Source organism: Methylobacillus draconifructus (assembly GCF_045984355.1).
Classification (GTDB): Bacteria; Pseudomonadota; Gammaproteobacteria; order Burkholderiales; family Methylophilaceae; genus Methylobacillus; species Methylobacillus flagellatus_A.
This window is the reverse complement of sequence record NZ_JBJQII010000003.1, coordinates 228,009-281,938: the sequence shown is the minus strand read 5'-3', so window position 1 is coordinate 281,938 and position 53,930 is coordinate 228,009. Positions and strand designations below refer to the sequence as shown.

At 59.0% G+C, this 53,930-nt stretch carries 62 protein-coding genes (2 of these 62 cut by a window edge); 24 read left to right on the top strand and 38 right to left on the bottom strand.

Going from position 1 to position 53,930, the window contains the following annotated elements:
• Positions 1-505, top strand: the 3' portion of a protein-coding gene (metG, locus tag ACJSDX_RS07835) for a methionine--tRNA ligase (protein ID WP_407994229.1). 1,559 nt of this gene lie to the left of the window's left edge; only the last 505 of its 2,064 coding nucleotides appear in the window; the start codon falls outside the window, past its left edge; it ends in the stop codon at positions 503-505.
• A gap of 63 nt (positions 506-568) precedes the next feature.
• Here metG and ACJSDX_RS07830 read toward each other — a convergent pair whose 3' ends face one another.
• The 11 genes from ACJSDX_RS07830 to aat all read right to left on the bottom strand — a co-directional run bounded on the left by ACJSDX_RS07830 (position 569) and on the right by aat (position 9,914).
• Positions 569-868: a ComEA family DNA-binding protein gene (locus ACJSDX_RS07830; RefSeq protein ID WP_407994228.1), complete on the bottom strand. Its 300-nt coding sequence runs from the start codon at positions 866-868 to the stop codon at positions 569-571.
• A 117-nt stretch (positions 869-985) separates the two neighbouring features.
• Positions 986-1,684, bottom strand: a complete 699-nt coding sequence (pyrF, locus tag ACJSDX_RS07825) for an orotidine-5'-phosphate decarboxylase (RefSeq protein WP_407994227.1) — start codon at positions 1,682-1,684, stop codon at positions 986-988.
• Positions 1,681-2,844 carry a lipopolysaccharide assembly protein LapB gene (gene lapB, locus ACJSDX_RS07820; protein ID WP_309564863.1) on the bottom strand — a complete coding sequence of 388 codons (1,164 nt, stop codon included), beginning with the start codon at positions 2,842-2,844 and terminating at the stop codon, positions 1,681-1,683. The genes pyrF and lapB overlap by 4 nt, the downstream gene beginning before the upstream one ends.
• A 71-nt stretch (positions 2,845-2,915) precedes the next feature.
• Positions 2,916-3,188, bottom strand: coding sequence for a LapA family protein (locus ACJSDX_RS07815; protein WP_407994226.1), 273 nt, complete (start codon positions 3,186-3,188; stop codon positions 2,916-2,918).
• 111 nt (positions 3,189-3,299) lie between these two features.
• Positions 3,300-3,587, bottom strand: coding sequence for an integration host factor subunit beta (locus tag ACJSDX_RS07810; protein ID WP_407994225.1), 288 nt, complete (start codon positions 3,585-3,587; stop codon positions 3,300-3,302).
• A gap of 12 nt (positions 3,588-3,599) precedes the next feature.
• Positions 3,600-5,309 (bottom strand): 30S ribosomal protein S1, encoded by a 1,710-nt coding sequence (gene rpsA, locus ACJSDX_RS07805; protein WP_407994224.1) that lies wholly within the window; start codon positions 5,307-5,309, stop codon positions 3,600-3,602.
• Positions 5,310-5,393: 84 nt separating this feature from the next.
• Entirely contained in the window at positions 5,394-6,083 is a 690-nt protein-coding gene (gene cmk, locus ACJSDX_RS07800; protein ID WP_407994223.1) for a (d)CMP kinase, read from the bottom strand.
• 24 nt (positions 6,084-6,107) lie between these two features.
• Complete coding sequence (aroA, locus tag ACJSDX_RS07795) at positions 6,108-7,397, bottom strand: 3-phosphoshikimate 1-carboxyvinyltransferase (protein ID WP_407994222.1); 1,290 nt, start codon at positions 7,395-7,397, stop codon at positions 6,108-6,110.
• Positions 7,398-7,399: 2 nt separating this feature from the next.
• On the bottom strand, positions 7,400-8,281 hold the full coding sequence (locus ACJSDX_RS07790) for a prephenate dehydrogenase (protein WP_407994221.1): 882 nt from the start codon (positions 8,279-8,281) through the stop codon (positions 7,400-7,402).
• 182 nt (positions 8,282-8,463) lie between these two features.
• Complete coding sequence (locus ACJSDX_RS07785; protein ID WP_407994220.1) at positions 8,464-9,222, bottom strand: arginyltransferase; 759 nt, start codon at positions 9,220-9,222, stop codon at positions 8,464-8,466.
• The gene (gene aat, locus ACJSDX_RS07780; RefSeq protein ID WP_407994219.1) at positions 9,219-9,914 is read right to left on the bottom strand and encodes a leucyl/phenylalanyl-tRNA--protein transferase; all 696 of its coding nucleotides are present in this window, start codon (positions 9,912-9,914) and stop codon (positions 9,219-9,221) included. The genes ACJSDX_RS07785 and aat overlap by 4 nt, the downstream gene beginning before the upstream one ends.
• Before the next feature lie 102 nt (positions 9,915-10,016).
• Between aat and ACJSDX_RS07775 the strand changes: the two genes are divergently transcribed.
• A complete protein-coding gene (locus ACJSDX_RS07775; protein ID WP_407994218.1) occupies positions 10,017-10,382 on the top strand; it encodes a hypothetical protein in 366 nt (121 codons plus the stop codon).
• A 113-nt stretch (positions 10,383-10,495) separates the two neighbouring features.
• On the opposite strand, the gene ACJSDX_RS07770 is transcribed toward ACJSDX_RS07775, so the two are convergent.
• A complete protein-coding gene (locus ACJSDX_RS07770) occupies positions 10,496-10,750 on the bottom strand; it encodes a hypothetical protein (RefSeq protein ID WP_407994217.1) in 255 nt (84 codons plus the stop codon).
• A gap of 11 nt (positions 10,751-10,761) precedes the next feature.
• On the opposite strand from ACJSDX_RS07770, the gene ACJSDX_RS07765 reads away from it, so the two are divergent.
• Together ACJSDX_RS07765 and ACJSDX_RS07760 are read left to right on the top strand one after the other, a co-directional pair.
• Complete coding sequence (locus ACJSDX_RS07765) at positions 10,762-12,159, top strand: TolC family protein (protein ID WP_407994216.1); 1,398 nt, start codon at positions 10,762-10,764, stop codon at positions 12,157-12,159.
• Positions 12,159-13,526 carry a multicopper oxidase family protein gene (locus ACJSDX_RS07760; RefSeq protein WP_407994215.1) on the top strand — a complete coding sequence of 456 codons (1,368 nt, stop codon included), beginning with the start codon at positions 12,159-12,161 and terminating at the stop codon, positions 13,524-13,526. The genes ACJSDX_RS07765 and ACJSDX_RS07760 overlap by 1 nt, the downstream gene beginning before the upstream one ends.
• Positions 13,527-13,554: 28 nt before the next feature.
• Here the strand turns inward: ACJSDX_RS07760 and ACJSDX_RS07755 are convergent, their stop codons facing one another.
• Entirely contained in the window at positions 13,555-13,746 is a 192-nt protein-coding gene (locus tag ACJSDX_RS07755) for a heavy-metal-associated domain-containing protein (protein WP_309564873.1), read from the bottom strand.
• Between the two features lie 134 nt (positions 13,747-13,880).
• Here ACJSDX_RS07755 and ACJSDX_RS07750 point away from each other — a divergent pair, with 134 nt between their 5' ends.
• From ACJSDX_RS07750 to ACJSDX_RS07735, 4 genes are all read left to right on the top strand, one after another.
• Positions 13,881-16,088 (top strand): heavy metal translocating P-type ATPase, encoded by a 2,208-nt coding sequence (locus tag ACJSDX_RS07750; protein ID WP_407994214.1) that lies wholly within the window; start codon positions 13,881-13,883, stop codon positions 16,086-16,088.
• A gap of 307 nt (positions 16,089-16,395) precedes the next feature.
• On the top strand, positions 16,396-18,063 hold the full coding sequence (locus ACJSDX_RS07745) for a GGDEF domain-containing protein (RefSeq protein ID WP_407994213.1): 1,668 nt from the start codon (positions 16,396-16,398) through the stop codon (positions 18,061-18,063).
• Positions 18,064-18,081: 18 nt separating this feature from the next.
• A complete protein-coding gene (locus ACJSDX_RS07740) occupies positions 18,082-18,600 on the top strand; it encodes a hypothetical protein (RefSeq protein ID WP_407994212.1) in 519 nt (172 codons plus the stop codon).
• 3 nt (positions 18,601-18,603) lie between these two features.
• Positions 18,604-19,227: a hypothetical protein gene (locus ACJSDX_RS07735; RefSeq protein WP_407994211.1), complete on the top strand. Its 624-nt coding sequence runs from the start codon at positions 18,604-18,606 to the stop codon at positions 19,225-19,227.
• 36 nt (positions 19,228-19,263) lie between these two features.
• Here the strand turns inward: ACJSDX_RS07735 and ACJSDX_RS07730 are convergent, their stop codons facing one another.
• Entirely contained in the window at positions 19,264-20,535 is a 1,272-nt protein-coding gene (locus ACJSDX_RS07730; RefSeq protein ID WP_407994210.1) for an OmpP1/FadL family transporter, read from the bottom strand.
• A gap of 91 nt (positions 20,536-20,626) precedes the next feature.
• On the opposite strand from ACJSDX_RS07730, the gene ACJSDX_RS07725 reads away from it, so the two are divergent.
• The 3 genes from ACJSDX_RS07725 (at position 20,627) to speG (ending at position 24,419) form a co-directional block, all read left to right on the top strand.
• Entirely contained in the window at positions 20,627-22,858 is a 2,232-nt protein-coding gene (locus ACJSDX_RS07725) for a YgiQ family radical SAM protein (protein ID WP_407994209.1), read from the top strand.
• A 15-nt stretch (positions 22,859-22,873) separates the two neighbouring features.
• Positions 22,874-23,740: a TraB/GumN family protein gene (locus ACJSDX_RS07720; protein WP_407994208.1), complete on the top strand. Its 867-nt coding sequence runs from the start codon at positions 22,874-22,876 to the stop codon at positions 23,738-23,740.
• 106 nt (positions 23,741-23,846) lie between these two features.
• Positions 23,847-24,419, top strand: coding sequence for a spermidine N1-acetyltransferase (speG, locus tag ACJSDX_RS07715; RefSeq protein ID WP_407994207.1), 573 nt, complete (start codon positions 23,847-23,849; stop codon positions 24,417-24,419).
• Between the two features lie 28 nt (positions 24,420-24,447).
• Here the strand turns inward: speG and ACJSDX_RS07710 are convergent, their stop codons facing one another.
• The 8 genes from ACJSDX_RS07710 to ACJSDX_RS07675 all read right to left on the bottom strand — a co-directional run bounded on the left by ACJSDX_RS07710 (position 24,448) and on the right by ACJSDX_RS07675 (position 29,581).
• Positions 24,448-24,762, bottom strand: coding sequence for a DMT family transporter (locus tag ACJSDX_RS07710; protein ID WP_407994206.1), 315 nt, complete (start codon positions 24,760-24,762; stop codon positions 24,448-24,450).
• Between the two features lie 162 nt (positions 24,763-24,924).
• Complete coding sequence (locus tag ACJSDX_RS07705; RefSeq protein ID WP_309564882.1) at positions 24,925-25,074, bottom strand: DUF2474 domain-containing protein; 150 nt, start codon at positions 25,072-25,074, stop codon at positions 24,925-24,927.
• Positions 25,061-26,068 carry a cytochrome d ubiquinol oxidase subunit II gene (gene cydB / locus ACJSDX_RS07700; protein ID WP_407994205.1) on the bottom strand — a complete coding sequence of 336 codons (1,008 nt, stop codon included), beginning with the start codon at positions 26,066-26,068 and terminating at the stop codon, positions 25,061-25,063. The genes ACJSDX_RS07705 and cydB overlap by 14 nt, the downstream gene beginning before the upstream one ends.
• Before the next feature lie 3 nt (positions 26,069-26,071).
• On the bottom strand, positions 26,072-27,502 hold the full coding sequence (locus tag ACJSDX_RS07695; RefSeq protein ID WP_407994204.1) for a cytochrome ubiquinol oxidase subunit I: 1,431 nt from the start codon (positions 27,500-27,502) through the stop codon (positions 26,072-26,074).
• Positions 27,503-27,649: 147 nt separating this feature from the next.
• Positions 27,650-28,072, bottom strand: a complete 423-nt coding sequence (locus tag ACJSDX_RS07690; RefSeq protein ID WP_407994203.1) for a response regulator — start codon at positions 28,070-28,072, stop codon at positions 27,650-27,652.
• Positions 28,073-28,180: 108 nt separating this feature from the next.
• Complete coding sequence (locus ACJSDX_RS07685; RefSeq protein ID WP_309564886.1) at positions 28,181-28,813, bottom strand: response regulator; 633 nt, start codon at positions 28,811-28,813, stop codon at positions 28,181-28,183.
• A 114-nt stretch (positions 28,814-28,927) separates the two neighbouring features.
• A complete protein-coding gene (locus ACJSDX_RS07680) occupies positions 28,928-29,341 on the bottom strand; it encodes a hypothetical protein (protein WP_407994202.1) in 414 nt (137 codons plus the stop codon).
• 75 nt (positions 29,342-29,416) lie between these two features.
• The gene (locus tag ACJSDX_RS07675) at positions 29,417-29,581 is read right to left on the bottom strand and encodes a DUF1328 domain-containing protein (protein ID WP_048811867.1); all 165 of its coding nucleotides are present in this window, start codon (positions 29,579-29,581) and stop codon (positions 29,417-29,419) included.
• A gap of 119 nt (positions 29,582-29,700) precedes the next feature.
• Between ACJSDX_RS07675 and ACJSDX_RS07670 the strand changes: the two genes are divergently transcribed.
• Entirely contained in the window at positions 29,701-31,113 is a 1,413-nt protein-coding gene (locus ACJSDX_RS07670; RefSeq protein ID WP_407994201.1) for a sensor histidine kinase, read from the top strand.
• A gap of 23 nt (positions 31,114-31,136) precedes the next feature.
• On the opposite strand, the gene ACJSDX_RS07665 is transcribed toward ACJSDX_RS07670, so the two are convergent.
• On the bottom strand, positions 31,137-31,835 hold the full coding sequence (locus tag ACJSDX_RS07665) for a DUF2490 domain-containing protein (RefSeq protein WP_407994200.1): 699 nt from the start codon (positions 31,833-31,835) through the stop codon (positions 31,137-31,139).
• Positions 31,836-32,072: 237 nt separating this feature from the next.
• Between ACJSDX_RS07665 and ACJSDX_RS07660 the strand changes: the two genes are divergently transcribed.
• Positions 32,073-32,588 (top strand): BON domain-containing protein, encoded by a 516-nt coding sequence (locus ACJSDX_RS07660; protein WP_407994199.1) that lies wholly within the window; start codon positions 32,073-32,075, stop codon positions 32,586-32,588.
• Positions 32,589-32,652: 64 nt separating this feature from the next.
• Here the strand turns inward: ACJSDX_RS07660 and ACJSDX_RS07655 are convergent, their stop codons facing one another.
• The 6 genes from ACJSDX_RS07655 to ACJSDX_RS07630 form a co-directional block, all read right to left on the bottom strand.
• The gene (locus ACJSDX_RS07655; RefSeq protein ID WP_510355934.1) at positions 32,653-33,219 is read right to left on the bottom strand and encodes a lipocalin family protein; all 567 of its coding nucleotides are present in this window, start codon (positions 33,217-33,219) and stop codon (positions 32,653-32,655) included.
• A gap of 29 nt (positions 33,220-33,248) precedes the next feature.
• Positions 33,249-33,704 (bottom strand): YaiI/YqxD family protein, encoded by a 456-nt coding sequence (locus ACJSDX_RS07650; protein ID WP_407994197.1) that lies wholly within the window; start codon positions 33,702-33,704, stop codon positions 33,249-33,251.
• Positions 33,705-33,721: 17 nt separating this feature from the next.
• A complete protein-coding gene (gene recQ, locus ACJSDX_RS07645; protein ID WP_407994196.1) occupies positions 33,722-35,554 on the bottom strand; it encodes a DNA helicase RecQ in 1,833 nt (610 codons plus the stop codon).
• Positions 35,555-35,566: 12 nt separating this feature from the next.
• Entirely contained in the window at positions 35,567-37,147 is a 1,581-nt protein-coding gene (locus ACJSDX_RS07640) for a DEAD/DEAH box helicase (RefSeq protein ID WP_407994195.1), read from the bottom strand.
• A gap of 231 nt (positions 37,148-37,378) precedes the next feature.
• A complete protein-coding gene (locus tag ACJSDX_RS07635; protein WP_407994194.1) occupies positions 37,379-38,092 on the bottom strand; it encodes a pseudouridine synthase in 714 nt (237 codons plus the stop codon).
• 15 nt (positions 38,093-38,107) lie between these two features.
• Positions 38,108-38,644 carry a DUF3617 domain-containing protein gene (locus ACJSDX_RS07630; protein ID WP_407994193.1) on the bottom strand — a complete coding sequence of 179 codons (537 nt, stop codon included), beginning with the start codon at positions 38,642-38,644 and terminating at the stop codon, positions 38,108-38,110.
• A 160-nt stretch (positions 38,645-38,804) separates the two neighbouring features.
• Between ACJSDX_RS07630 and ACJSDX_RS07625 the strand changes: the two genes are divergently transcribed.
• The 5 genes from ACJSDX_RS07625 to ACJSDX_RS07605 all read left to right on the top strand — a co-directional run bounded on the left by ACJSDX_RS07625 (position 38,805) and on the right by ACJSDX_RS07605 (position 40,910).
• Entirely contained in the window at positions 38,805-39,083 is a 279-nt protein-coding gene (locus ACJSDX_RS07625) for a hypothetical protein (RefSeq protein WP_407994192.1), read from the top strand.
• Positions 39,084-39,266: 183 nt separating this feature from the next.
• Entirely contained in the window at positions 39,267-39,605 is a 339-nt protein-coding gene (locus ACJSDX_RS07620) for a zinc ribbon domain-containing protein YjdM (protein ID WP_407994191.1), read from the top strand.
• A gap of 3 nt (positions 39,606-39,608) precedes the next feature.
• Positions 39,609-39,947, top strand: coding sequence for a tRNA-binding protein (locus ACJSDX_RS07615; protein WP_407994190.1), 339 nt, complete (start codon positions 39,609-39,611; stop codon positions 39,945-39,947).
• A 183-nt stretch (positions 39,948-40,130) separates the two neighbouring features.
• Complete coding sequence (locus ACJSDX_RS07610) at positions 40,131-40,379, top strand: hypothetical protein (RefSeq protein WP_407994189.1); 249 nt, start codon at positions 40,131-40,133, stop codon at positions 40,377-40,379.
• A gap of 102 nt (positions 40,380-40,481) precedes the next feature.
• On the top strand, positions 40,482-40,910 hold the full coding sequence (locus tag ACJSDX_RS07605; RefSeq protein ID WP_407994188.1) for a VOC family protein: 429 nt from the start codon (positions 40,482-40,484) through the stop codon (positions 40,908-40,910).
• Between the two features lie 85 nt (positions 40,911-40,995).
• Here ACJSDX_RS07605 and dhaK read toward each other — a convergent pair whose 3' ends face one another.
• Genes dhaK through rpiA form a run of 3 tightly spaced genes read right to left on the bottom strand, consistent with a single transcriptional unit; the run spans position 40,996 to position 43,343 of the window.
• On the bottom strand, positions 40,996-41,985 hold the full coding sequence (gene dhaK / locus ACJSDX_RS07600) for a dihydroxyacetone kinase subunit DhaK (RefSeq protein ID WP_407994187.1): 990 nt from the start codon (positions 41,983-41,985) through the stop codon (positions 40,996-40,998).
• Positions 41,986-42,012: 27 nt separating this feature from the next.
• Positions 42,013-42,651 (bottom strand): dihydroxyacetone kinase subunit DhaL, encoded by a 639-nt coding sequence (gene dhaL / locus ACJSDX_RS07595; RefSeq protein ID WP_407994186.1) that lies wholly within the window; start codon positions 42,649-42,651, stop codon positions 42,013-42,015.
• A complete protein-coding gene (gene rpiA, locus ACJSDX_RS07590; RefSeq protein WP_407994185.1) occupies positions 42,651-43,343 on the bottom strand; it encodes a ribose-5-phosphate isomerase RpiA in 693 nt (230 codons plus the stop codon). The genes dhaL and rpiA overlap by 1 nt, the downstream gene beginning before the upstream one ends.
• Positions 43,344-43,427: 84 nt before the next feature.
• On the opposite strand from rpiA, the gene ACJSDX_RS07585 reads away from it, so the two are divergent.
• Positions 43,428-44,210 carry a TrmH family RNA methyltransferase gene (locus tag ACJSDX_RS07585; protein WP_407994184.1) on the top strand — a complete coding sequence of 261 codons (783 nt, stop codon included), beginning with the start codon at positions 43,428-43,430 and terminating at the stop codon, positions 44,208-44,210.
• Positions 44,211-44,220: 10 nt separating this feature from the next.
• On the opposite strand, the gene hslO is transcribed toward ACJSDX_RS07585, so the two are convergent.
• The 4 genes from hslO to ACJSDX_RS07565 all read right to left on the bottom strand — a co-directional run bounded on the left by hslO (position 44,221) and on the right by ACJSDX_RS07565 (position 47,606).
• Positions 44,221-45,102 (bottom strand): Hsp33 family molecular chaperone HslO, encoded by an 882-nt coding sequence (gene hslO / locus ACJSDX_RS07580; protein WP_407994183.1) that lies wholly within the window; start codon positions 45,100-45,102, stop codon positions 44,221-44,223.
• A 73-nt stretch (positions 45,103-45,175) separates the two neighbouring features.
• Entirely contained in the window at positions 45,176-46,096 is a 921-nt protein-coding gene (gluQRS, locus tag ACJSDX_RS07575; RefSeq protein ID WP_407994182.1) for a tRNA glutamyl-Q(34) synthetase GluQRS, read from the bottom strand.
• A gap of 11 nt (positions 46,097-46,107) precedes the next feature.
• Entirely contained in the window at positions 46,108-46,434 is a 327-nt protein-coding gene (locus ACJSDX_RS07570) for a DUF3301 domain-containing protein (RefSeq protein WP_407994181.1), read from the bottom strand.
• Positions 46,434-47,606, bottom strand: a complete 1,173-nt coding sequence (locus ACJSDX_RS07565; RefSeq protein WP_407994180.1) for a PilT/PilU family type 4a pilus ATPase — start codon at positions 47,604-47,606, stop codon at positions 46,434-46,436. The genes ACJSDX_RS07570 and ACJSDX_RS07565 overlap by 1 nt, the downstream gene beginning before the upstream one ends.
• Before the next feature lie 302 nt (positions 47,607-47,908).
• Between ACJSDX_RS07565 and ACJSDX_RS07560 the strand changes: the two genes are divergently transcribed.
• Complete coding sequence (locus ACJSDX_RS07560) at positions 47,909-48,580, top strand: hypothetical protein (protein ID WP_407994179.1); 672 nt, start codon at positions 47,909-47,911, stop codon at positions 48,578-48,580.
• 71 nt (positions 48,581-48,651) lie between these two features.
• On the opposite strand, the gene pap is transcribed toward ACJSDX_RS07560, so the two are convergent.
• Positions 48,652-50,145 (bottom strand): polyphosphate:AMP phosphotransferase, encoded by a 1,494-nt coding sequence (gene pap, locus ACJSDX_RS07555; protein WP_407994178.1) that lies wholly within the window; start codon positions 50,143-50,145, stop codon positions 48,652-48,654.
• A gap of 234 nt (positions 50,146-50,379) precedes the next feature.
• On the opposite strand from pap, the gene ACJSDX_RS07550 reads away from it, so the two are divergent.
• The 4 genes from ACJSDX_RS07550 (at position 50,380) to ispF (ending at position 53,406) form a co-directional block, all read left to right on the top strand.
• Positions 50,380-51,588 (top strand): ammonium transporter, encoded by a 1,209-nt coding sequence (locus ACJSDX_RS07550; protein WP_407994177.1) that lies wholly within the window; start codon positions 50,380-50,382, stop codon positions 51,586-51,588.
• 111 nt (positions 51,589-51,699) lie between these two features.
• The gene (locus ACJSDX_RS07545) at positions 51,700-52,086 is read left to right on the top strand and encodes a YbaN family protein (RefSeq protein ID WP_407994176.1); all 387 of its coding nucleotides are present in this window, start codon (positions 51,700-51,702) and stop codon (positions 52,084-52,086) included.
• A 133-nt stretch (positions 52,087-52,219) separates the two neighbouring features.
• A complete protein-coding gene (ispD, locus tag ACJSDX_RS07540) occupies positions 52,220-52,927 on the top strand; it encodes a 2-C-methyl-D-erythritol 4-phosphate cytidylyltransferase (protein WP_407994175.1) in 708 nt (235 codons plus the stop codon).
• Positions 52,924-53,406 (top strand): 2-C-methyl-D-erythritol 2,4-cyclodiphosphate synthase, encoded by a 483-nt coding sequence (gene ispF, locus ACJSDX_RS07535; RefSeq protein WP_407994174.1) that lies wholly within the window; start codon positions 52,924-52,926, stop codon positions 53,404-53,406. The genes ispD and ispF overlap by 4 nt, the downstream gene beginning before the upstream one ends.
• Positions 53,407-53,564: 158 nt before the next feature.
• On the opposite strand, the gene ACJSDX_RS07530 is transcribed toward ispF, so the two are convergent.
• Positions 53,565-53,930, bottom strand: the 3' portion of a protein-coding gene (locus ACJSDX_RS07530) for a Smr/MutS family protein (protein ID WP_309564915.1). Its footprint extends 174 nt past the window's final position; 366 of the gene's 540 nt are visible here — the last part of the coding sequence; its start codon lies off the right edge, out of view; it ends in the stop codon at positions 53,565-53,567.

The window sequence follows — 53,930 nt, the reverse complement described above, 5'->3', positions numbered from 1 at the left end:
TATTGATCGCCCATTGCCGGCCGGCCACCAGATACAGGCCTATCAACACCTGATAACCCGTATTGACCCCAAGCATGTGGAAGCCATGGTCGAAGCGAATAAGGAATCGCTGCAAACCCAGGCCGCTGCCGTGCCAGCGCAGAAACAGGCAGCGCCGGAGGCGGCATCGGAAGGCGCTTATATTTCCATCGATGACTTCACAAAGGTGGATTTGCGTATTGCACGCATCGTCAATGCCGAGCATGTGGAAGGCGCTGAAAAGCTGCTCAAGCTGAGCCTGGACATTGGCGAGGAAAAGCCGCGCCAAGTCTTTGCAGGTATCAAGTCCGCCTATGATCCTGAAAGCCTGAAGGGGCGCTTGACCGTGATGGTGGCAAACCTTGCCCCGCGCAAGATGAAGTTCGGCCTGTCGGAAGGCATGGTGCTTGCTGCGAGCGACGAGCGAGGCGGGCCATTTATCCTCTCGCCGGATAGCGGCGCCCAACCAGGCATGCGCGTTAAATAAATAGATTGCCAGGTAAAACAAAAGCCCCTATGAAGAAGGGGCTTTTGCTTTTTAATGCGGCGCTTATTTCTTGTCGTTTTTCGCCGTTGTCGCTTTTTCCGCCTTGGGCGTTTTACCGACGGAAAGCTCACCGCGCAGGTTGTCTACGCTCTTCTTGCCAAACCCTTTCACGTTGCCCAAGTCGTCAACCGACTTGAAATTGCCGTTAGCCTTGCGGTAATCGATAATCGCCTGGGCTTTTGCCGGGCCGATGCCTTTTACCGATTCCAGTTCCACCGCAGAGGCGGTGTTGAGGTCAACCGCAGCCATGGCATTGAACGTCAACCCAAACAAGATCAGGACTGCAAACAACAAAGATTTCATGATGCTCTCCTCTAAAATGTTGGTAAGACCCTGTTGTTCCAGGGAAAAGCCATCATATGCCACATGTTGAGCATAAGCTATTGGAGGAAAGTATAGTTTTTTTGTAAGCGATTTTCCTTATTTTTCCAGGATTGATTCCCGGATATGGTGCAGGACGGCCAACGGGTCGACAGCCTTGGTGATGGGACGGCCTATCACCAGATAATTGGAGCCCAGTGCCAGCGCATCGGCAGGAGTGACTACGCGGGACTGGTCGTCGATGGCGGCATCGGCAGGGCGGATGCCGGGCGTCACCAGGCGGAAGTCATTGCCCAGTGTCCGGCGCAGCACAGGGGCTTCCTGGGCGGAGCAGACAACGCCGTCCAGGCCTGCTTGCTGCGCGAGTGCTGCCAGGTGCAGCACATGCTGTTCAAGCGGGGTAGCAATTCCCAGTTCTGTCAGTCCTTGCTGGTTCATACTGGTCAAGACCGTGACTGCAATCAGTAATGGCGAATGGCCGCTGCGGGCAACGCCCTCGCGTGCTGCCTGCATCATCTGGCTACCGCCTGAAGCATGCACGTTGAGCATCCATACGCCGAGTTTGCTTGCCGCTTCGCAAGCCTTGGCAACCGTGTTGGGAATATCGTGGAACTTGAGGTCGAGGAACACGCCAAAGCCGCGCTTGACCAGCTCTTCCACCAGTTGCGGGCCGGCAGCCGTGAACAGCTCCTTGCCTACCTTGACCCGGCACAGGGTAGGGTCGAGTTGCCGGGCCAGCCCGAGGGCGCTTGCAGCGTCAGCGTAGTCAAGGGCGACGATAATCTTGGGGTCGGTCATACGGCGGATTCTTTGGTTTCGGGTGAGAGGGATTCCCAGGCATTGCATGCCGGGCATTGCCAATGGAAGTTGCGCGCGCGGAAGCCGCATTGGTCGCAGTAATGCGCGCTGCGGTTGCCAATGGCGTAACGTACGGTCTGCTGCATCAGCAAGGCATCCTGCTGGTTGGCACCTTCCAACAGCGATTGCGCACGCAGGAATTGGTCCAGGGTTTGCAGGCTGGGTTTGCGGCGCAGTTCCTCTCGCGCAAGTTCTTCGGCGCTGGCCGCCCCTTCTTCGCTCAAGGTGGTTTCATAGACCAGGTTGAGGATGGCGGGAAGCTTGTATGTCTGCAAATAACCCTTGAGCAGGGCGATGCCCTCATCCAGGCTGTTCAACGCCTTGTAGCTGTTGAGCAGCTTGGGAGCGACTAGTCCGAGATATTCGGGACGCTGGAACTCGACGCGCTTCCAGAAGGAGATGGCCTGTTTGTGGTTGCCAGTGCCGGCCTCGAGATCGCCCAGCATGATGTTGGCGCGGACACAGCGCTTGTCGGCTTCAATTGCCGTTTCCAACTCATGGCGCGCGCTATGTGCATCATGCTCAAGAATGGCCTTCATCGCGATTTCACAGTGGAATTGCGCCACTTCCTTACGGAAGGAAATGCCGGACAGGCGTTCGAGCTCTATGGCGCTTTTGATGGCATGGTGCCATTCGCGCTCGCGGATATAGATTTCCAGCAGCGCGCGTAATGCGGTCTGCTTGTAGCGGCTGTCGTGCAATGAGCTAAATAGCTCTTCGGCGCGGTCGAACAGGCCGGCCTTGAGGTAATCTTGCGCGAGCTCCGCCATGACAGCCTGCTTCTGCTGGTCCGGCAGCTCCTTGCGCTCCAGCAGGTTGAGGTGCAGGTGAATGGCACGGTCTACCTCGCCACGGCGGCGGAACAGGCTGCCCAGCGCGAAATGCAGCTCCATGGAGTCGGCATTGGCTTGCACGGCTTCGATGAAGGCTTCGATCGCCTTGTCATGCTGGTCGCTGATAAGGAAGTTCAAGCCCTTGAAATAGGCTGCGGGCAAGGCGGTGGATTCGGTCAGCAATTGGTTGATGTCCACGCGTGCGGCCAGCCAGCCAAGCGTGAAGAAGAGGGGAAGGGCGAGTAGCCACCAGTATTCAAATTCCATGATTGATTTCCAGGCCTGTGGTCAACATGACAGGCATTCAGCGAGGGATGGCATCACAAGTCATACGCTTCTTATTTATTTAATTGGGTATTGGTTATCTTGAGGTTCTTGATTTCTTTTTCCAGTGCCAGGAGCTTGCGGCGCTGGCTGATCAGTGATCCCAGGCAGGCAATGACGCCGGCAATGATGCCGCTGAAGAATGTAATCAGAAGCATGAGTGAGAGCGGCGCTTTCCAGGAGTAGCCCAGGTAATAGGCAAGCTCGACGGGTTCTGCGTTCTTGAAGGCAAATCCAAGCAGCAGGATGAACAGCAAAACGCCAAGTATCGTATATAAGGTGCGCATGCCCCGATTTTACCCAAGCATCGCCAAGGCGTGCAGGATTTGATGTAAAAAAATAAAAAAGCGGTAGCATCAATGATGCTACCGCTTTTCCTAGCACAGCAGTCTGCGTGCTTAATTGCTGTTGCCGTCTACACGTTCACGCAACTCCTTGCCGGCCTTGAAGTGAGGTACGTGTTTCTCGGGTACCTGCACCTTTTCGCCAGTCTTGGGATTGCGTCCTAGCCGTGGCGGGCGGTAGTTCAGGCTGAAGCTACCGAAACCACGGATTTCAATGCGTTCACCAGAAGCGAGATTATCCGTCATGGAGTCAAGGATTGCCTTGACGGAAAGTTCTGCATCCTTGACGACCAGTTGCGGAAAGCGCGCAGCCAGGTTGGCAATCAACTCCGATTTGGTCATGACGCTATGACCTTACTCGTTGTTTTTGCCGTCGAGCTTGGCTTTCAGCAATGCACCAAGGTTGGTGGTGCCAGCGGAACCGGCATCATTGCTGAACTTCTGCAATGCATCAGCTTCATCGGCAAGATCCTTCGCCTTGATGGACAGGGCGATGGAGCGGTTCTTGCGGTCGATGTTGGTGATGCGGGCTTCGATTTCTTCGCCTTCCTTGAGTACGGTAGAAATGTCGTCTACCTTGTCACGGGAAACTTCGGAAGCACGCAGATAACCTTCAACTTCGTTGTCCAGGGCAATCACGGCACCCTTGGCTTCGAGAGACTTGACGGTGCCCTTGACGATGGCGCCCTTGTCATTCAGTGCGGTGTAGGCGCTGAACGGGTCGCTGTCGAGCTGCTTGACGCCCAGGGAGATACGTTCCTTCTCAACGTCGATGCTGAGTACGACGGCTTCGAGTTCGTCACCCTTCTTGAAGTTGCGGATCGCTTCTTCGCCGGGCTGATTCCAGGACAGGTCGGACAAGTGCACCAGGCCGTCGATACCGCCAGGCAGACCGATGAATACGCCGAAGTCGGTGATGGACTTGATCTGGCCGCTGACCTTGTCACCCTTCTTGTGGGAAGCAGCAAAGTCATCCCATGGGTTGGCCTGGCATTGCTTCATGCCCAGGGACAGACGGCGACGGTCTTCGTCGATTTCCAGGATCATCACTTCTACTTCGTCGCCCAGTTGAGCGATCTTGGCAGGGTGAACGTTCTTGTTTGTCCAATCCATTTCGGAAACGTGCACCAGACCTTCGATGCCTGGCTCGATTTCAACGAATGCGCCGTAGTCGGTCAGGTTGGTCACCTTGCCGAACAGGCGTGTGCCGACTGGGTAGCGGCGGCCCAAAGCAACCCATGGATCGTCGCCCAATTGCTTGATACCCAGGGAAACGCGGTTCTTCTCTTGGTCGAATTTGAGGATCTTGGCTTCAACTTCTTCACCTACGGTCAGCACTTCGGATGGGTGCTTGACGCGGCGCCATGCGAGGTCGGTGATGTGCAGCAGGCCGTCGATACCGCCGAGATCAACGAACGCACCGTAGTCGGTGATGTTCTTGACGATACCCTTGACCACTGCGCCTTCCTTCAGGGATTCGAGCAGTGCTTCGCGGTCGGCGCCCATGGTTTCTTCCAGTACGGCGCGGCGGGAAACCACAACGTTGTTACGCTTGCGGTCGAGCTTGATGACCTTGAAGTCCCATTCCTTGTTCTCGAAAGGAGTGGTGTCCTTGACAGGGCGCAGGTCAACCAGGGAGCCTGGCAGGAACGCGCGGATGCTGTTGACCATGACGGTCAAGCCACCCTTGACGCGGCCATTGACCATGCCCTTGATGATGCGGGATTCGTTCATTGCCTCTTCGAGGTCTTGCCATGCCGCGAGGCGCTTGGCCTTTTCGCGCGACAGCTTGGTGGAACCATAACCATCTTCCAGGGATTCGATGCAGACCTTGACGAAGTCGCCTGCATTCACTTCGAGTTCGCCGCGGTCGTTGCGGAACTCGGAAGCGGGGATCACGCTTTCCGACTTCAAGCCGGCGTTGACAATAACGAAGTCGTCATCGACGGAGACAACTTCGGCGGTGATCACTTCACCGGAGCGCATTTCCTGGCGAGCCAGGCTTTCCTCGAACAGGGCTGCGAAGCTTTCCATGGAGGAGGTTGTGGTTGAAAGGTTAGCCATTAAAAAAATATCCAGATAATCCCGCCGTGCAGCGGGTCAAATTAAAAAAACCATGAACCGGTGAGATTCACGGCACTCGTACTACTACAAAACTTGATTTCCAGTGTCAGCGCGGCTGTAATCCAGTATCGCATCGACCGCCTGGTCTATGCTAAGGTCGCTGGTTTCCAGCAACCTCGCGTTCTCGCTTTTTTGCAATGGCGCAACGGCTCGTTGGCTGTCCCTTGCATCGCGGGTTTGCAAATCCTGCAAGATTTCCGCGAGATTAGCATGGATTCCTTTTTCTATCAACTGTTTATAGCGTCTCTCCGCCCTGACCTCGGCACTGGCAGTGAGGAATATCTTGGTTTGGGCGTCAGGGAAGACTACGGTCGCCATGTCGCGTCCATCCGCGACCAGGCCGGGCGCCTTGCGGAAGCTTTGCTGCAGGTCGAGCAGCGCACGGCGCAATGACGGATGAACGGCGACTTCCGAGGCACCACGGCTGATTTGTTCGGTGCGTACCGCTTCGGTGATGGTTTCGCCGTCCAGGTAGATTTCTCCTGCAGAAAAGCGAATATCCAGGCCTGCAGCCATGTCTGCCAGCGCGGCTTCATTCTGCCAGCTGATGCCGCGCCTGAGTGCTGCAAGGGCGGCAATGCGGTAAATGGCTCCCGAATCAAGGTAGTGATAGCCCAGGGTTTGCGCCACGCGTTGTGCAACGGTGCCCTTGCCCGAGGCGGATGGGCCATCGATGGCGATGACGGGAACGGCGGATGTTGGTATATCGGTCATTGGAAATACGAAAGCAATCTTGTTTTACGCTTGCAGCAGCATGGCAAAGCGCTCGAAATAATCAGGAAAGGTCTTGGCGACGCAATTCGGATCGTTGATCACGATAGGCACGCCGCCGAGGGCGACCAGCGAGAAGCACATCGCCATGCGGTGGTCGTCATAGGTGTCGATTTGTGCGTTGGGAGCCAGTTCCGGAGGAGGCGTGATGCGCAGATAGTCGCTGCCTTCCTCGATAATCGCTCCGACCTTGCGCAGCTCTGTCGCCATGGCGGTGAGACGGTCGGTTTCCTTGACGCGCCAGCTTGCGATATTGCGCAAGGTGCTCGGGCTCTCGGCAAACAGCGCCAGGATGGCCAGCGTCATCGCCGCATCCGGGATGTGGTTGCAGTCAAGGTCCAGGGCCCTGAGCTTGCCGGGCGTCGAACGGACTTCGATCCAGTTGTCCCCGGTGCTGACGGTAGCCCCCATCAATTCAAGCGCCTCGACGAAGCGCACGTCGCCCTGGATGCTGTTGCGGCCTACGCCTTCCACCTTGACGGGACCGTGGCCGATCGCTCCCGCTGCCAGGAAGTAGGAGGCGGAGGAGGCGTCTCCCTCGACCTGGACAACTCCCGGGCTCTTGTAGGTGCTGCCGGCAGGGATGGTGAATGCATTCCAGCCGTGGCGCAGCACTTCGATGCCGAACCTGCGCATGAGGTTGAGCGTGATCTCGATATAGGGTTTGGAAATCAATTCGCCGACGACTTCAATACGGGCTTCCTGGCCCGTGAGCGGCAAGGCCATCAACAGGGCGGTCAGGAATTGGCTGGAGACGTCGCCGCGCACGCGTAGCGCCTGGCTGGTGTCGAGCTGTGCCGGGCGGATAAGCAGGGGAGGGAAGCCGGGGTTCTGTAGATACTCGATGGCGGCGCCAGCAGCATTGAGCGTATCCACCAGGTCGCCGATCGGGCGCTCGTGCATGCGCGCGATGCCCGACAGTTCATAGTCCCCTTGCGACAAGGCCAGGGCCGCCGTCAATGGACGGAAGGCGGTGCCGGCATTGCCGAGGAACAATTTGGCCTGCTTGACCGGGAATTGCCCTCCTGTTCCCTCCACCTGCCATTGGTGAGTGCCGGTTTGTTCCAGTTTGACGCCGAGCGTGTCCAGAGCTTCGAGCATGCGTTGCGTATCGTCAGATGCGAGCAGCTCGTGAATCTCGGTATTGCCTTGCGCGAGCGCTGCAAGCAACAGGGTGCGGTTGGAGATGCTTTTCGAGCCCGGCAGCTTGACTGTGCCATGGGCGTGACGTGCGGCAGGCAGGGTCAGGGTTTTCATGCTTAATTCTTCCATGATGCGGATGTGTTGCGCCCGGCCCAGGCATTGCGGGCATGGCTGGCACGTTCGAAGGTAGCTTGCAGGCCGTCTGCATCGCATTGTTCCAAAGTGTGGCGCAGATCGGCGAGAGCTGCCTGGTAGCGGTCCAGCTCCTGCAGCAAGGCGGTACGGTTGGCAAGGCTGATGTCGCGCCACATTTCCGGTGAGCTGCCCGCAATACGGGTGAAGTCGCGGAAGCCGCTGGCGGCGAACTCGAAGAACTGGTCCGCATCCGGGCGGGCGGCCAATTCGTCCACCAGGGCAAAGGCCAGCAGGTGCGGCAAGTGGCTGACCGCGGCAAAGACGGTGTCATGCCCGCTTGGGCTCATTTCGCGCACGATAGCGCCTGTGCTGGCCCAGAGCGCGCGCACTGCCTGGACCGCGGCCGGATCGGTATGCTTGCCCGGGGTGAGCACCACGTTCTTGTTCTGGTATAGCGTGGCTTGCGCGGCAGAGGGCCCGCTTTTCTCCGCGCCTGCGATCGGGTGGCCGGGCACGAAGCGCGATGCCGCATTGCCGAGGATGTGCCGTGCCTGTTCGGCGATATCGGCCTTGGTGCTGCCTGCATCAGTGACGATGGTCTTGTCTGCGAGGTGGGGGGCAATACGCTGCAAGATCGGGGCAATCTGTGCTACCGGGGTGGCGATCATGACCACGTCTGCATCTTGGAGTGCTGCGGCGAGGTCGCTCACGGCTTCATCGATGATGCCAAGCGTGAGGGCTTCCTGCAGGCTGTCGCCTGTGCGTCCGACGCCAGTGATATGCCAGCCTGCGTTTGCTGCCTTGAGCGCAAGTGCGAGCGAGCCGCCAATCAGGCCGACGCCGAAAACAAGCAGTTTTTTCAAGATGAGGATAAAGCGCGGAGTTAAAAGCGCAATTGTAACATGCCGGCTGTCATCAGCTGGATGGGGAAAGGCAACCAAGGCGTTTTGTGCGAAGGCAGATAAGCACAAAACGCCGGTTGCAGGAGATGACAAGGAGTAATGCTAGGAGTGGTGAACGCGGAATTGGTTCACTGCAGGCAGTATTATTTTTGTTGTTCAGGCTGTTCAGTAGGCTGTTCTGCATGGATCGGGCGCCATTCGCCGTCGATCAAGCCTTCCTGGGGCAGGAAGTTTTGCTTGTAGGCCATCTTGCGGCTTTCCTTGATCCAGTAGCCCAGATAAAGGTAAGGCAGGTTGAGGCTTTCGCACCATTCAAGCAGCCACAGGATGTTGTAAGTCCCATAGCTCGCGTGTTTGTCGGCAGCTTCATAGAAGGTATAGACCGCGGAAACGCCGTCACGCACGATGTCCACGACGCTGACCATTTTCAGTACGCCGTCTTCACGGAATTCCACCATCAGGCTTTCCACATTGCTCTGTACCAGGAAGTTGCGGTATTGCTCCGCGGTTTCCGGGTCGCCGGAGCCGCCTTCGTGCCGGGCGACCTGGTAGGCGGAATAGAGGGCGAAGTGTTCTTCCGAGAAAGTCAGTTCCATGAGGGCGACGGAGAGGTTCTGGTGCTGTTTCCAGGCCCGGCGCTGGCTGCGGCTGGGCTGGAAATCCGCGACCGGCAGCCTGACGGGGATGCAGGCGTGGCAAGTCTCGCAATGGGGACGGTAGGCAAACTTGCCGCTGCGGCGGAAACCGAGCTGTATCAGGCCGCTGTAGGCATGGGCGTCAATCAGGTGGTGCGGTGTGGCAATCAGCGATTGCGCTGGTTTATCTGCAAGGTAACCGCAGGAATACGCCGTGGTAGCGTAGAACTGGATTTTATGCAGATGCTGTTCGCCGGGCAATGTCATGTAGGGTAGTGTACCAATTCATGCAGCCGTTGTGAAAATTCTGCACGTGGAATCTCGCGTGCGCCCAATGAGGCCAGGTGCTGGGTTTTCATCTGGCAATCGATCATGCCGCAACCCAGGGCCTGGAGGCGTTGCACCATATGCACGAATGCGAGCTTGGAGGCGTCGGTGGCATGGTGGAACATGGACTCCCCATAGAACATCCTGCCCAGGCTGACGCCGTACAAGCCTCCTACCAGTTTGCCGTCCATCCAGGTCTCGGCACTATAGGCGTAGCCCAGCCGGTGCAGCGCGGTATAGGCCTCCATGATGCCTTCGGTGATCCAGGTGCCGTCCTGGCCTGCGCGCGGGGTGGCGGCGCATGCAGCGATCACTTCGCTGAATGCTGTGTTGAAGCGGACTTCATAATCCCGGCATTTGAGCCGCTTGGCCAGCGACCTGGATATTTTCAACTCAGTGGGGAACAGCACCATGCGCGGGTCCGGGCTCCACCACAGTATGGGTTCTCCTTCGCTGAACCAGGGGAATATGCCCTGGCGATATGCGCTGAGCAGGCGTTCGGCAGTCAGTTCTCCGCCAATGGCGATCAATCCGTTGGGCTCCTGCAGTGCAGCCTCCAATGGAGGAAAGGGGGTACTCGCCTGCAATGCCCGCACCAGGCCGCCAGGCAAGCGGTAGTATTGATGGCTCATAGGGGTTAACGAGGGATGGATTGTGGCGATATCGTCAAGATGGGCATTAGCATAATGCAGTTGCGGCTTTGCTGCATGTCCTGATTGTGCTATTTTTCTTCCATGCGCCTTTATCGCACCATCATCCTGTTGCTGCTGACCATGTTCCTCGCGGATACCGTGGCGGCCAGCAGCAGCCTGCATCTGCCTGATGTTTCCCCTGCGACAGCGCAGCCAGCGGCGCATCAGCATCATGCTACCCACGATCATGCGCAGCATGATGACGGCGCGTATCAGCATGATGAGCAGCATAGCGACAATTGCAGGAACTGCCATGATTGCCTGTCATGCTTCAGCGTATTGCCCATTTCCATCCGCATGTCTACGCCCGATTTGCCGCCTCGCCAGGTGGACATCGCGTCAAGCCTGATTTATTTCCCGCCCGCCCTGGCGCAATGGCAGCGCCCGCCGATCCCGCCCTCCATCTGATCTCGTCATGGCCGCTGCCTCTGCGGCCAAAGGTTTTAATGGCCCGCTTGCATCAAGCAGGCTTCATATCATGAATGGAGAGTATCATGCGATTCAATATAGCCTTGTCAGCTTTAGGCTGCCTGTGCCTTGTCCTGCCCGTGGTGGCGGCAGAGGCTGAAACTGAGTTTAGTCCGGCCTTGCGCCATGAGCCGGTCCTCGGGCAATACCAGAAATTCGAGCAGGGCGCCGCAGCCGCGCCGGTGCAGCCGCATGCCGAACACGATATGCACCACGACCATGCCGGCCATGAGCAGCATCAGCATGCTACGCAACATGATGCTGGACAGCGCGGGGACGGACAGCATGACGGCCACCATCGCATGCATGGGGAATGATCATGGCCAAGTTGTTGCCTGGACAATATGTGTCCTGCCTTCCCGTCGTTGCTCTTTCCATCGTCACTAGCCTGCTCGCCGGCTGCGCCACGTTCAGCCGCAACGGCGGCATAGACGATGTACGCTCCACGGTTGCCCAACGCCTGAAACAGGACGTGGCCTTGGATAGTGCTGGAGAGGTTTCTTCGCAGCAGCGGACGGAGGAATTGTTAGCAAAGCCGCTCGGAGTCGAGGAAGCTGTGCAGCTGGCCTTGTTGAACAACCGGGGCCTGAAAGCCGGATTTGCCGAACTCGGTATTGCCGAAGCAGACCTTGTGCAGGCCGGGCGGTTGCCCAATCCGCGTTTCTCCATGCTGTACACGCGCCATGACGGCGACTACAAGATAGAACAGTCGTTCACCTTCAACCTGTTTTCCCTGCTGACGATGCCGCAGGCCAAGGCCATGGAGCAGCAACGCTTCGAACAGGCCAAGCGCGAGGTCAGCCTGCAGGTGCTGGCCTTGGCGCAGGCAACCCGGCAGGCCTGGGTTGCGGCTGTCGCCGCGGAACAATCGTCTCTGTATGCCGCGCAGGTGATGCAGGCGGCGGAAGCGGCGGCCGAGCTGGCGCGGCGCATGCACCAGCAAGGCAACTGGAGCAAGCTGGACCAGGCGCGCGAGCAAAGCTTTTATGCCGATGCCGCGCTGGAGTACGCGGCGGCGCGCGAACGCCAGCGCATGACGCGCGAGCGGTTGTCGCGTGCGATCGGGCTGGGAAACAGCGAGCAATTCACGCTGCCGCCGCGCCTGCCTGATTTGCCGGCCAAGGAGGAGGATCTTTTGCAGGTACAGCAGCAGGCTTTCCTGCAGAGGCTGGACTTGCTGGCGATGCGTGCCGAGGTGGATGCGCTCGCCAAGCAGCTCGGCCTGAGCAAGACCACGCGCCTGATCAATGTGCTGGATATCGGCCCGGCCCGCGTGCTGGAGGGGCGGCGCGGCGAGGCTTACAAGAAGGGCATCACGCTGGGCTTCGAACTGCCGCTGTTCGACTGGGGCAGGGCGCGCGTGAAGCGCGCCGAGGCAATCTATACGCAGGCGCTGGAGCGTACGGCACAAACAGCCATCGATGCTGAAACCGAGGTGCGGGCTGCCTATGCACGGTACCGCGTGCGCTACGAAATTGCGCGCCATGTTCAGGACGAGATCGTGCCGCTGCGCAAGCGCATTCTGCAAGAGCACCAGCTGCGCTACAACGGCATGCTGCTCAGCGCCTTCGAATTGCTTGCGGACGCGCGCGAGCAGGTCAGCAGCGTAAGCCGGTATATCAATGCCGTGCGTGATTTCTGGCTCGCGGACGCCGGGCTGACGATGGCGACCATGGGGCCCGTGGCATCCCTGGATGCGAATGGAAGGGGAGAATAATGTTGAATCGCCGTGATTTTTTCAAGCTGGGAGCAGTCGCAGTGGCGGCAGGCACGGTCAGCAAGGTGGCAATGGCGGCTTTGCCGGAAATTGCCAGCATGGGCAGCGCAGAAACCCAGGTGCCCCGCGCGCCTGGCAACGGCAGGCCTTTTCACCCGGTGGTGACCTTGAATGGCTGGAGCCTGCCGTGGCGCATGCGCGATGGCGTCAAGGAGTTCCACCTGGTGGCGGAACCCGTGGTGCGGGAGATCGCGCCCGGCATGCAGGCGCATCTGTGGGGTTACAACGGCCAGAGCCCTGGGCCGACGATCGAGGTGGTGGAGGGGGATCGTGTGCGCATCTACGTCACCAATCGCCTGCCGGAGGCAACCAGCGTCCACTGGCACGGGCAGCGCCTGCCCAACGGCATGGACGGCGTGAGCGGCCTCACGCAACCGGCGATCCCGGCCGGCAAGACCTTTGTCTATGAGTTCGAGGCCAAGCGTGCCGGCACCTTTATGTACCATCCGCACGCCGACGAAATGGTGCAGATGGCCATGGGCATGATGGGGTTCTGGGTCACGCACCCTAAAAATCCCGATTTCATGCGCGTGGACCGGGACTATGTCTTCCTCATCAACGCCTATGACATCGACCCCGGCAGTTACACGCCCAAGGTGGCGACCATGCTGGAGCACAATCTCTGGACTTTCAACAGTCGCGTGTTCCCGGGCGTCGCCCCCATGGTGGCCGGGCTGAACGAGCGGGTACGCATACGCGTCGGCAACCTCAGCATGACCAACCATCCCATCCACCTGCACGGGCACGAGTTTACCGTGACGGGGACTGACGGCGGTTGGGTTCCGCCTGCGGCGCGCTGGCCGGAAGTGACCGCCGATATCGCCGTCGGCCAGATGCGCGCGGTCGAGTTTGTCGCCGATGCGCCGGGGGACTGGGCTTTCCATTGCCATAAGAGCCACCATACCATGAACACCATGGGCCACCAGGTGCCGACCATGATAGGCGTAGAACAGAAGGGGCTGGTCGACAAGATCACGCAGCTGCTGCCGGACTACATGCCCATGGGGGAAAGCGGCATGGCGGAAATGGGCGAGATGGACATGCCGTTGCCGGAAAATACCCTGCCGATGATGAGCGGCAAGGGCCAGTTCGGGGACATGCACATGGGCGGCATGTTTACTGCGGTCAAGGTGCGTGCGGGATTGAAGGCCGGAGATTACAGCGATCCGGGAGATTACCCGAATCCCCCCGGCACTGTGGCGCACGAAGTCGACGCCAGCGGGGTGCCGGTGAGCAGGGCGCCCGCTGCAAACGGCGAGGGGCATACCTTGCATATCAGGAAGCCGGGCGGACATGAAGGGCATTAGCGTCACGCCCTCCGGGTTGATGCGGCCGCTATTCAGGCGTGTAGCCGGCTTCGCTGATCGCATCGCGAAAGCGGGCGATATCGGCGCTGCTGTCTATATGCACGGCCTTTTCCGCGAGGTCCACCGTGACTTTTGCCTGCGGGTCGACCGCCTGCGCAGCCTGGGTGATCGCCTGTACGCAATGATTGCAGCTCATGTCGTTGACCTTGAATGTATGCATGAAAAGCTCCAGATTGAAAATTGAGGATTGGTTGGATACAGGCGCAACAGTATGCGCCTTTCCCGCATGGTAAAGTCAAGCCTTCGTCTTGTGAGAAGCCCGTGCAAGATTGATATGATAAGGAAGTTGCCGCGATGACAAAGCAGCCACCATTGGAAAAACTGGATTTCGCCATTACCGGCATGACTTGCGCGGCTTGTGCCGGGCGCATCGAGAAATCCTTGAACAAGCTGCCGGGCGTGCAGCTGGCGAATGTCAACCTGGCAACCGAAAAAGCGCATGTGGAAGCGGTTGGCGCCGACCTGGCGCAACAGGTCGAGCAGGCGGTGTCCAAGCTGGGCTACCAGGCCCGCCTGATCAGGCCGGACGCCCCCATTGCACCTGTCGAGGATATACAGGGCGGCTGGAAGGTCGGCATCGCCGCCTTGCTGACCTTGCCGCTGGTGCTGCCGATGGTGGGAATGCTGCTGGGACAGCACTGGATGCTGCCCGGCTGGATGCAATGGCTGCTGGCAACGCCGGTGCAGTTCTGGCTGGGCGCCCGGTTTTACCGTGCGGGATGGAAGGCCGCGATCAATCTTTCGGGCAACATGGACTTGCTGGTCGCTATCGGGACTTCCGCAGCTTACGGGCTTTCCGTGTACCTGCTCTGGCAGCACTCCGCGCATCTGTATTTCGAGGCCAGCAGCGCCGTCATCACCCTGATCCTGCTGGGCAAGTGGCTGGAAAACCGGGCCAAGCGCCAGACTACCGAAGCCATACGCGCATTGCAGGCATTGCGCCCGGATACTGCGTGCGTCCGCCGCAACGGCGTCGAGCAGGATATGCCATTGACCGAAGTCATGGTAGGCGACATGGTGTTGGTGCGTCCTGGCGAGCGAGTGCCTGTGGACGGGGAGATACGCGAAGGGGGCAGCCACCTTGATGAATCCATGCTCACTGGCGAAAGCGTGCCGGTCAAGAAAGGGGTGGACGGCAAGGTGACAGGCGGTGCCGTGAACCTGGATGGCGTATTGCTGGTGGAGACGACGGCGATCGGCGCAGAGACCACCCTTTCCCGCATCATCCGCATGGTGGAGGATGCGCAGATCGCCAAGCCGGCCATTCAGCGCTTGGTCGACAAGGTGAGCGCCGTATTCGTGCCGCTGGTGTTGCTGATTGCCGCACTGACATTAGCGGGGTGGGTATGGCACGACGGACAGTGGGAGCAAGCCGTGCTCAATGCGGTGGCGGTGCTGGTGATTGCCTGCCCTTGCGCGCTCGGGCTGGCAACGCCTACTGCCATCATGGCCGGGACCGGCGTCGCGGCGCGATACGGCATCCTCATCAAGGATGCGGATGCGCTGGAGCTGGCGCATAGGATCGATACGGTGGCATTCGACAAGACCGGCACGCTGACGGTGGGCAAGCCTCGTGTAGCCAAGGTGGCCAGCATGCCGGGGCGGGAGCTTCAATTGCTCAGGCTGGCGGCTGCACTGGAACGGGGCAGCCACCATCCGTTGGCCGTGGCGGTACTGGAGCATGCACAAGCCGCAGGGATCGAGGCTGCCACTGCGACAGATGCCGTGGCATTGCCGGGCAGCGGCCTGATGGCGAAGGTCGATGGCCGTCGCGTCTGGCTGGGCAACCAGCGTGCCATGCAGCAGGCGGGCGTATCGACGGAAGGCATGCAAGCCGAGCTTGCGTCTCTGCAGGAACACGGGTACACCATTTCCTGGCTCGCTGCGGATAACGACGTCGGGCAGCCTGAGCTGCTTGGCCTCATGGCATTCGGCGATGAGCTCAAGTCCGAGGCGGCGGCGTCGATACAGCATCTACACGCGCTCGGCATCAGGGTGTTGCTCTTGACTGGCGACAACCCGGCCAGCGCGCAGCGCATCAGCCGGCAACTGGAGCTTGACGAGGTGTACGCAGAGCAGTTGCCTGATACCAAGGCATCAGTCGTGACGGGTTTGCGCCAACGGGACAGGGTGGTGGCCATGGTCGGAGATGGCATTAATGACGCGCCTGCGCTGGCTGCGGCGGATATTGGCTTTGCCATGTCCAGCGGGACGGATGTCGCGATGCATACCGCAGCCGTCACCTTGATGCGTAGCAGCCCATTGCTGGTGGCGGATACGATCTCGATTTCGCGCCGAACTTACAGCAAGATACGGCAGAACCTGTTCTGGGCGTTCATTTACAACCTGGTGGGGATCCCGCTGGCGGCCATGGGCTTGCTGAACCCCGTGGTGGCTGGTGCGGCGATGGCGTTGAGCTCGGCCAGCGTGGTCACCAACGCCTTGATGTTGCGGCGCTGGCGGCCTGCAGGAATGGCGCGTTCAGGGGGTGATGGCGATTGACCCGGTATTGTGGATAATTGCTTGAGTTCCATTGCTTGAACTGCTTCATGGGGGGGATAGCGCTTTTAGGGTGTGATTCAATGCCGGAATCGGATATCCGGTATTCGATACTTAATAAAAATTAGCTGAATGATGCAAGTGCGTCCGCCGCCAAGGCGCCCGCCTCAAACGCTCAGTTCATGCGTATGGATCGGCAAGGCCCGGTAAAACTTTTTATGCTGGGGTCGGCGGCAGCATTGTAGAATGCTCAGCCAAGCATGGAGGCCTTCGGGTCGGCCGGTTCATACAGCTTCATTCAGGGGAGGGAATGGTTGCGTTCATGCCATTGATGGTGAAAGCCATGCCGATCAAGCGCTGGACTATGCGCTGGCTGTTATCATGCCTGTTGGCGTGCCAAGTGCTATTGGCACACGCCCAACCGTTGGCAGGGAGCGGCACGTGGTATGAAGCCGTCGAGCATGACGGCTCGAAAGAGGCATGGCACGAACAGGACCGATTGAAACCTGTCGCCAGCCCCGCCAAAACCGGCGGGTATTTCATCTACAAGGCTGCATTCGACCTGGCTGAGGCTGGGCATTACGTCATCGATTTCGACAGCTCCAGCGTCATCGGCCATTTTACCCACCATATCTATAATGCCGCGGGGGAGCAGGTGGCGGAGCTCAAAGGCGGAATACAATCCCGCGTCGCCAACCCCTACATGCTGCGCCATGGGCGCGACATCATGCTGCCGGCAGGGCGCTACGAACTGGTGAGCGAGGTCAGCGCGCCGTTTTTCCTTGCCCATCCGCAGCCCTACATCGCCACGCTCCCGGAATACCAGCAGTCGATCAAGTTCGGCAACGCCGTCGTACTGGTGTCGTACGGCGCCATGCTGATCCTCGCGATCTACTACGCCGCCCTGGGCTATATCCGCAAGCAGGCAACGGACCGCATGTACGCCCTGTTCATCCTCGGCAACATTTTCTACAACGGCACCGCATTGTTGATCCTGCCCGACTTGTTCGGCGTGCATTGGTTTTACCTGATCAGTTTCCCCATCCTGTTCTCCAATATCGCCTATGTCTATTTCGTGATCTACCTGCTCGAGCTGCGCAGGTATTCCGATTCCAAGCTGTGCCGGCTGGGGCACGGCATTATTTTCCTGCTCGCCCTGTTCATTCCGGCAGCCCTGATCTGGCCCAATATTTCGCTGGAGCTTGCGCGGGTCGGGGTCGGCATGATCATGCTGTATGGATTGACGGCTGGAATCAGGAAGGCATGGCGGGGGAACCTGATCGCGAAATACTACCTGGGCGCGATTTCGGCCTTTTTCGTGATTGGCGCGTATTCCATCACCAATACGCGCGTGAGCGGATCGCAGACTTTCTATATAGAGCACCTGGGAATGCTGGCTGTGACGGTCGAAATGGTGCTGCTGGCCCTGGTGTTGGCGCGCCAGTTTGCCTTGCTCAACCATGAAAAGGAGCATGCCTTGACGCTGTCGAAACGGCACCTGAAGATCGCGCATACCGATGCCCTGACCGAGCTGCCCAACCGTTACGCGCTGGACCAGGAGTTGTCCGCGCTGCCGGTCGACGGCGTGCTGGTCTTCATTGATATCGACGGCCTCAAGTTCTACAACGACAACTACGGCCACAAGCGCGGCGACGAACTGCTACGTTCTTTTGCCTACACGGTGAATGAAGCGCTCGGCAAATTGGGCGTCCTGCATCGGATCGGCGGGGATGAGTTTGCGATTACCAGTCCGCAAGGCAATGTGCAAAAGCTGGAGGCATGCCTGGCGAGGTCTATCGATATGCTGCGGAAGCAGGGGTTCGAGTTTGCGGGCATGAGTTACGGCATCGCCCATGCCATGGAAAGCCGTGACAGCAACATGCTCAAGTATCTGGCGGACACGCGCATGTATGCGCAGAAGCGTGAACGCCAGCGTAGTGCCGAGCAACATCCGAGAAAAACAACGACAACCGTTTGATCACAAGGAGGATAAAAAATGAAGAAATGGCCTTTGCTTTGGCCCGTGCTGGTCTGTCTGGCACTGCCATTGATCGCTGCATGGTTTGCCTATCCCGATACCCATCTGCCGCCGGGGTTCGGCGTATTCCCACCGGATTACGACCAACCCGTGCCGGGCTTCAACCCGACGATATTCATCGTCATTGCCTTGGTGGAAATCGCCTTCGGCATTTTCCTGCTGTTCCCGGGCTGGTTCGGCTTCAAGCCGGTCCCGCCCGCACCTAAGCCCGCTAAAAAGCCGTTCCCGCTCTGGTTCTGGATCGGTGCGGCATTCACCCTGTTCTTCTGGTGGCTGATGTGGGCGCGCGTCACGCCATTCGGCAACCTGGTCTATTATGCCTTCAGCCCGATGTGGTGGGGTTTCATCCTGGTGCTGGATGGTTGGACCTACCGGCGCAACAATGGCGTCTCGCTGCTGTCCAGCAAGCCGAAAACCTTCGCCATCAGTGCGCTGGTATCGGTATTCGGCTGGCTGTTCTTCGAGTATTACGACTAATTCGTGCTGGGGAACTGGTATTACCCCAATACGCACATTCCCGGCTTGTCGCACGGCTTGATCGTGGCCTTGTTCCTGATCGCCTACACCACCGTGTGGCCCGCCATCTTTGAATGGTACACGTTGCTCAAGACCTGTCCCAAACTGGCTAGCCGCTACAGCCAGGGCCCGAAGCTGGCATTGCCTGCCTGGCTGCTGATCTGGGGCGGATTTGCGCTGATTTTCCTCATGACCTTCCTGCCTTACCCATTGTTCTGGGTGGTATGGATCGGGCCGTTCGCAGTGGTGGCGGGCATACTCATGCGCCTCAATATCTGGAACCCGGTCAGCGCGCTGGCCCAGGGCAACTGGACCCCGATGATCCTGGTGGCGCTGGCTTCGCTGTTCAACGGTTTCTTCTGGGAAGTATGGAACTACGGCAGCGCGCATCCGTTGCCTGAATTGCAGACCAATCCCAACTACTGGATCTACAACATTCCCTATGTCGACGTGATCCACATTTTTGCGGAAATGCCGTTGCTCGGCTTCTTCGGCTACCTGCCGTTCGGGGTGCTGGTCTGGGTGGTGTTCATCTGGGCGGGCAAGGTGTTTGGTTTCGACTCCAGCATCGAGCTGGAGCAGAAGTAAGGCCCCGGCATCGGGCGCGGCAAACGCGCCTGATGCCTATTGCCAGCGGCGGCTCAGCATGAAGTGCAGGAACAGGGCCTCGTTCCGCAGCTGGGCATCGCCGAATGGCAGCTCTCTATTGTTGTAGTTGACCTTCACCACCGGGGAGTACTCCAGACCGCCGGTGAACGTCCATTCGGGACTGAACTTGTAGGCGGCGCCAAAGGTGTAGTGGTGCTCGAGTATGCCAGCGATGAACGGCGTGGTGGACGCCCTGGGCATGGGATTGCGCCCGTAGTTGTATCCGGCATAGAGCGTGGTCTTGTCATTCAGTTCGTGGGCGAGTCCCAGCGCCAATATCACCTGGTCATGCCAATCCATGCGGTTGCTGCTTGTGATTTGGGAGGGCGCAAATGCGCTGTCCGGATTGCGGGCGGTCAGTGTGGTGGACTTCAGCGCCTCGGACCAGTTGATCCAGTTGAGCTTGAAGGCGAGCAACCAATCGGCCTCGGGCTTCCATGCCAGGCCGACCGCCACTTCCCTGGGAGTGGCAAAACCGTCCAGCTTGGCGTCGTCGTAATGGAATGTCTGGGCCCCGGCATTGAGCGAGAACGACCCTCCGGTGAGGGGCAGCTTGGTTTTTTCCGTGTAAGCCGCACCAAGGGTCAATGTGGGGCTGAGCTTGTATTGCAGGCCGATCTTGAAGTTGGGGCGTATGCCGTCGGCATCTTCCAGCTTGATGCCGCCAATGCCGGGGGAGTCGCGATAAAGCGATTGTTGGATACTGGCGTAGGTGAACCCTACCGTGGTTCCCAGCGATAGCCGCTCAGTCACCTGGCAGCCTATGCCGACACCAATCTTGGCAATCCCGAACTTGGCAGAGAAATTATCCTGGCCGTTCTGTGAGGTATTGATGTTGCGGAATACGCCGCCGGCGCCTCCCTGCACGAAGGTGCCGACTCCGGCCGTACATGGCAGGCTTTCCAGGGATTGCACATAACCGCCTCCCGCCAAGGGAGTATAACGGTTGGAGGCATGCACGTCGCTGCCGTGTTGATCCGCATGCGATAAGTCCAAGGTGCGCAACACGCTGCCAAAACCGTCGAACGCCTTGCCCTGGACCTGGGCGAGCCCGGCAGGATTGGTGTTGATGGCGGAGCTGTCGCGCGCTACCGCCACATCGGCGCCGCCCATGAGCAGCGATTCCGCCCCGAAGCCGATCAGGTTGAACCCGTTGGTGGCGTGGGCCGGCAATGCCAGGGAGAATAACAAGGCCGTCGCACCCCGGCCCGCTTGTCGCGCCCTCAGGCGCATGAAACTGGTTGTCATTGAATTAATTGCCTGATTTATCAGTTGAATTTATAAATTTTTAGCGTGTTTTCATCATGGTGTAGGTATTCCAAGGTAAAATGCGGACGCTATGGAATTACGACCGGAATCACCACGTTTACTGAGCGCTTATCGGCCATACTGGGCCAAGCGCTTCGGCACCGCCCCCATTTTACCCATGACGCGCGAAGAAATGGAGAAGTTGGGCTGGGATAGTTGCGACATTATCCTGGTCACGGGCGACGCCTACATCGACCACCCCAGTTTCGGCATGGCCCTGGTGGGGCGCTTGCTGGAGGCCCAGGGCTTTCGTGTCGGCATCATTGCCCAGCCAGACTGGCATTCTGCCGATCCGTTCCGTGCGTTGGGCAAGCCCAACCTGTATTTCGGCATTACCGCCGGCAACATGGATTCCATGGTCAACCACTATACGGCGGATCGCAAGATCCGCTCTGACGACGCGTACACCCCCGGCGCGATAGCCGGCAAACGGCCTGACCGCGCCGTCCTGGTATATTCGCAGCGTTGCCGTGAAGCCTTTCCGGGCGTGCCGCTGGTGATCGGCAGCATCGAGGCCTCGTTGCGCCGGATTGCGCACTACGATTACTGGTCCGACAAGGTGCGCCGTTCGGTGCTGGTCGATTCCAAGGCGGATATCCTGATCTACGGCAACGCAGAGCGTGCATTGGTCGAAATCAGCCACCGCATCGCCAAGGGCGAATCCGTCAGCGAGATTACCGATATACGCGGCACCGCCTTCCTGCGCAAGCACGTGCCTGAAGGCTGGGAGGAAGTGTCTTCCACCGCCCTGGACCGCCCGGGCAAGATAGACAAGCCGGTGGATCCCTATGCAATGGAACCGGCGATGGAGCAAACCGGCGAGTCATGCGCATCCACAGCCGCCGCCGCGGCCAACAAGGGCCTGGAGCCGGGCGTGCAGGCCATCACCATCGTGCGCAAGCCGAACAAGCCCAAGGCAGAGCGCAGCAGGCAGTTCATCCGCCTGCCTGCCTTCGAGGAAGTTTCCCAGGACCCGGTGCTGTACGCCCACGCCTCGCGCGTGCTGCACCTCGAGGCCAACCCGGGCAATGCGCGCGTATTGGTGCAACGGCACGGAGACCGCGAAGTCTGGCTGAATCCGCCGCCGATCCCGCTGACGACCAAGGAAATGGACTATGTCTACGACCTCACGTACGCGCGCACGCCGCACCCGGCATACAAGGGAGAGCGTATCCCGGCCTGGGAGATGATCCGTTTCTCGGTCAACATCATGCGCGGCTGTTTCGGCGGCTGCACGTTCTGCTCGATTACAGAGCACGAGGGCCGTATCATCCAGAGCCGCTCGGAAGCCTCCATCCTCAAGGAGATCGAGGAAGTGCGCGACAAGGTGGAAGGGTTCACCGGTACCATCTCCGACCTCGGCGGCCCGACAGCGAACATGTACCGCCTCGCCTGCAAGAGCGAGACCATAGAGAAGAATTGCCGCAAGCTCTCCTGCGTGTTCCCTGGCATCTGCGAAAACCTCAACACCGACCATTCGCACCTGATCCAACTATACCGCAAGGCGAGGGCGATCCCCGGCATCAAGCGCATTCAGATCGGTTCCGGCCTGCGTTACGACCTCGCCGTGAAATCGCCGGAATACGTAAAGGAACTGGTGCAGCACCACGTCGGCGGCTATCTCAAGATTGCGCCCGAGCATTCCGAGGAGAACGTGCTCAGCAAGATGATGAAGCCGGCGATGACCGCCTACGACGAATTCAAGGAAATGTTCGAAAGGTTCTCGCGCGAGGCGGGCAAGGAGCAATACCTGATTCCCTACTTCATCGCGGCGCACCCGGGCACTACCGATGAAGACATGCTCAACCTGGCCTTGTGGCTGAAGAAATACGATTTCAAGCTCGACCAGGTGCAGACCTTCACCCCGACGCCGATGGCGATGGCGACCGCCATGTATCATTCGGGCAAGAACCCCTTGCGCAAGGTGACCCACGACAGCGAAGACGTGCCGATCCCCAAGGCGGGCGGCGTGCGCCGTCTGCACAAGGCCTTCATCCGCTATCACGACCCCAACAATTGGCCGATGCTGCGCGAGGCATTGAAGAAAATGGGCCGCGAAGACCTGATCGGCAACGGCAAGAAGCACTTGGTGCCTGCTTGGCAGCCGATCTTGCCCAAGGAGCAGGCCAAGACCAACGGCAGCCGCCGCGCGGCCAAGCCTGCAGCAGCTGCGCCACGCCCGGCGGGCCGCGCGCCTGTCGCCGGCAAGCGGCCTGCCGCTTCGCATTCCGGCAGGCCTGCCAGGAAGCCTGGCCGTCCGTAAAGCTGCATGACGGGGATGCGTACTTTCTTAAGCCTCACAAGTTTGCTCTTGCGGGGCTTTTTTTCCGCCTGCTGCCTGTGGTCCGCCGTCGCCATGGCGGCTGGCGACGGCATGCTGTGGAAGGTGCAGGCGGGCAACGGCACTGTCAGCTACCTGTTCGGCACCATCCATGTGGACGATCCCAGGGTGACGACCTTGGCAGAGCCCGTCATTGCGGCGCTTGAGTCTGCGCAATCGTTCATGATGGAGGTGCTGCCCTCCAATGACGTCTCGCCTTACTATATGCAGGGCAGCCTGGCCCAGCTGTTGACCGAGGCAGAGCTGGAGCAAGTCTATGCCGCTGCCGATTTTCACGGCCTGCCGCGCGACATGGCGTTGCGCATGAAGCCGTGGCTGCTGTCCATGGTGTTCGACCTGCCCGTATCGCAGTCTCCCTATACCCTGGATGTGCAGCTTTACCTGCAGGCGCAACGCGCAGGCAAGGCCGTCGAGGCGCTGGAAACGCCGCAGGAGCATTTTTCCGCGCTGGAAAGCATCAAGCTGGAAGAGCAGTTGCAGATATTGCGCAGCGTGCTCAAGCGTAGCCAGGAGCAAAAGGAAAAAGACTTCGAACTGCTGATACAGGCTTATCTTTCCGGCGATCTGGATAAAGTGGCCGCGCTGGATTCCGAGCTGACGGCGGATGACCTGCCTGCCGGGCTGTGGGAAAAGCTGCGCGTCAAGTTGCTGGACGAGCGCAACGTGCGCATGGCTGAGCGCATTGCCGCTGCCGCCGACCGGCAGCCGGTATTCGTGGCTGTCGGCGCAGCGCATTTGCCTGGAGAGGGCGGCGTCATCGATTTGCTCAACCGCTCAGGCTTTAACGTGTCTCCCGTCAAATAGCCAATGCCTCATTAGCTTTGCGCTTGCTTGGCATTTTGTCTAGCGCTTGTTCACATTCCAGGCGCGCTATAATCAAGCTATCCCACATAATGCATATGGATTGATTATGGCGATGCCCGACCGCATCAACTTGCGCCCCCTGGAGCGCAACGACCTGCATTTCGTACACAAAATCAACAACAACGATACCATCATGCGCTATTGGTTCGAGGAGCCTTACGAAGCTTATGACGAGCTGGTCGCCCTGTACGACAGGCACATTCACGACCAGAACGAGCGGCGCTTCATTATCGAGCTGGAAAACGGCGAGCTGGCAGGGCTGGTCGAGCTGGTGGAGATCAACTACATCCACCGGCGCGCCGAGTTCCAGATCATCATCGCGCCCGATTACCAGGGCCGCGGCCTTGCCAAGTCGGCGACGCGCATTGCGGTGGGCTATGCCTTCCGCGTGCTGAACCTGCACAAGGTGTACCTGGTCGTGGACACGGACAACCAGGCGGCGATCCATATTTATGAAACCTGCGGCTTCGAGGTGGAAGGGCACTTGAAGGAAGAGTTCTTCTCCAACGGCTCTTACCGGGATGCCTTGCGCATGCGCTTGTTGCAGGACGATTACCTGCGCCATGTCGGGCCGGCGCCCGTGGATGCCTCGGTCTTGAGGGAGTGGCAGGATTACTGATCCTGCCTTCCTCCTCGTTGCAACACCGTTACGATACGAGCTTCAGGCCGATAATGGAGCCGATCAACAGCAGCAGGAACATGATGCGTAAGGTGCCGGCCGGATCGCCGAACAGCCAGATGCCGATTACGGCGGTACCGCAGGCGCCGATGCCGGTCCAGATGGCATAGGCGGTTCCCAGCGGGATGCCTTCCAGCGCCTTGGTAAGCATGAAGAAGCTCAGGATCGTAAACACCAGGAAGCCGATCGAAGGCAAAGGCCTGCTGAAGCTCTCGGAAAATTTCAGGCAGGTGGTGAAGCCGATTTCAAACACACCGGCCAGCAACAGGTATATCCAGGACATATGCAACCCTTTCATGCAGCTCGGGCCGTCCCGGGATCGTGGAGCATGATGGGGCCGTCCCCATCACGTGAGCGTTGGCTGAGAATACCGCCAGCGACAGACATGAACTGATTCTTTCACGTCCCGGCACGGCTGTCAAACCAGGCCGGGAAATACCGCCGTTCAGGAATGCAGGCCGATGGCCTGCATGAAAAGCCGCATGAGAAAGGCGGCGGCCAGCATTGCCGTGACGCTGGCCGCCCAGATCAAGGCGAGCCAGAGCAGGCGCTTGATCCAGGCCGGTCGCGCCTTGTCCTGGTCAGTGGTAGCCATCGCCGTGCCGCACCTTGCCCTTGAAGACGCGGTATGACCAGATCGTGTAGGCCAGGATGACGGGGATGATGGCCAGGGTGCCGACCAGCGCGAACTTGAGGCTGGCGGGGGGCGCCGCGGCTTCCCAGATCGTGACGTGCGGCGGGATGATCTGCGGCCAGATGCTGATCGCCAGGCCAAACAAGCCCAGCAGCACAATGATCAAGGCGGCGATGAAGGGCTGGCGGTCGTAGCCCGACTTGAGTTCGCGCATGAGGGAATACAGGCTGATGGCGACCAGCACGGGCACGAAGGAGAGGAAGTAGAAATTTGGCAGGCTGAACCAGCGCTCGGCGATACTCGGGTGGGCCAGCGGCGTCCAGATGCTCACGCCCGCCAGCGCTATCACGACCAGCCCTACCAGAGGGCGGGTGATTTGCAGCATGCGTTGCTGCAGCTTGTCCTCGGTCTTCATGATGAGCCAGGTGCTGCCCAGCATGGCATAGGCGACCATCACGCCCAGCCCGGTAAACAGCGAGAACGGGCTGACCCAGTCAAATGCGCCGCCGGAGAATGCGTTGCCGCTCAGCACGATGCCGTTGATATAGGCGCCTAGCGTCACCCCCTGGAAGAATGCCGCAGTGACGGAGCCGCCGATAAAGGCCTTGTCCCAGAACGCCTGCTCGCGCTCGGGCGCCTTGAAGCGGAACTCGAACGCCACGCCGCGGAAAATCAGCCCCAGCAGCATCAGGATAATCGGCTGGTACAGGGCGCTCAGCACCACCGCGTACGCCAGCGGGAAGGCCGCCATGAGGCCGGCGCCGCCCAGCACCAGCCAGGTTTCGTTGCCGTCCCAGACGGGAGCCACGGTGTTCATCATCACGTCGCGGTCATGCTTATCCTTGACGAACGGGAAGAGGATGCCGATCCCGAGGTCGAACCCGTCCATGATCACGTACATTGCGATGGCGAACAGGATCACCGCCAGCCATATCATTGGTAAATCAAAATCCATCTACTACGATTCCTTAGCGTTATGCGATTGCGATTCTAGCGAGAAAGAGGCGTCGGGGGCAGACAGCGGACGCATAGGTTGCCTTGGCTGGCCCGGACCGCCTTCGGGTTCCGGCGACCCGTGCCGAACGGGCAGGCGCATAAGATGCATCAAGTAGCTGATCCCAATGCCGAACACAAAAAAGTAGACTGCGACAAACAAGGCCAACGAACCCGCAAGGGAAGATATATCATGGTTGGAAACCGCATCAGCGGTACGCATGATGCCATAAACCACCCAGGGCTGGCGTCCTATTTCCGTGGTGAACCAGCCCGCCAGGATGGCAATCACGCCGGCAGGGCCCATCCACAATGCCATGCGCAGGAAACCCCTGTGAGTATACAAGCTGCCGCGGTAACGCAGCCATACGCTCCATAGGCCCAGCGCGATCATCATTATCCCCAGCCCGACCATGACGCGGAAAGACCAGAAGATGATGCTGGCATTGGGGCGGTCTTCAGGAGGAAAATCCTTGAGCGCCGGCACCCGGCCATCCCAGCTGTGCGTGAGGATCAGGCTGCCCAGGTGCGGGATGCCAACGGCAAAACGCGTGGTTTCCGCCCCCATGTCCGGCAGGCCGAACAGCAACAAGGGCACGCCGCCTTCATGATGCTCCCAGTGTCCCTCGATGGCAGCCAGTTTGGCAGGCTGGTGCTTGAGCGTATTCAGGCCGTGGAAATCGCCGACTACCGCCTGCAGCGGGGCAACGCCGACCAGCATCCACATCGCCATCGACAGCATGGTGCGCGTCGCTTCGGTTGTCTGTCCCTTTAACAGGTGCCACGCCCCGGCCGCGCCCACCATCAAGGCGGTCGCCAGGAAAGCGGCAATTCCCATATGCACCAGGCGGTAAGGGAAAGAAGGGTTGAAAATGATTGCCCACCAATCGACCGGCACCACGATGCCGTTCGCGATCTCGAAGCCTTGCGGGGTCTGCATCCAGCTATTGGATGCCAGAATCCACGTGGCTGAAATCAATGTGCCCAATGCCACCATCGCGGTTGAAAGCAAGTGAAGTCCTGGCCCGACCCGGCTCCACCCGAACATCATCACCCCGAGAAATCCGGCCTCAAGGAAGAAGGCGGTGAGCACCTCGTAGGTAAGCAAGGGCCCGGTGACGCTGCCGGCAAAGGCGGAGAAGCCGCTCCAGTTGGTCCCGAACTGGTAGGCCATGACCAGCCCCGACACCACGCCCATGCCGAAATTGACGCCGAATATCTTCAGCCAGTAGTGGTAAAGGTCCTTGTACACTTCGCGTCCGGTTTTGAGCCACATGGCCTCGAGCACGAACAGGTAGCTGGCAAGGCCGATGGTGATTGCCGGGAAGATGATATGGAACGAGACGGTGAAGGCAAACTGGATGCGCGCTAGGTCGAGCGCTGAGATGTCTGGCATGGCGGTGTTCTGACTCCTTGATAACCAACCTGCAGGCACGCTTGGTAAACGGTGCCTGAAACGCAAGACTGCTAGCTTACTGTGTGCCCCTTTGCCTCAACAGGCCCAGATTCATCAATAAACACCATCACAGATTGTAACGGTGGCTTATGCGGTAAATCGCGCTGCCTGGGCTTCTATCGTCTCGATGGCAAGGTCGAAGTCCATGGACTTGTCGAAAAAGTGGTCCACGCCCAATTCATTCGCCATTTGGCGGTATTGCGGATAGGCATGATTGGTGAGGATCAGGTAGGCCGGGCGCGGGAAGGGGAAGTCCGGCCGCTGCGTGGCCTTGATCACTTCGAAGCCATTGCCCTGGGCCAGCTCGATATCCACCAGCAGCAAGTCATAGGGCTGCTCATAAAGCTGCGCAATGGCTTCATCCTGGCTCAGCGCGACCCCTTCGAAGGACAAGCCCCTACAGTCGGACAAGATGTCCATGATCGTTTCGCGCAAAAGCCGCGAATCCTCGACGAGCAACACTTTCATTGCTCTAGTACCCGGCTCCACACCACTGCGGCTTTCTTTCATGATGGTATTCATAGGCTCAAAAATCATTGCTTGTGAATTCTATCGGGCAGCAAGGGGGGGTGCCATCCGCCTTAATCCTACATCTTCTTACGTTGACGGCAGCCATGCTTATGATATCAGCTGGTTCTTGATTGCGTAGTAGGTGAGGTCCGCGTTCGTCTTCAAGCTCATTTTCTCCATGATGCGGGTACGGTAGGTGCTGACGGTTTTCACGCTGATGCAGAGTTCCTCACCGATTTCAGTGGCGCTCAGTCCGCTCGCGAGCTTGAAGAATACCTGGAACTCACGGTCGGAGAGGGTTTCGTGGAGAAGCTTTTCCGAAGGGTTGCTCAGCTCGTTGGTCATGAGCTCGGCCAGTTCCGCCGAAATGTAGCGCTTGCCGTTGGCGACGGTGCGGATCGCCTTGATGATCTCGTCCGAATCGGCATCCTTGGACAAATAGCCCTTGCAGCCGCTGCGCATGAGGTTAAGCGCATATTGCTCCTCGCCGTAGCCGCTCAAGATCAATACCGGTAGTTCGGGTGCGACATGGCGCAAGTCGTGCAGGGTATCCACGCCATTCTTGTCGGGCATGGCGATGTCCATGACGATGGCATCATACTGGTTACTTCTGACCAGCTTGATGGCTTCCAGCCCGGACGCGGCTTCGCCGGCTACCTCGAGGTCGGATTCCAGCTCGATGAGGTTGCGCAATCCCTGTCGGACAATATTGTGGTCATCAACTAATAATATCTTTTTCATGTGTGCTGACGATCCTTATTATTGGTTGGTCATTCTTTATGGATACTAAGATGGCTTGCCGGTATCCGCAAGCCATCTTCAAGACCATGCCATGAGGTCGACATGGACAATGTATTAATCGTCCTTGCTCAAGGCATATCCGACCAGGACGCCAGCTCCCACGGCAAGCGACAATGTGAGCAACGAGCGCTTACGCAGCCATTTGCTTGACTGGATGCGGCTACTCTTCAATACCTGCGACAGTTCTTTGTCCAGCGACTCGGACCAGTCGGAGAAGTTTTCCGTGAGCTGCTGGATGACATGCTCGGTGGCGCTGCCGTGCGCATCCGGGTCCAGCACGTCCTTGAGGCTTTCCAGCAATGCGATCGCTTCTTTCTTGCTGTCGCGGGCCTTGCTTTCCAGTTTGCGCCCCAGCTTGCGAACGGAGGCCTTGCCGGCCTTGGCGCTATCGCTCAAGGCTTCCTGGGCGGTTCCCGCCAACTCGGAGGCTTGGTCTTTAATCTCGGATTGTGTGTTGCTGTTGAACATGTCGTGCTCCAATACTGTCTATGGGGGGATTTCGGTGAATCTGGACTATTTTCCTGGTGGATATCGAGCAGTTGGTCAGCGTTTATGGAAAATGCCGGCAACCAGCGACACGATGGTGATGATCAGGAAAACGAAGAACAGGATTTTGGCAATTTCTGCCGCACCTGCCGCAATACCGCTAAAGCCGAAAAAAGCTGCAATCAGCGCGATCACGAAAAATATCACGGAATAATGCAACATTATTTTTCTCCTTGGTTGTTCGGTGTACGGTTTACACTGTAGGCTTTTGATCGGCCCGGAATTAGCAGACAGCCACTGAATCGCTTGTCAGAAAAGACTTACACGATGTTTGGAATACCATGAATATCAAAGCCATCGGCAACAAAATAACCGAATGGGGCGAAAGCTTGGTCAGGCGGCTCGGGGGAAGGGTGCTGGCGATCTTGTTTGCCTCCATGATCCTGGCATTGGTTTCCGTCATGTTCACTGACGCCTGGCTGGTCGAGCTTGAGCAGCAAAACACCCAGATAGACCAAGTGCAGCGCAATATTGCGGTATTGCAGCAATTGCGTACCAGCCTCAACCTGGCCGAGAGCGCGCAGCGCGGATATTTGCTGACCCAGCGCCAGGAACTGGTCACCACCTTCAATCAGGAAATCGAGGCCTCGCGCCGCCATATCCGCAAGATTGAAGGCTTGTTCAACGGCCAGACGGTCGTCATGCGCGGCAAGCAGGAGCAAAATTGGCTGATTGCCTTGAACTCGACCCTGGAAGCCAAAAATGCGGAAATGAAGCTGGCCATTTCCCTGGTGCAGTCCGGCAAGGCGGAAGAAGCGATGCAAGTGATCAAGCTGGACCAGGGCGTCATCGAGATGGCGAGGTTCATGCAGTATTCGCAAATACTGCTGAACCAGCAGCGCGAAGCGCAGGCGCAGTTGGTAAAGAAACGCGAGCAGACCATCGTCATCACGCGCATCGCCTTGGTCGGTACGGCGCTGATCCTGCTCCTGCTCGTGATCATGGTGATCCGGCAATTGGTGCAGGAAATGAACAGCCGCGACCATTTGCGTCAGCAGCTGGCACGGGATTGCGCAGCCTACGAGGAGCGCATCCGCAGCAATTCCTACATGATGAAGACGTTGGCCTTGGATTACCAGTCCGACGTGGAGCGCGCGCGGCAAAAGCTGGCGCGCGACCTGCATGACGAGCTGGGCTCGATTCTCACAGCCACCAAGATGGATATTTCCTGGACGATACGACGAGTGAAGGACCAGGACCCGGAGATCGTGGAAAAGCTCGATAAGACCATGCGCTACCTGAACCAGGGCATCCAGTTCAAGCGGCAGGTGGTGCAGAACCTGCATCCTTCCATCATCACCACCATCGGCTTCTGGCCGGCATTGAAGTCCCTGATCGAGGATATGGCGGAACGCAACGACTGGAAGCTGGACCTCATCCTGCCAAATGAGCAGATCGAGCTGCCCGAAACGCTGGGCCTGATCGCCTATCGCGTGGTGCAGGAGAGCCTGAATAACGCAAGCAAGTATGCCTACGCCACCAAAGTGTCGGTGCATATGGTGGATGCGCTGGATTACCTCAAGCTGGAGATCGAGGACAACGGCGTGGGGGCGGACCTGGACAAGACTTCCGCCAGCACCCACGGCCTTTCCGGCATCCGCAACCGCATCATGGCGATCGGTGGGCGCGTGGATATCACCAGCGCGCCCAACCGGGGTTTCCACCTGGTGGCGATAATCCCAACCAAGCTTTAAGGGCAGGTTTTAAGAGGCTTGAGCTAGAAACGCAGGAACAGCGATGTGGAAAGGACATGGTTCATGCGGTCGAACTCATGTCCGCGGACATATTGGTTGACATAGCCGATCTCGAGCCGGGCATTTTGCGCCGCCTGCCAGGCTATTCCGGCAAACGCGCGGTTCTGGTCGAAGCCGCTCATGGCGCCCCAGTCCGTGCTGCGGGTGCTGACGAACAGCTCATCCCATAACAGCCAGCTCAGCGATTCCGTCCCCTCGATCTTCTTGATGGCGCGCACCAGTTGGCGTACACGGTGGCCTGTGTCGTGCCCGGTATCGAAATTGCGTTGTTCCAGCCGCGTGCGGCTCGTGATGACAATGCCGTTCGAGGTCGGGGGAAAGGTGTACATGAATTGCTGCCACCAGCGCTGCTCGTGGTTGGTGCCTTGTGCTGTGTGCGTCCTGACGTCGGCATAACCCAGCCAGATGCTTGCACGGTCTGAAACCCAGTAATTGACCGCCGGTCGGATCAAGGTCTGGTCGTGCTCCCGTCCTTCCTCCTTCAAACGCGGCTGCAACTCCGCGTACCAGCCGATGCGGCTTTCCTTCGCCAGCTTGCCTTCCATGGTCAGGTTGAACCAGAGCCGGCTATCTTCCTCGACCTCGGCATATGTCCAGCAGGCGCTTGTGCCCAGTACCCCAATCGACAATCCGCGCAGCAAGCGTATGGTATTAAATCTCATGCAATTTCCTTCTCTTGATCCAATCTGTCGTCGTGACGACCGGCAAGGTTGATCGTTGAGGGTGTGACTGTAACCCACGCATACATAAAAGGCGAGTTTGGAGGGCGAATCCGCAGCCAGGTTGTCAGTTGCCTCTGACACGATTTGCAGCGGCGCGCTGACGGTGGCGGATGTCGGATGACATTACCATGCATGCATGTTTCACGATTTACCGTCCTACCTACAGAGGAGAGCAATATGCATCGTTCTATCAAGACCAATATCATTTCCGCCGCCATCAGTGTATTGCTGGGAACCGCTGCAAGCGGTGCGTGGGCGGTATCGGTTTCCGGCGAGCTCAACCAGAGCCCCGACGTGAAGCAGTTCCATGAACTGGACACCAATAACGACGGCCACTTGAACTATACCGAGGCCAGCCGCGACAGCTTCTACACCAAGGAGCATTTCAATGCCGCCGACAAGAACAAGGACGCCAAGCTGACCCAGGAGGAATACAGCAACTACAAAACCGCCCAGCAGAAGAAGGAAGTGGGCCGCGTAGTGGATGACAGCACCATCACTGCCAAGGTCAAGGCGAACATCCTGAAGGAGGAAGGCTTCAAGGGCCTGCAAGTCAGTGTGGAAACCTACAAGGGCGTGGTGCAGTTGAGCGGTTTCGTCAACAGCAAGGCCCAGATCCAGAAAGCCGGCGAAGTGGCCAAGGCGGTTGAAGGCGTGAAATCGGTCAAGAACAACCTGATCGTCAAGGGCTAAACGGCAAGCAAGTAGCCATATAAAAAAGCCTGTGGTTGTCCACAGGCTTTTTTACTTTCTACCGTTAGCGACGCATGGTGTCCTGGTGCGGCAGCTTCATGCCGGGCTGTGCGCCATGCTCGACGAAAATCAGCTTGCTGGTGTCGAAGCCGAGGTGCTGGGCCCTGGCAATCAGTTCCGCCTTGACCGGGTAGGAAAGCTCGGGCGTGCGCGAGAGTATCCAGAGGTATTCGCGATTGGGTCCCGCCACCAGCGAGAAATTATAATTGACGTGGTCCAGCACCAATATGTTGTAGGCGCCGTAGAACGGGCCGAAGAACGATACCTTCAATTTGCCGGTATCCGGGCCGTCGACAAAATAGGCTTTGCCTTCCGCCTCTTTCCAGGCTTGTTTTTCCGGGTCGTATCCGCGGTTGATCACTTTCAGGCCGCCGTCCTCGCGTTTGCTATAGGTCGCGGTGACCTGTTGCAAGCCTCGCTCGAACGAATGGTCCAGGCGCGCGATCTCGTACCAGGTGCCCAGGTATTGGTCAGGCTTGAAATGCGTGACGGGCTGTAAGCCCTGGGGCGTCCCCGTGCCGGTGCAAGCCAACAGGCAGCATACGAGCATCAAGCAAAATATGCGTTTCATGATCATCATGTTCCCTTCATCCGGCCCTTCTATTTCCCTGGTGCCTGCCGCGCAATGAAGCGGTCCAGCGCAGCCGCAAACGCCTGCCGGTCTGCTTGGCTGAATGAGGCGGGGCCGCCTAGTTCCACGCCGCTGCTGCGCAGATCCTCCATGAAGTGCCGCATGGCAAGCCGCTCGCCTATGCTGCCCTTGTCGTACATTTCCCCGCGCGGGTTGAGCGCGTAGCCCTCCTTGGCGATCACTTCCGCCGCAAGCGGAATGTCCGCGGTAATGACAAGGTCGCCCGGCTGGAGTTTCTGCACGATCTCCTTGTCTGCCACATCGAACCCGCCTGGCACCTGCAAGGCGCGGATATGGGGCGAGGGCGGCACACGCAGCAGTTTGTTGGCGACCAGCGTGACCATGATGCCGGTGCGGTCCGCAGCGCGGAATAGGATTTCCTTCACCGCTACCGGACAGGCGTCCGCATCAACCCAGATCTGCATGGCGGCCGGCCTTTGCGTTAGTTTGCATATTCTTCCAATACTTCCAGGAACGCGTCGCCGTAATGCGCCAGCTTGGCGGCGCCTATGCCGCTGATGCGGCCCATTTCCGTCAGGCTGCCGGGTTTCTGGTTGAGGATTTCCAGCAGGGTGCTGTCGTGGAAAATGACATACGGCGGCACTTCCTGCTCGCGGGCGAGTTCCAGTCGCTTGGCCTTGAGCGCGAGCCAGAGCGGGTCGTCCTGCACTTCCTTGTAGGCCTCGCGGCTGCGGCTGGCGCGTTCGGCTTTGCTTGCTGTGCGCGTGGCAGGCGGATCGCTGCGCAGCCAGATTTCCGTTTCCCCGCGCAGCAGCGGCCTGGCTTCCTCGGTGAGGCGCAGGCCGCCGTAGCCTTCCATGTCGGTGGAAAGCAGCCCGGCCGCCACCAGCTGGCGGAACACGCTGCTCCATTGCGCCTGGCTCAGGGTCTTGCCGATGCCGAAGGTGGTCAGCGAGTGGTGGTTGAAGCGCTTGATCTGGTCGGTCGTCTTGCCCAGCAGGATGTCGATGAGGTGGCCCGCGCCGAAGCGCTGGCCGCTGCGGTATACGCATGAAAGCGCCATGCGCGCGGCTTCGGTGCCATTCCAGGTGTCCACCGGGTTGAGGCAGTTGTCGCATTGCCCGCAATTGCCCGGATGCTGCTCGCCGAAATAGCGCAAGATGGCCTGGTGGCGGCAGGCAGTGGATTCGCAATAGCCGAGCAGGGCGTCCAGCTTCTGGCGTTCCAGGCGCTTTCTTTCTTCGGGCGTGTCGCCGCCGTCGAGCAATTGGCGCATGTTGACCAGGTCGCCCAGGCCATACACCATCCATGCGTCCGCATCCAGGCCGTCGCGCCCGGCGCGGCCGGTTTCCTGGTAATAGCCCTCCATGCTCTTGGGCAGGTCGAGGTGGACGACGAAGCGCACGTTGGGCTTGTCTATGCCCATGCCGAAGGCCACGGTGGCGACCATGATGATGCCTTCCTCGCGCAGGAAGCGCTGCTGGTTGGCCTGGCGCAGGCTGGCGTCCAGCCCGGCATGGTAAGGCAGCGCATCCCAGCCTTGCTCCTTGAGCCAGGCCGCCGTCTCTTCCACCTTGCGCCGCGACAAGCAATAGATGATGCCTGCGTCGTTGGGGTGTTCGGATTCGAGGAAGCTGAGCAACTGCTTGCGGGCGTTGTTTTTCAACGCCACGCGGTAGCGGATGTTCGGGCGGTCGAAGCTGGAAACGAATTGCCGCGCGCTTTCCAGGCCCAGGCGCTCAACGATCTCGTTGCGGGTCGGCGTATCGGCGGTAGCGGTGAGCGCGATGCGCGGCACCTCGGGAAACTCCTGGTGCAGCACTGTGAGCTGACGGTATTCGGGCCGGAAGTCGTGCCCCCATTGCGACACGCAATGCGCCTCGTCGATCGCGAACAGGGCGATGCCGAAGCGCTGCTGGATTTCGTGCAAGGTACTGAGAAAGTTCGGCGTCATCAGCCGCTCGGGCGCGACATACAACACCTTCATCTCGCCGCGCATCAACGCCTGGTAGACGTTGCGCGCGCTATCGCCGTCCAGGCTGGAATTGAGGAAGGCGGCTTGAATGCCAAGCTGGCGCAAGGCATCCACCTGATCCTGCATCAAGGCGATGAGCGGGGAAACGACAATGCCGACGCCTTGCCGCAACAGCGCCGGAATCTGGTAGCAAAGCGACTTGCCGCCGCCGGTCGGCATCAGCACCAGCGCATCGCCGCCGTCGGCCACATGGTTGACGATGGCTTCCTGCTCGCCGCGGAAGGCGCTGTAGCCGAAGGTTTGCTCCAGCAGTTGCTGGGCCGCAGTGTTCGCCTGCATGCTTTTCAGATACTAGCGGCGGCCCCGGTTGGGACGCTGCCCTGGGTTATTGTGGAATTGGCGCTTGGGCGGCTGTGGTGGCACGAACAATCCGACTTGCGGCATGGCCTGGTGGCGCGCGGCTTCGGACAAGAATTTTTCCGGCTTCTTGTTGGCTTGGTCGGTTTGGGCTTGGGGCTTGCTGCGCTGACCTTGCGTTTGCTGCTGGCCTGGCTGTTGTTGGCCTTGCGCGCGCTGCGGCCTGGCTTGGTTTTTTCCTTGGTTGTTCCTGCCTTGGCGCGGCTTGTTGCCTGAGCGCGGCTCGGCGTTATTGCCACTGGCGTCGTCGCGTTCGCGCTGGCCTTGCGGGCGGTTGTTCCTGGCCTGGCGGGTTTGCGCAGGCTGCTGTTGCCTTGGCGGGCGGCTTTCTGCGGCAGGTTTTTCGCTAGGTATAAAGTCGCCAGGAATATCTAGTTTTGGAATTTCGCGCTTGATGAGGCGCTCAATACCCTTGAGCAGCTTGACTTCCTCGCCATCCACCAGCGAAACGGCAGCGCCCGAGCAACCGGCGCGGCCGGTACGGCCAATACGGTGTACGTAGTCTTCCGGCACGTTGGGCAGCTCGAAGTTCACCACTTGCGGCAATTGGTCGATGTCGAGGCCGCGCGCGGCAATATCGGTCGCTACCAGCACCGGCAGGGTGCCGTCCTTGAATTCGGCCAGCGCCTTGGTGCGGGCGGATTGGCTCTTGTTGCCGTGAATCGCGGCAGCGGCGATGCCGTCCTTGCTGAGCTTTTCCGCTAGGCGGTTGGCGCCGTGCTTGGTGCGGGTGAATATCAGCACTTGCTTCCAGTCATGGTGGCGGATCAGGTGCGCGACCAGATCGCGCTTGTGCCCCTGGTTCACCAAATGCACTGTCTGCTCGACCAGTTCCGATGCCGTATTGCGGCGGGCCACTTCCACGTAGCCTGGGTTGTGCAGCAGGCCGTCGGCCAGTTCCTTGATCTCGTCGGAGAACGTGGCGGAGAACAGCAGGTTCTGGCGCTTTTTCGGCAGTAACGCCAGCACGCGCTTGATGTCACGGATGAAGCCCATGTCCAGCATGCGGTCCGCCTCGTCCAGCACCAGGATCTCGATCGTGGACAGGTCTATGGTTTTCTGCGCAGCGTGGTCGAGCAGGCGGCCGGGCGTGGCGACCAGGATATCCAGCGGCTTCTTCAGGCGCTCGATCTGCGGGTTGATGCCCACGCCGCCGAACATCACCATGGATTTCAGCTTCAGGTGCTTGCCGTAGGTCTGTACCGATTCTTCCACCTGGGCGGCAAGCTCGCGCGTCGGGGTCAGGATCAGGCAGCGCGGCTGGCCTGGCGGGGCCTTGATCGGCTTGGAATGCAGCAGGTGCAGCAAAGGCAGGGTAAAGCCCGCTGTCTTGCCAGTGCCCGTCTGGGCGCCGGCCAGGAGGTCGCCGCCGTTCAGCACCAGGGGAATGGCCTGGGCCTGGATCGGGGTGGGGTTGGTGTAGCCGGTATCGGCAATCGCGCGCAGAATGGGTTCTGCCAGGCCGAGATCGGAAAATTGTAGGTTGGAAAGCGTAATGCTTACGTCAGAAGACAAGCTGAAACTCCATTATATTCAAGGGTGTTTTGTCGGCCTGTTACGATGACATAACTCCAATCTAGGCAGACAGCAGGAAGGTATCTGTTAGGATTCAAGACCGCTGCGCGGATTGGATGTAGCGCAGGGAACAGGGATTATACGGCAAAAGTAGGCATGGTGTGGCTGTGCAGACTGAAAATATATATGTCGTCATGCCGGGCTTGCCCCGGCATTCGTACATCACCGATATTACGGCTGCCGTATCGGCGCTACCGCCTCCAGCATCGCTGCATCCAGCCAGCGCCATTCTCCCAATGCCAGGTCGTCCGGCAAGGCAAGGCCGCCGATGCGGATGCGCTTCAATGCCTCGACCCGGTTGCTCACCGCGGCCAGCATGCGCTTGACCTGATGGTATTTCCCTTCTGCCAGCGTCAGGTGCAGCACATGGTCGCCGACCACTTCTGCCGCCAGCGCGGCAACCGGCGCCGGTTCGTCCAGCAGTTGCACGCCGCTCAGCAGCGCAGCGATTTGCGTTTCATCCAAAGGATGCTTGGTGGTGACTTCGTAGACCTTGGGCACTTTCCATTTGGGCGAGCTCATGCGGTGGATGAACTGCCCGTCATCCGAGAGCAGCAGCAACCCTGTCGTGTCCTCGTCCAGCCTGCCTATGCTCTGCACGCCGCGTTCCAGCAGCGGCGCGGGCAGCAGGCTGAAAATGCTCGGGTGGTGCTGCGGCTTGTGCGAGCATTCATAGTGCGCGGGCTTGTTCAGCATCAGGTAGGCTTGTGTGCGGAATTGCCATGCTTCGCCGCGCACGGTGAAATTGAGGTTCTCGGGATCAAACTCGGAAAAGGGGAAATCGCACACCTCGCCGTTCACGGTGACCTCGCCGTGGCGGATCATCGAGCGGCAAATCTTGCGGGAGCCAAAGCCCTGCGAATGCAGGATACGTTCAAGTTGCATAGATTGAATAAGGAGTTATGGCTGATAAGTAGGAAGATCGGCATCGCAAGCGGGCTTGACCCACTTGCCGCTGATGGATGAGTTCTGGTTCACGGGCAGGCCCTGCGCAATGCCCTGCATGGAAATGTTGCCCTGGAACGCGCTGTCGCTGAGCAAGGTCATGTCGAAGCGGCCGTTGCCCTTGATCGCGCCATTGCAGCTGACGTCCCCGGTGACTTTGTCGCCGTTGTGCTGGTAGTTGCGAACGCTGCAGCCGTCTTCCGTCTGCGGCAGCAGCGGCTGTTTCAGCTTGGCCTGCTCAGGCGTAATGCATTGCTGTGTCACGATCGCATTGCCGCCTACCGGCAGCTCGATGCCGAATTGCCGCAACTGTTCCAGTTGCTCAGGCGCAATGGCGGGCAGGCCTTGTATCGTCACGGAGGTTTCCCACTGGCCCGGCTTGATCTGGTCGATGGCAAGTGCCGGCAAGGGGCTGAGGAACAGGGCACACAAACATAATCTTGCAATGCGGTTGGGCATGAGCTGGCGTGGTGTCGACAATAAGTGGGACAAGTATAACATCCGGGAGCCGGCCGCCTGGAATCAAGCGAAGCAATCAAGGAAAGTATGCTGCCTTTTCAGGCAGGGAGTGCATTAGTGTGATTTAAAATATGCTGACCGATGCCGCTGCATGCCAAGCCTTGAAGTTATCCAATCTTATGCGAGGATCCCTATGAAGCCCTACGTCGTCTTGTTCATGCTAATTGCTTTTTTCCAAGTGCTTCCAGCCAATGCCGGGGAGAAAAGCTGTATCGCGGAGGCGGGCAAACGCCACGCCGAGATGCTGGTGAAATGGTGCAGGAGCGTCAGCCCCGCGACGCATCCGCCCTGCAATGCGGCGAATAGCTGCGATTTGGTCATTGACGAGATCAAGCGCGGCTGTGCGTTCCTCAAGAACGAGAAGAACCCGCCTTATTATTGTCGGCTGACGTATGCCGATAGCGATGAGTAAAGCGTTTCGCTAGGGATGTTCCCTTGGCGGTGTCGGCATGAGAATCGTGCATAGTCCCAGGCTGATCAGGGATATCAGGGCAGGGAGTGTATAATAACCATGTTGCAATATTGGTTAATTGGCAGCCGGTAATGTGCGGGGCTTGCCATGCAACTTCTTTGTTTAATCCAGAAGCGAGTCAAAATGAGCGAATTACCTAATTGTCCCCAATGCAGTTCCAGTTATACCTACCAGGATGGCGGCTTATTCATCTGCCCGGAATGCGCGCATGAGTGGACGACCGACAGCGCTGAAGCGGCAGGCAGCGATTTCATCGTCAAGGACGCCAACGGCAATCTGCTGCAGGACGGCGACACGATTACCGTGATCAAGGACCTCAAGGTCAAGGGTTCTTCGCTGGTGGTCAAGGTGGGCACCAAGGTCAAGAATATCCGCCTGGTGGATAGCGATCACAACATTGACTGCAAGATCGACGGCATCGGCGCGATGAAGCTGAAATCGGAGTTCGTGAAAAAGGCCTGAGCCATGAACGACATCAGCTTCGAGGATTTTCTCAAGGTGGAATTGCGCGTGGGCGAAGTGGTTGCCGCCGAGATATTCGCGGCAGCCCGCAAGCCCGCTTACATATTGCATGTCGATTTCGGCCCGGAGATCGGGATATTGAAATCCAGTGCCCAAATTACTGTGCATTACCAGCCGGATGAATTGATCGGCAAACAGGTGGTCGCGGTGGTGAATTTTCCTGCGAAGCAGATCGGCCCGATTCAGTCGCAATGTCTGGTGACCGGGTTCCATGATGAGAACGGCGCGGTGGCTTTGTGCGTGCCGGATAAATTGGTGCCTAAGGGGACGAGGCTGCTTTGATATGATTTTTTTATGAGTAAGTGTAGCTACTATATGCGATACAGCATGATCTGATTATCTGCAAAATTTTAGGCGAGCTAAATTGCTGATATCTATCGTATTGAAGTGATTGGCATGGCGATTGACTTAGGCCGCCATGCTTCAATACCATCTGTCCATCTAAAATATAGTTAGGTTGCTTTCATGTTCGATATCTCGATTCCAAAAATTGGAAACAAATGGTGGCTGCAAGCCCCAATTTTCGGTGTGGCCATTACTCTCGCTTTTTGGTTTACACGATCCGCAGGGATTGAAGCTTTTGCAAGTCCTATAGATCCTGCCAAAATTATCGTTTTTGGATTGTGCCTAATCGCTATCGAAAGAATAATTCGCTTTTTGGTCTGGCTTGTTATTCTTCTTGTGAACCCATCGTTTATAAACCGTGAAACCTAACTATCAGTTAAATCGATCACCAAAAGCTCAACTTTTGCCGTCGGGTTAATTCAGGCGGTATGTGGAGTAGCGAGAGTTTCAAGTCATCACTAGGAATACTTTATGGAAACGCAAGAACTGCATCGAGGCCGTCTGATTGACCATATTCAGTTGGTAGTGCAAGACCTTTGTGCCAGCCAAGCCTTTTATGCCGCTGTTCTTGCTTCTCTGAATGTCCCGATGGGCGGCACTGGTGACGGTTTTTTCTGGGCCGATGAGCTGTTTGTAACGTCTGTTGATAGCCCAGCAGCGCTGGGAGCCTTGACAGGTCGCCATCACTTAGCGTTTCAAGCGCAGGATCGAGCGATGGTCGACAGCTTTTACAAGGCCGCGCTTGCGCATGGCGGCAAGGACAATGGTGCCCCCGGGGAGCGTGTTTATCATCCCGGCTACTACGCTGCTTTCGTCTTAGATCCAGATGGCAATAATATCGAAGCTGTCTATCACGGTGAGGCGATTCGAAGCTCTGCCTCTGTGGTGATCACTTTCTAGCCGTGATGTTTATTAAATGAACAATGGCCAATCCAAATTACCAATGCCGCTGAATGCGGCATTGGTATTTTCAGGCAATGGTTTTTCAGCACTGCCAGCGCAACGCGGCGGTATGCACCGGACTATCCCAGTGTTGCCTGATTTCATCATCAAGCAGGGTGACGGTGATGGAAGCCCCTGCCATGTCGAGGGCGGTGGTGTAGTTGCCCACCAGTGAGCGGCTGATGACGAGTCCGTGCTCCTGCAGCAGCTTGGCCGCGCTGTTGTAGAGCAGGTACAACTCCATGAGCGGGGTGGCGGCGAAGCCGTTGATCAATAGCAGGACTTCGCTGCCCGGCGTTGGCTTGAGGTCTTCCAGGATAGCGGCGACCAGGTCTGCGACGATGGCGTCGGCGTTGCGCATTGCTTCGCGTCTGCGGCCCGGTTCGCCGTGGATGCCCACGCCCATTTCCAGTTCGGTGTCGCCGATATCGAAGGTTGGCCGGCCCGCTGCGGGCACGGTACAGCTGGTGAGGGCGACACCCATGGAGGCGGTGCGGCTGTTGACCTTGTCGCCGAGCGCCTTGCAGGCGGCGAGGTCGGCCCCGGTCTCGGCCAGGCTGCCCACGACCTTTTCGACAATCATCGTGCCTGCTACGCCGCGGCGGCCGGTGGTGTAGGTGGAGTTCTCCACCGCGACATCGTCGCTGGTGAGCACGGTGGCGTTTTCGAACGGCAGCATCTCGGCCGCCATCTCGAAGTTCATCACGTCGCCGGCATAGTTCTTGACGATGAAGAGCACGCCTTTGCCGGCATGCACGGCTTCGGCCGCTGCCAGCATCTGGTCTGGCGAAGGGGAGGTAAACACATGGCCGGGGCATGCGGCATCCAGCATGCCGTAGCCTATGTAACCGCTGTGCAGCGGCTCATGGCCCGAGCCGCCGCCGGAGATGATGGCGACCTTGTTTTCTGCTTTTTCCCTGCGGGTGAGGAAGTGCGGTTCCAGGTTGAGGCTGACGATGTCCGCATGCGCCGCGGCAAAGCCGCTCAGGCTTTCGGTGAGGATGTCGTCGACGTTATTGATGAATTTTTTCATGTTTTTCTCTCCTCCTTTGCGCTGGCTTCAGGCAGCCTGGTGCTGTTTTGCCAGTTCGGTGATGGTGTGGATGATGATCTGGCTGCTGCGCGCGCCGGGATCGATATGGCCGATGGCGCGTTCGCCGAGGAAGGCGGCGCGGCCCTTAGTGGCGATCATGTCCTTGGTGGACAGCATGCCTTGTTCTGCGGCCTGCTGGAGGGCGTCGAATACCTGGACCGGGCCAGCGTTCGCTGCTGTAAGGCGGCTGAAAGTGTCCGCTACCGGGATCAGGGTATCCAGCATGGTTTTCTCGCCGGCATCGGCCTTGCCGCGCTGCTTGATGGCCTCGACGCTGGCATGGAAGGCGGCGGCGATTTCGGTCAGGCTGCTGATGTCGCCGGCTTTTTCCACCTTGGCCATGGTCATGAAGAAGGTCGCGATCAGCGGGCCTGAGGCGCCGCCTATGGTGGAAAGCAATTTCATGCCGATGCGTTGCAACGCGTCGGCAGGCGCTAGCGGTGCGAGCTCCTCACGCATAGCGAGCAGGGTGGCGCAGCCGCGCTTGAGGTTGATGAAATGGTCGCCGTCTCCGATCTCGCGGTCCAGCGACTCCAGCTCGGCCTCGCTGTTGAGCACGGCCTCATTGACCGCGGCGATGGCTTCAAGGATGAATTCGGTTCTCATTAAATATTTCCAGGCCTCTTCCAGATTTCTTCCACCTGGCCGTTGTCGGCCACGAATACGGCATCGGCAAGCTCCTCGAACACGCCATGCTCGACTATGCCCGGGACGTCGTTGAGCAGCTGGTTGAGCTCGTCGCTCTTGAAGGTTTTGGGCAGCGCGAGCTCCAGCACCAGGCTGCCATGGGAGGTGATGGCCCAGCCGTCCTTGGCGGCATTCTGCCGCAGGCTGCTTGCGACGCCGAGTTGTTGCAATGAGGCTTGGACCAGTTGCCAGGCAAACGGGATGACTTCGACCGGGATGGGGAATTTCTCGCCCAGGCGGCTCACCAGCTTGCTTTTGTCGACCAGCACGATGAAGCGCTCGCTGGCGCGGGCCAGCAGTTTTTCGCGTACGAGGTCGTAGCCGCGCCCCTTGAGCAGGGCGAGGTTGGTGGTGACTTCGTCCGCGCCGTCCACGTAGAGGTCGAGCTTGCCAAGATGTTCCAGCGCCACCAAGGGCAAGCCTTGCTCCTGCGCCTTGATGGTGCTGGCCACCGAGCTGGCGGCTGCGGTGATGTGCAGGCCTTCCTCGCGGTGGCGGCGCGCGAGCTCCTCGATAAAGTAGTTGGCGGTCGAGCCGGTGCCCAGGCCAACCACCATGCCATCCTGCACGTGCCGTGCCGCCTGTATGGCGACGAGTTGTTTGTCGTTCATCGGGTCTCCTCCGTTGTAGCGGTGCAGGCTCTCGAACAGGGAATCGGGTAGAATGGCCCTGTCTCAAGCTGCGTGCGATTTTTCATGACATTTAAACATATCACCTCCCGCGATAACAGCCTGTTCAAGCAATTGAAGAAACTGGCCGACAATGCGCGGGAGCGGCGTAAGAACAATGAAACCCTGCTGGACGGGGCGCATTTGCTCACGGCCTATATCGAGCGTTTCGGCATGCCGAAACTGCTGGTGGTCGCCGAGGGCGAATCCACCAACGAGGTGGTCGGCCTGTTGCAGGCGCTTTCCGATGTGCCGACTGTGATGTTCACGACCTTGATGTTCGCCGAACTCTCGCCGGTGGCGACGCCGACCGGGATTCTTGCGCTAGTGGATATTCCGCAATTGCCGCTGCCCGAGCAGCCGGATTTCCTCCTGATGCTGGAGGATATCCAGGACCCTGGCAACCTGGGCAGCATGCTGCGTTCCGCAGCCGCGGCCGGGGTAGAGGGAGTCTATTTGTCGCTAGGTTGCACGGATGCCTGGTCGCCCAAGGCCTTGCGCGGCGGACAGGGGGCGCAGTTCGTGTTGCCGATTGTCGAGCGTGCCGATCTGGTGCAGGCGGCGCAGGCATTCGCCGGACAGACGCTGGCGACTACGCTGGTGGGGGAGCCGCTCTACGGCATGGACTTGCAACAGCCGACGGCGTTCGTGATCGGCAATGAGGGCGCCGGCTTGAGTGAGTCGCTGATTGCCGCCGCCAGCCGCCAGGTGAGCATCCCCATGGCCGGGCAGGTGGAGTCGCTGAACGCCGCGGCGGCAACTGCGGTATGCCTGTTTGAGCGCAGCCGCCAGAAGGCGGCGCATAGTTAGGATAGCCCGGCTAGTGGCGGACGTTGTTGCCGGGCAGGACGATTTCCGCGGTGAATAGTTGCTCGGCATCCACCTGGTCGAAATGATATTCCGCGTTGCAGAAGTCGCAATTGATATCAATGGTGTGTTGCTCGGCCAGGATGTCGGCGACTTCTTCTTCCCCCAGCATGCGCAGCATGTTGCCCACGCTCTCGCGCGAACAGCTGCAATGGAACTTGATGGCTTGTTCCTTGAACAGCCGCACGTCTTCTTCATTGAACAAACGCTTGATCAATGACACCGCGGCGAGGTCGAGCAGTTCTTCGTCCTGCACCGTATCTGCCAGCATGGTGATGCGGTTCCAGGCATCGGGGTCGGCATTATCGGGCTGGTCGGGCAGTTTCTGCACCAGCATGCCTGCTGCGCTCTTGCCGTTGCAGGCGAGCCACATGCGGGTGTCGATCTGTTCCGAGCGCTGCATGTAGTTCTGCAGTATTTCGGCGATGCTGGCGCCCTCGACCGGCACAATGCCCTGGTAAGCCTGGCCGCCGTCGCGGGGATCCAGCGTGATCACGAAATGCCCGTCGCTGACCATGTCGCTGAAGCTCGTCGCGCCGAGGTCTTCCGACCACTTTGCCGTGGCGCGTATGCCGAGGTCCGACGTGCATTCCACCACCAACAGCTTCAATGGCCCCTTGCCCTGCACCTGTAGCACCAACGCGCCTCCTTGCAGCTTGAGCGTGGCGGCCAGCAGGACGCTCGCGGCCATGAGCTCGCCCAGCGCCTGGCTCAGGACGGCAGGAAAGTCGTGGTGTTGCAAGGCCTGGCTGAAGCTTTCGTCCAGATGGACGATATTGCCGCGCACGGAAGTACTTTCAAACAGGAAGCGGTGCAGTTGGTCACTGATTTGCATGGAATCTCAAGGAGTGATGAATATTGCTGTTGACGGTAATGATACCACCGTGCTGCCGGGATATTGCGCGCTGTTAGTGCTGAGGCTGTTGATTCTGCGTCGGGATGGCCCTCCGGCGTGGAATCCGGCTTGGCTGCCAATGTTGCATGGCCCATCGCCATATACCGGCACAAGAATCTCTACGCAACTCATCAGGGGGTGATTGCTGCAAAAATGTCAATACTTGCCATAAATCCTCTGTTTTATTAAGGCTGTCCAATGCTTGTGCCAGCGTCTGCTTGCTGAGCTTTTCCCCTGCGGCGTTTGTTGCGACGGGCACATGCAAGTAGGCGGGAGTGGCGAAACCCAGCGCCCGCTGCAGGAAAATCTGTCTCGGAGTAGAGTCCAGCAGGTCGGCGCCGCGTACGACATGCGTGATGCCTTGCATCTCGTCATCCACGACCACCGCAAGCTGGTAGGCAAACAAACCATCGGCACGCTTGAGGACGAAATCCCCGATATCGCGCGATAGCACCTGGCTGATTTTCCCCTGCACCGCATCATGGAAGCTGATGGGGCGGTCGTCCGCCTTGATGCGCCATGCGCGGGCGCTTTTGCCGGGAGCCAAGCCGTGGCGGCAGGTGCCCGGATACACCAGGCCGTCAGTGCCATGTACGGCGGAATCTGCAATCTCCTTGCGCGAGCATCCGCACGGATAGAGCAGGCCGCGTGAGGCCAGCTGCTGCAAGGCATCCTGGTAATACGCATCGCGCTGGCTTTGGTACACCACCTCGCCATCCCATTCAAAGCCGTATTCCTCCAATGTGCGCAGGATCAAGCCGGCGCCGCCCGGCATTTGCCTGGGCAGGTCCAGGTCCTCGATGCGCACCAGCCACTCGCCTTGCCTGCTGCGCGCATCCAGGTAGCTTGCGACCGCGGCAATCAGGGAGCCAATATGCAGCGGTCCGGTGGGAGAGGGGGCGAAGCGGCCCCTGGCCTTGGGAGTCTGTGCCACCGCAGCGGGCCCTAGTAAAGGGGGTTGGACGGCACAGGTTGCAGGTAGGGCGGGATATGCCAGCTTTGCAGGTGGCGGCCCAGCATGACCAGCTCGCAGGAAAGGCGGTCGCTGCCACGCGCGCTGACCTCGAATTGATAGGTGCGCCGCAATTGCATGCGGCCGCGGCTGTTTCGGCCGAACCAGACCTTGCTGCAGGAAACGGTTTCGTCCAGCAGTTGCAGGTTCCAGCGTTCCGCCAGTTCCCGTCCGCAGGCAATGGCTTGTTCGCGGCTGGCGATGCTGTCTATCCAGTACCAGGCGCCGATGACGGCAATGATGAGCAAATAGAGTTCCATTATGGCTTCAGTGGGTCGGGTTCTTCTTCGGGTTCGTCTTCATGCAGCGAGAGCGTATCGATGCGCGCGCTGTTGTCCTCCGCAGCGGCATGCTTGCCGTGCAGCTTGAAGCGAAGGCGCAGCTCGTTGTAGGAGTCGGCGTTGCGCAGTGCGTCCTCTTCCGTGATGCGGCCTTCCTCGCATAATGCAAACAGGGCCTGGTCGAAAGTCTGCATGCCTAGCTCGACCGATTTCGCCATCGCGTCCTTGATCATATTGGTTTCGCCCTTGAGGATGAGGTCGGCGACCAAGGGCGAATTGAGCAGGATCTCAATCGCGGCGCAGCGTCCACCGCCTTTCTTCGGCACCAGGCGCTGCGAGATGAAGCCGCGCAGGTTGAGCGAGAGATCCATGTGCAACTGCGCATGCCGTTCTTCCGGAAAGAAGTTGATGATGCGGTCTATGGCCTGGTTGGCGCTGTTGGCGTGCAGGGTCGCCATGCATAGGTGGCCGGTCTCGGCAAACGCCAGGGCGAATTCCATGGTTTCGCGGTCGCGGATTTCGCCGATGAGGATGACGTCGGGCGCCTGTCGCAAGGTGTTCTTGAGCGCGCTGAACCAATCGTTGGTGTCGCGCCCGACTTCGCGGTGCGTGATCAGGCAGTTCTTGCTCGCATGCACGTATTCCACCGGGTCTTCCACGGTGATGATGTGGCCATGGCTGTTTTCGTTGCGGTAGTCGATCAAGGCCGCAAGGGTGGTGGACTTGCCCGAGCCGGTGCCGCCGACGAGGATCACCAGGCCGCGCTTGGCCATGATGACCTCCTTGAGCACGGGCGGCAGGCCGAGGTCGTCGAAGCGCGGGATCTGCGTGGTGATGGTGCGCAGCACCATGCCGACCTTCTCCTGCTGGATGAAGACATTGACGCGGAAGCGGCCTATCTCTTTGGGCCAGATGGCGAAATTACATTCCTTGCTCTGCTCGAACTCCAGCCGCTGCTTTTCGCTCATGAGCGCGTAGGCGAAGGCCTTGGTGTGCTCGCCGCTCAGTTTCTGCTGGGTGACCGGCGTCATCTTGCCGTCTATCTTCATCGCGGGCGGAAAGTCCGCGGAGATGAACAAGTCGGACGCTTTCTTCTCCAGCATGGAGCGCAGCAGCGTGTGCATATAGGCCAGGGCCTGTTCCTGATTCATGCCAAATCCAATCCGGGATGCGGGTTATAAGGGCCGTCAATAGCCAATGGGCAGACGCCATATTAAATGAGGTTGAACGCCGCTGTCATTATGTCCGGCCCCGGCTGCCTTGTCCGCATTCCGAAGCTGGGCCAGCCGCGCTCGGGAAACGAAGCGCGCTTAGGTTTTATATGGGGTCATGGATTCCTACGCTCAATAGCCTAAATTTAATTTGGCGGATGCCGCTAATATGCTTACACTGCCATGGCGTTTCTATTGGAAACTGTTTTCTGAATTGACTGCAAGCGAGTTGTACCAAGTCCATGAACGATATCCGCGAACGCGAGGCCATGAATGCCTATCTCAAGCTGCTCAAGAACAAGGGAGTCGACAATGAGGGGCTGAGACAGCGGGAGCACTGGCTTCTAGCGCTGTTGCCCGCCATTGCGGGGCAACCGGCGGACGGCCTGATCTACCGGGAGGCCGTCGAACACCTGCTGACCGAAGTAGAGCGCGAGCAATGGCCGTTCTTCCTTTCCGTGGTGCGCGAGTACTACCATTTCTGGAACCACGACATCAAGGCCATCGCCGCCTTGAATGCCGGTCAGGAGTTCGAGCTCAACCCGGCCAAGTGGCAGCCTGTCGAGCAGGATCTCAAGACGTTATGGCAGCGCCTGGACAGCGAGAAGTTCGGCGTGGCCGACACCTGGCCGCTCAAGGCCTATAGCTATGCATTGCGCCAGGAGGGGGCGGACCAGGCGTTGGTCGATACCCGGATGCGGCTGGTCAAGCTCTTATTGCTCAAGCTGCGGGATGCGCCTGAACGCGACCACAAGGTGTATCGCCAGGCGGTGAACGCCACGGTCGGCATTTTCACCATGAAGCCCACCCAGCGGTTGTTTCTCGCCGTGGTGCGCGAGTTCTATTATTTCTGGATCGGCGACCCGGACGCGGTCAGCCACATCCAGATCGAGCGCGCGGACAATATCGCCTGAGAGGGCCGCGTAGCTGTTCCCAATGCTTTTCCGGCGACCGGGTTTTCGCATATGCCCATACGCCGCGCTGCTTATTTCAATGCGTCGAGCTTGCGCTCCAGCTGTTCGCAAATGGTCTTGAGTATCTTGATGCGGGCATATTTCTTGTCGTTGGATTCGACCAGGGTCCAAGGCGCCTGCTCCGTGCTGGTGCGGTCTATCATGTCGCAGACGGCGCGCTGGTAATCGTCCCATTTCTCGCGGTTGCGCCAGTCTTCATCCGTGATCTTGTAGCGCTTGAATGCAGTGTCCTCCCTGGCCTTGAAGCGCGCCAACTGTTCTTCCTGGTCGATATGCAGCCAGAATTTAACGAGCACGATGTCGTGGCTGACCAATTGTTCCTCGAAGTCGTTGATCTCGGCATAGGCGCGCATCCAGTCCTGCGTGCTGCAAAATCCTTCCACCCGTTCCACTAAAACACGGCCGTACCAGGTGCGGTCGAAGATCGTGACGCGCCCGCGTCTGGGCAACTGGCGCCAGAAGCGCCACAGGTAAGGCTGGGCGCTTTCCTCGTCAGAAGGCGCCGAGATCGGGACGATGCTATAGGTGCGGGCATCCATGGCCTGGGTGACGCGGCGGATGGCGCCGCCCTTGCCGGCAGCGTCGACGCCCTCGAAAGCGATGATCACCGAAATCTGCTGGAATTTTTCATGGCGGGTGAGCAGGTTGAGCTTGCCCTGATATTCCTCCAAGCGTTCTTCGTAATCGTCCTTGTCCAGGGATTTTTTCAGGTCCAATGTGTTCAGCACATTGAGGCTGTCCGCCGCCGTCAATGCGAGCGCGGGCGCTGCCGCCTTGCGGGGAGGGGGCGCCTTGCTATCCAGGCGGTTGCGTATGGTCTCCAGCAGGTATTTGCCCGTGGTCAGGCTGCGGTAATTGGGGTCGAAGCCTTCGATGACCAGCCAGGGCGCGTTGGCGGTGCTGGTCTCGCGCAGGATATGGCCGGTGAGCGTGCGGAATTCGTCATAGTGCTTGAGATGCTGCTTGTCCTGCTCCGTGACGCGCCAGCGCGTCTTTGGATTGGCTTCCAGCTCGGCAATGCGGTTTTTCTGTTGTTTTTTCGAGAGATGGAACCAGAGCTTGATGACGAGCGCCCCTTCATCCGTGAGCATGCGTTCGAAGCGCACAATATCGCTGAGGCGGCTGTCGAGCTTCTTGCGCAGTTTTCCGCTCGACATGTTTTCCAGAATGGGCGCGGTATACCATGACCCGAAGAAAATCCCGATCTTGCCCTTGGGCGGCAGTTCGCGCCAAAAGCGCCACATGCGGGGGCGCTCCGCCTCGTCTTCCGTGGCTGGGCCAAAAGCGCAAGTGTGGATCAGGCGCGGGTCCATCCATTCATTGAGCAGGTTGGCGGTTTCCCCCTTGCCTGCGCCATCCACGCCGCCGATCAGGATCAAGACGGGGAAAGCCTTGGATTCCGCCAGGTCGAACTGGATGTCAAGCAGGGCCTCGCGCAAGGCGGGCACTTCTTTCTTATAAAGTTCATCGTCGAGACTGTGGCCGAGCTCAGCGGATTCAAACATGGCGTATTCCCTGATGAGATCGGTCCATGGTGCAGAATTTCTCTGCAAGTGTCAAAGCTCCGTAGTCAAGTCTTCCATGGAGTTGCACGTTATTGGTGCAATGCACAGTTGATGGATCATATTTGGTGCTTCCTTATTTCGATAGATTTATAAAACTATTTAAAAACAAAGGCATGATGAGTGGCGTAGTTTTTGCTATGTATTCCCCGCTATAAAATAAACGGAGGAGATGACATGGACTCAACACAGTCGGGAAACGACGTATTTTTCATATTGCTGGGCGCCATTATGGTGCTTGCCATGCATGCAGGGTTTGCCTTCCTCGAAGTGGGCACCGTGCGCCGCAAGAACCAGGTCAACGCCCTGGTCAAGATCATGGTGGATTTCTCGGTATCCACCATCGCCTATTTTTTCATCGGGTATGGCGTGGCCTACGGCGTGGGCTTCCTGCAAGGGGCGGAGTCGCTTTCTGCGCACCATGGATATGAGCTGGTGAAGTTCTTTTTCCTGCTGACGTTTGCGGCAGCCATCCCCGCCATCATTTCCGGCGGCATTGCCGAGCGGGCCAAATTCAACCCTCAGATGGCCGCGACCTTTGTCATCGTCGGCGTGGTATACCCCTTCTTCGAGGGCATCGCCTGGAACGGCCATTTCGGCTTTCAGGATTGGCTGGAAGCGGCTTTCGGCGCTCCCTACCATGACTTTGCCGGTTCTGTCGTCGTGCATGCGATGGGCGGATGGATCGCGCTGGCGGCCGTATTGCTCCTTGGCCCTCGCATCGGCCGCTACAGCAAGGACGGCAGGCTGCATGCCTTCCCGCCGTCCAGCATTCCCTTCCTGGCGCTGGGCGCCTGGATACTCACGGTCGGCTGGTTCGGCTTCAACGTCATGTCTGCCCAGACGGTCGATGCGGTGACCGGCCTGGTGGCGCTCAATTCATTGATGGCCATGGTCGGCGGCACGCTCGCGGCATTGCTTGCCGGCAAGAACGATCCCGGCTTCGTGCATAACGGCCCCTTGGCTGGTTTGGTGGCGATTTGCGCAGGCTCAGACGTGGTCAACCCGCTGGGGGCATTGGCGATCGGGCTGGCGGCTGGCGCGGTGTTCGTCTGGACTTTTACCTTGACCCAGAACCGTTGGAGGATTGACGACGTACTCGGTGTCTGGCCCTTGCATGGCATTTGCGGCGCCTGGGGCGGCGTGGCTGCCGGTATCTTTGGCGCGACTGCGCTGGGCGGCATGGGCGGCGTCAGCCTGGCGTCGCAACTGCTGGGCACTGCCTTGGGCCTGGTGATTGCCTTGAGCGGCGGTTTTGCAGTCTACGGCATATTGAAATTGCTGGTCGGACTGCGGCTGGATGCCGAGCAGGAGTATGACGGCGCCGACCTTTCCATCCACAAGATCGCAGCTACGCCCAACCTGGCTGCAGGGCAGGATGAATAGCGGTAACAACTTGCTGGGGAAATAGTGCCAGCCGCGCGATTCAGGGCTCTGTCTGGGCGATTGGGCCGTGAACATGGTATCTTGCGAAGCTCATAGTGACGAGACGTATTGATGCTCAGGCAGACCAAGATATTGTTATGGCGCTTATTGGCCGTGATCGCGCTGATTCTCGGCGTGATCGGGGCGTTCCTGCCGATCATGCCCACGGTGCCGTTCGTGCTGCTGGCGGCATGGGCAGGCGGGCATGGCTGGCCGCAACTGGAGCATTACCTGCTCAACCACCCCAAGTATGGGCATCATATTCGCGATTGGCGCGAGCGCGGCGCAGTGTCGCGCAAGGCGAAATACCTGGCGGTGTTCATGATGTCGTGCAGCGCAACCGGGTTATGGTTCTCGCCAGCGCCATTATGGGCCAAATGGGGCGTGACCGTCACCATGGCGACTGTGGCGGTCTGGCTGTTGCTGCGCCCGGAACCTGTGCCGTGCAAGCAGGAATGACCAAAACCCTCTTACAATTGCCCGACCGTGTCGTAATTTTTGTACTGCCTGCGGCAGGGCAACGCATTAACGCGCTTGTCAGCTGCTCCGAGCCAGGGCTGCGCTGGTGCCGGCCCATGCTAGAATGCGGCCCATGTCGAAATTTCATGTCCTGATCCCGGCAGCCGGCACAGGCAGCCGCATGGGGGCCGAATTGCCCAAGCAATACTTGCCGTTGAACGGCAAGCCGCTCATCCATCATGCCTTGTCTCTTTTCTCAGCTGCGCCCCGCATCAGCGCCGTGCACGTCGTGATCGCGCCGGATGACCATTTGTGGCAGAAATATAGCGCCGCTGATCTGGACGCAAAGGTGGTCGTGCATGCGCTGGGCGGCGCAACCCGTGCAGCCACGGTATTGAACGGACTGGAAGCGATTGCGCCACAAGCGGCGGATGACGACTGGATATTGGTGCATGACGCGGCGCGGCCGGGATTGAGCATGGCAATGCTGGACCGCTTGCTGGACAGCGTGCAGGACGATGCGGTGGGCGGCCTGCTCGCGATCCCGCTGGCCGATACGCTCAAGCGAGCCGATGCCGGGCAGCGCGTCGCCAATACGGAGCCGAGGGACGGCCTGTGGCAGGCGCAGACGCCGCAGATGTTCCGTTACGCCTTGTTGAAAAAGGCGTTGCGCCAGGCCGGCGGAGCCCCGACGGACGAAGCGCAGGCGGTGGAAGCGCTCGGCTACAGTCCCAAGCTGGTGCCCGGCGAGCTGAGAAACCTCAAGATTACCTATCCGCAGGATTTACAATTGGCAGAAGCGATTCTGCTTGCAGATGCCAGGGAGCAGACAACATCATGATCAGAGTAGGAAACGGATTTGACGTGCATCAATTGGTGGAAGGACGGCCTTGCATCATCGGCGGGGTGGACATCCCGTTTGCGAAGGGATTGAAAGGGCACTCGGATGCCGATGTGCTGCTGCACGCCGTCAGCGACGCCTTGCTGGGGGCTGCGGCATTGGGCGATATCGGCAAGCATTTCCCCGATACCGACGAGCGCTTCAAGGGAGCAAATTCCCGGGCCTTGTTGCGCCATGTCGTAGCCTTGCTCAAGGCCAGGCATTACAACGTCGTGAACATTGATGCGACGATTATCGCGGAAGCGCCCAAAATGGCACCCCACATTGCGCAAATGGTACAGCATATCGCGGAGGATTGCGGTATCCCGGCGGACTGCGTCAACGTGAAGGCCACCACCAGCGAAAAGCTGGGTTTCACCGGGCGCGGCGAGGGTATTGCGGCGCAGGCGGTATGCCTGATCCAGCGCTACCAGATTTAAAGCGCTGCGGGGGCATCCGGTTGCTTTCACAAAACTGCTCTGAACTGGGGTTTTCCGCATGTTGCAATGCCGGGCGATTTGCATGGATGCCCCCGGAGCCCTTCGTCATTTCGGGTGATTTAGCAGGCTCGGATTGAGCCGGTATAACGAATATATGCTTATGCCTTGAGCAGGACGATGACGGCGCCGCTGCCGCCATCCTGCTGCCGCGCCTGGGCATAGGCGATGACTTCATCCTTCTGCATCAGCCAGTTGCGTAATTTGTGCTTGAGCACGGGCTCGCGGTTGCGCGAGCTCAGGCCCTTGCCATGGATGATGCGCACGCAGCGGATGCCGCGCTTCCTGCAGTGGGCAAGGAATTCGGCAACATAGACGCGCGCTTCGTCGCTGACCATGCCATGCAGGTCTATCGCGGCCTGCACCACCCAATGGCCGCGGCGCAGCTTGCTCAGGATGTCGGGGGAATGCCCATCGCGCAGGTAGAGCAGCTCTTCGCCGCTTTCGAGCTCGTGGGCAGGAATGTA

What these genes read in the sequence shown, in the direction of transcription:
- dhaL (WP_407994186.1), bottom strand. Translation starts at nt 42,651, where the DNA reads ATGAGAACCGAATTCATCCTTGAAGCCATCGCCGCGGTCAATGAGGCC.
- ACJSDX_RS07785 (WP_407994220.1), bottom strand. Translation starts at nt 9,222, where the DNA reads ATGACATTGCCCGGCGAACAGCATCTGCATAAAATCCAGTTCTACGCT.
- ACJSDX_RS07745 (WP_407994213.1), top strand. Translation starts at nt 16,396, where the DNA reads ATGGTTGCGTTCATGCCATTGATGGTGAAAGCCATGCCGATCAAGCGC.
- ACJSDX_RS07760 (WP_407994215.1), top strand. Translation starts at nt 12,159, where the DNA reads ATGTTGAATCGCCGTGATTTTTTCAAGCTGGGAGCAGTCGCAGTGGCG.
- cmk (WP_407994223.1), bottom strand. Translation starts at nt 6,083, where the DNA reads ATGACCGATATACCAACATCCGCCGTTCCCGTCATCGCCATCGATGGC.
- ACJSDX_RS07665 (WP_407994200.1), bottom strand. Translation starts at nt 31,835, where the DNA reads ATGAGATTTAATACCATACGCTTGCTGCGCGGATTGTCGATTGGGGTA.
- recQ (WP_407994196.1), bottom strand. Translation starts at nt 35,554, where the DNA reads ATGCAGGCGAACACTGCGGCCCAGCAACTGCTGGAGCAAACCTTCGGC.
- ACJSDX_RS07610 (WP_407994189.1), top strand. Translation starts at nt 40,131, where the DNA reads ATGTTCGATATCTCGATTCCAAAAATTGGAAACAAATGGTGGCTGCAA.
- speG (WP_407994207.1), top strand. Translation starts at nt 23,847, where the DNA reads ATGGCGATGCCCGACCGCATCAACTTGCGCCCCCTGGAGCGCAACGAC.
- ACJSDX_RS07655 (WP_510355934.1), bottom strand. Translation starts at nt 33,219, where the DNA reads ATGAAACGCATATTTTGCTTGATGCTCGTATGCTGCCTGTTGGCTTGC.
- ispF (WP_407994174.1), top strand. Translation starts at nt 52,924, where the DNA reads ATGATCAGAGTAGGAAACGGATTTGACGTGCATCAATTGGTGGAAGGA.
- ACJSDX_RS07585 (WP_407994184.1), top strand. Translation starts at nt 43,428, where the DNA reads ATGACATTTAAACATATCACCTCCCGCGATAACAGCCTGTTCAAGCAA.
- ACJSDX_RS07690 (WP_407994203.1), bottom strand. Translation starts at nt 28,072, where the DNA reads ATGAAAGAAAGCCGCAGTGGTGTGGAGCCGGGTACTAGAGCAATGAAA.
- ACJSDX_RS07545 (WP_407994176.1), top strand. Translation starts at nt 51,700, where the DNA reads ATGCTCAGGCAGACCAAGATATTGTTATGGCGCTTATTGGCCGTGATC.
- ACJSDX_RS07560 (WP_407994179.1), top strand. Translation starts at nt 47,909, where the DNA reads ATGAACGATATCCGCGAACGCGAGGCCATGAATGCCTATCTCAAGCTG.
- ACJSDX_RS07660 (WP_407994199.1), top strand. Translation starts at nt 32,073, where the DNA reads ATGCATCGTTCTATCAAGACCAATATCATTTCCGCCGCCATCAGTGTA.
- ACJSDX_RS07605 (WP_407994188.1), top strand. Translation starts at nt 40,482, where the DNA reads ATGGAAACGCAAGAACTGCATCGAGGCCGTCTGATTGACCATATTCAG.
- ACJSDX_RS07615 (WP_407994190.1), top strand. Translation starts at nt 39,609, where the DNA reads ATGAACGACATCAGCTTCGAGGATTTTCTCAAGGTGGAATTGCGCGTG.
- pyrF (WP_407994227.1), bottom strand. Translation starts at nt 1,684, where the DNA reads ATGACCGACCCCAAGATTATCGTCGCCCTTGACTACGCTGACGCTGCA.
- ispD (WP_407994175.1), top strand. Translation starts at nt 52,220, where the DNA reads ATGTCGAAATTTCATGTCCTGATCCCGGCAGCCGGCACAGGCAGCCGC.
- rpiA (WP_407994185.1), bottom strand. Translation starts at nt 43,343, where the DNA reads ATGAACGACAAACAACTCGTCGCCATACAGGCGGCACGGCACGTGCAG.
- ACJSDX_RS07685 (WP_309564886.1), bottom strand. Translation starts at nt 28,813, where the DNA reads ATGAAAAAGATATTATTAGTTGATGACCACAATATTGTCCGACAGGGA.
- ACJSDX_RS07625 (WP_407994192.1), top strand. Translation starts at nt 38,805, where the DNA reads ATGAAGCCCTACGTCGTCTTGTTCATGCTAATTGCTTTTTTCCAAGTG.
- ACJSDX_RS07675 (WP_048811867.1), bottom strand. Translation starts at nt 29,581, where the DNA reads ATGTTGCATTATTCCGTGATATTTTTCGTGATCGCGCTGATTGCAGCT.
- ACJSDX_RS07725 (WP_407994209.1), top strand. Translation starts at nt 20,627, where the DNA reads ATGGAATTACGACCGGAATCACCACGTTTACTGAGCGCTTATCGGCCA.
- ACJSDX_RS07775 (WP_407994218.1), top strand. Translation starts at nt 10,017, where the DNA reads ATGCGCCTTTATCGCACCATCATCCTGTTGCTGCTGACCATGTTCCTC.
- rpsA (WP_407994224.1), bottom strand. Translation starts at nt 5,309, where the DNA reads ATGGCTAACCTTTCAACCACAACCTCCTCCATGGAAAGCTTCGCAGCC.
- ACJSDX_RS07740 (WP_407994212.1), top strand. Translation starts at nt 18,082, where the DNA reads ATGAAGAAATGGCCTTTGCTTTGGCCCGTGCTGGTCTGTCTGGCACTG.
- aat (WP_407994219.1), bottom strand. Translation starts at nt 9,914, where the DNA reads ATGAGCCATCAATACTACCGCTTGCCTGGCGGCCTGGTGCGGGCATTG.
- dhaK (WP_407994187.1), bottom strand. Translation starts at nt 41,985, where the DNA reads ATGAAAAAATTCATCAATAACGTCGACGACATCCTCACCGAAAGCCTG.
- ACJSDX_RS07810 (WP_407994225.1), bottom strand. Translation starts at nt 3,587, where the DNA reads ATGACCAAATCGGAGTTGATTGCCAACCTGGCTGCGCGCTTTCCGCAA.
- ACJSDX_RS07770 (WP_407994217.1), bottom strand. Translation starts at nt 10,750, where the DNA reads ATGCATGCGATGGTGGCCGTCATGCTGTCCGTCCCCGCGCTGTCCAGC.
- cydB (WP_407994205.1), bottom strand. Translation starts at nt 26,068, where the DNA reads ATGGATTTTGATTTACCAATGATATGGCTGGCGGTGATCCTGTTCGCC.
- ACJSDX_RS07815 (WP_407994226.1), bottom strand. Translation starts at nt 3,188, where the DNA reads ATGCGCACCTTATATACGATACTTGGCGTTTTGCTGTTCATCCTGCTG.
- ACJSDX_RS07570 (WP_407994181.1), bottom strand. Translation starts at nt 46,434, where the DNA reads ATGGAACTCTATTTGCTCATCATTGCCGTCATCGGCGCCTGGTACTGG.
- lapB (WP_309564863.1), bottom strand. Translation starts at nt 2,844, where the DNA reads ATGGAATTTGAATACTGGTGGCTACTCGCCCTTCCCCTCTTCTTCACG.
- ACJSDX_RS07635 (WP_407994194.1), bottom strand. Translation starts at nt 38,092, where the DNA reads ATGCAACTTGAACGTATCCTGCATTCGCAGGGCTTTGGCTCCCGCAAG.
- ACJSDX_RS07765 (WP_407994216.1), top strand. Translation starts at nt 10,762, where the DNA reads ATGGCCAAGTTGTTGCCTGGACAATATGTGTCCTGCCTTCCCGTCGTT.
- ACJSDX_RS07755 (WP_309564873.1), bottom strand. Translation starts at nt 13,746, where the DNA reads ATGCATACATTCAAGGTCAACGACATGAGCTGCAATCATTGCGTACAG.
- ACJSDX_RS07620 (WP_407994191.1), top strand. Translation starts at nt 39,267, where the DNA reads ATGAGCGAATTACCTAATTGTCCCCAATGCAGTTCCAGTTATACCTAC.
- ACJSDX_RS07830 (WP_407994228.1), bottom strand. Translation starts at nt 868, where the DNA reads ATGAAATCTTTGTTGTTTGCAGTCCTGATCTTGTTTGGGTTGACGTTC.
- ACJSDX_RS07710 (WP_407994206.1), bottom strand. Translation starts at nt 24,762, where the DNA reads ATGTCCTGGATATACCTGTTGCTGGCCGGTGTGTTTGAAATCGGCTTC.
- ACJSDX_RS07720 (WP_407994208.1), top strand. Translation starts at nt 22,874, where the DNA reads ATGCGTACTTTCTTAAGCCTCACAAGTTTGCTCTTGCGGGGCTTTTTT.
- pap (WP_407994178.1), bottom strand. Translation starts at nt 50,145, where the DNA reads ATGTTTGAATCCGCTGAGCTCGGCCACAGTCTCGACGATGAACTTTAT.
- ACJSDX_RS07750 (WP_407994214.1), top strand. Translation starts at nt 13,881, where the DNA reads ATGACAAAGCAGCCACCATTGGAAAAACTGGATTTCGCCATTACCGGC.
- ACJSDX_RS07695 (WP_407994204.1), bottom strand. Translation starts at nt 27,502, where the DNA reads ATGCCAGACATCTCAGCGCTCGACCTAGCGCGCATCCAGTTTGCCTTC.
- ACJSDX_RS07680 (WP_407994202.1), bottom strand. Translation starts at nt 29,341, where the DNA reads ATGTTCAACAGCAACACACAATCCGAGATTAAAGACCAAGCCTCCGAG.
- ACJSDX_RS07565 (WP_407994180.1), bottom strand. Translation starts at nt 47,606, where the DNA reads ATGAATCAGGAACAGGCCCTGGCCTATATGCACACGCTGCTGCGCTCC.
- hslO (WP_407994183.1), bottom strand. Translation starts at nt 45,102, where the DNA reads ATGCAAATCAGTGACCAACTGCACCGCTTCCTGTTTGAAAGTACTTCC.
- ACJSDX_RS07670 (WP_407994201.1), top strand. Translation starts at nt 29,701, where the DNA reads ATGAATATCAAAGCCATCGGCAACAAAATAACCGAATGGGGCGAAAGC.
- ACJSDX_RS07650 (WP_407994197.1), bottom strand. Translation starts at nt 33,704, where the DNA reads ATGCAGATCTGGGTTGATGCGGACGCCTGTCCGGTAGCGGTGAAGGAA.
- ACJSDX_RS07550 (WP_407994177.1), top strand. Translation starts at nt 50,380, where the DNA reads ATGGACTCAACACAGTCGGGAAACGACGTATTTTTCATATTGCTGGGC.
- aroA (WP_407994222.1), bottom strand. Translation starts at nt 7,397, where the DNA reads ATGAAAACCCTGACCCTGCCTGCCGCACGTCACGCCCATGGCACAGTC.
- ACJSDX_RS07705 (WP_309564882.1), bottom strand. Translation starts at nt 25,074, where the DNA reads ATGGCTACCACTGACCAGGACAAGGCGCGACCGGCCTGGATCAAGCGC.
- ACJSDX_RS07730 (WP_407994210.1), bottom strand. Translation starts at nt 20,535, where the DNA reads ATGACAACCAGTTTCATGCGCCTGAGGGCGCGACAAGCGGGCCGGGGT.